54 protein-coding genes and 1 riboswitch (1 of these 55 only partly in view) are annotated in these 55,958 nt (G+C 64.8%); of the genes, 40 read left to right on the top strand and 14 right to left on the bottom strand.

The window, feature by feature from the left end:
- A protein-coding gene (locus tag AWB66_RS05155; protein ID WP_087629197.1) for an H-NS histone family protein crosses the window boundary here: on the bottom strand, window positions 1-239 show its 5' portion. Its footprint begins 58 nt before the window's first position; only the first 239 of its 297 coding nucleotides appear in the window; the start codon lies at window positions 237-239; the stop codon falls past the left edge of the window.
- A 320-nt stretch (window positions 240-559) separates the two neighbouring features.
- Between AWB66_RS05155 and aqpZ the strand changes: the two genes are divergently transcribed.
- Window positions 560-1,261 (top strand): aquaporin Z, encoded by a 702-nt coding sequence (aqpZ, locus tag AWB66_RS05150; RefSeq protein ID WP_087629196.1) that lies wholly within the window; start codon window positions 560-562, stop codon window positions 1,259-1,261.
- Window positions 1,262-1,597: 336 nt separating this feature from the next.
- Window positions 1,598-1,903 carry a PXPV repeat protein gene (locus AWB66_RS05145; RefSeq protein WP_087629195.1) on the top strand — a complete coding sequence of 102 codons (306 nt, stop codon included), beginning with the start codon at window positions 1,598-1,600 and terminating at the stop codon, window positions 1,901-1,903.
- A 68-nt stretch (window positions 1,904-1,971) separates the two neighbouring features.
- Here AWB66_RS05145 and AWB66_RS05140 read toward each other — a convergent pair whose 3' ends face one another.
- Both AWB66_RS05140 and AWB66_RS05135 read right to left on the bottom strand, forming a co-directional pair.
- Window positions 1,972-2,811, bottom strand: a complete 840-nt coding sequence (locus AWB66_RS05140; protein WP_087629194.1) for a Cof-type HAD-IIB family hydrolase — start codon at window positions 2,809-2,811, stop codon at window positions 1,972-1,974.
- A 40-nt stretch (window positions 2,812-2,851) separates the two neighbouring features.
- Complete coding sequence (locus tag AWB66_RS05135; RefSeq protein WP_087629408.1) at window positions 2,852-3,781, bottom strand: glucosamine kinase nucleotide-binding domain-containing protein; 930 nt, start codon at window positions 3,779-3,781, stop codon at window positions 2,852-2,854.
- Window positions 3,782-3,892: 111 nt separating this feature from the next.
- Between AWB66_RS05135 and AWB66_RS05130 the strand changes: the two genes are divergently transcribed.
- The 3 genes from AWB66_RS05130 (at window position 3,893) to AWB66_RS05120 (ending at window position 5,800) form a co-directional block, all read left to right on the top strand.
- Complete coding sequence (locus AWB66_RS05130; protein WP_200818930.1) at window positions 3,893-4,528, top strand: DNA-3-methyladenine glycosylase I; 636 nt, start codon at window positions 3,893-3,895, stop codon at window positions 4,526-4,528.
- A 469-nt stretch (window positions 4,529-4,997) separates the two neighbouring features.
- A complete protein-coding gene (locus AWB66_RS05125; RefSeq protein ID WP_087629193.1) occupies window positions 4,998-5,423 on the top strand; it encodes a hypothetical protein in 426 nt (141 codons plus the stop codon).
- A gap of 17 nt (window positions 5,424-5,440) precedes the next feature.
- A complete protein-coding gene (locus AWB66_RS05120; RefSeq protein WP_087629192.1) occupies window positions 5,441-5,800 on the top strand; it encodes a hypothetical protein in 360 nt (119 codons plus the stop codon).
- A gap of 110 nt (window positions 5,801-5,910) precedes the next feature.
- Here AWB66_RS05120 and rpsU read toward each other — a convergent pair whose 3' ends face one another.
- Window positions 5,911-6,123 carry a 30S ribosomal protein S21 gene (gene rpsU, locus AWB66_RS05115; protein ID WP_035942296.1) on the bottom strand — a complete coding sequence of 71 codons (213 nt, stop codon included), beginning with the start codon at window positions 6,121-6,123 and terminating at the stop codon, window positions 5,911-5,913.
- 322 nt (window positions 6,124-6,445) lie between these two features.
- Window positions 6,446-7,396 (bottom strand): aldo/keto reductase, encoded by a 951-nt coding sequence (locus AWB66_RS05110; protein WP_087629191.1) that lies wholly within the window; start codon window positions 7,394-7,396, stop codon window positions 6,446-6,448.
- 187 nt (window positions 7,397-7,583) lie between these two features.
- Here AWB66_RS05110 and AWB66_RS05105 point away from each other — a divergent pair, with 187 nt between their 5' ends.
- From AWB66_RS05105 to AWB66_RS05090, 4 genes are all read left to right on the top strand, one after another.
- The gene (locus tag AWB66_RS05105; protein WP_159462879.1) at window positions 7,584-9,833 is read left to right on the top strand and encodes an O-linked N-acetylglucosamine transferase, SPINDLY family protein; all 2,250 of its coding nucleotides are present in this window, start codon (window positions 7,584-7,586) and stop codon (window positions 9,831-9,833) included.
- Window positions 9,834-10,098: 265 nt separating this feature from the next.
- A complete protein-coding gene (locus tag AWB66_RS05100) occupies window positions 10,099-11,250 on the top strand; it encodes a flagellin (protein WP_087629189.1) in 1,152 nt (383 codons plus the stop codon).
- Window positions 11,251-11,413: 163 nt separating this feature from the next.
- A complete protein-coding gene (gene fliD, locus AWB66_RS05095) occupies window positions 11,414-12,925 on the top strand; it encodes a flagellar filament capping protein FliD (protein WP_087629188.1) in 1,512 nt (503 codons plus the stop codon).
- Window positions 12,926-12,941: 16 nt separating this feature from the next.
- Complete coding sequence (locus AWB66_RS05090) at window positions 12,942-13,241, top strand: flagellar protein FliT (protein WP_087629187.1); 300 nt, start codon at window positions 12,942-12,944, stop codon at window positions 13,239-13,241.
- 123 nt (window positions 13,242-13,364) lie between these two features.
- On the opposite strand, the gene AWB66_RS05085 is transcribed toward AWB66_RS05090, so the two are convergent.
- Window positions 13,365-14,375 (bottom strand): sodium:calcium antiporter, encoded by a 1,011-nt coding sequence (locus AWB66_RS05085; RefSeq protein ID WP_087629186.1) that lies wholly within the window; start codon window positions 14,373-14,375, stop codon window positions 13,365-13,367.
- A 101-nt stretch (window positions 14,376-14,476) separates the two neighbouring features.
- A riboswitch (yybP-ykoY riboswitch) is annotated at window positions 14,477-14,656 on the bottom strand.
- A gap of 223 nt (window positions 14,657-14,879) precedes the next feature.
- Here AWB66_RS05085 and AWB66_RS05080 point away from each other — a divergent pair.
- A complete protein-coding gene (locus tag AWB66_RS05080; protein WP_087629185.1) occupies window positions 14,880-16,466 on the top strand; it encodes an ABC transporter substrate-binding protein in 1,587 nt (528 codons plus the stop codon).
- Window positions 16,467-16,485: 19 nt separating this feature from the next.
- Here the strand turns inward: AWB66_RS05080 and AWB66_RS05075 are convergent, their stop codons facing one another.
- Window positions 16,486-17,559, bottom strand: a complete 1,074-nt coding sequence (locus AWB66_RS05075; protein ID WP_087629407.1) for an MBL fold metallo-hydrolase — start codon at window positions 17,557-17,559, stop codon at window positions 16,486-16,488.
- Window positions 17,560-17,670: 111 nt separating this feature from the next.
- Between AWB66_RS05075 and AWB66_RS05070 the strand changes: the two genes are divergently transcribed.
- The 13 genes from AWB66_RS05070 (at window position 17,671) to bioB (ending at window position 30,647) form a co-directional block, all read left to right on the top strand.
- Window positions 17,671-18,093, top strand: coding sequence for a MerR family transcriptional regulator (locus tag AWB66_RS05070; RefSeq protein ID WP_087629184.1), 423 nt, complete (start codon window positions 17,671-17,673; stop codon window positions 18,091-18,093).
- Window positions 18,094-18,112: 19 nt separating this feature from the next.
- Window positions 18,113-19,909 (top strand): bifunctional isocitrate dehydrogenase kinase/phosphatase, encoded by a 1,797-nt coding sequence (gene aceK / locus AWB66_RS05065; RefSeq protein WP_087629183.1) that lies wholly within the window; start codon window positions 18,113-18,115, stop codon window positions 19,907-19,909.
- Window positions 19,910-19,955: 46 nt separating this feature from the next.
- Window positions 19,956-20,738: a carbonate dehydratase gene (gene can / locus AWB66_RS05060; protein ID WP_087629406.1), complete on the top strand. Its 783-nt coding sequence runs from the start codon at window positions 19,956-19,958 to the stop codon at window positions 20,736-20,738.
- Complete coding sequence (locus AWB66_RS05055) at window positions 20,731-21,924, top strand: acetyl-CoA C-acetyltransferase (RefSeq protein ID WP_087629182.1); 1,194 nt, start codon at window positions 20,731-20,733, stop codon at window positions 21,922-21,924. Before can ends, AWB66_RS05055 begins: the two co-directional genes overlap by 8 nt.
- Before the next feature lie 22 nt (window positions 21,925-21,946).
- A complete protein-coding gene (locus tag AWB66_RS05050; RefSeq protein WP_087629181.1) occupies window positions 21,947-22,624 on the top strand; it encodes an SDR family oxidoreductase in 678 nt (225 codons plus the stop codon).
- 34 nt (window positions 22,625-22,658) lie between these two features.
- Window positions 22,659-23,267 (top strand): glutathione S-transferase family protein, encoded by a 609-nt coding sequence (locus AWB66_RS05045; protein ID WP_087629180.1) that lies wholly within the window; start codon window positions 22,659-22,661, stop codon window positions 23,265-23,267.
- Window positions 23,264-23,686, top strand: a complete 423-nt coding sequence (locus AWB66_RS05040) for a YchJ family protein (RefSeq protein WP_087629179.1) — start codon at window positions 23,264-23,266, stop codon at window positions 23,684-23,686. Before AWB66_RS05045 ends, AWB66_RS05040 begins: the two co-directional genes overlap by 4 nt.
- 328 nt (window positions 23,687-24,014) lie before the next feature.
- Window positions 24,015-25,253, top strand: a complete 1,239-nt coding sequence (locus AWB66_RS05035) for a dienelactone hydrolase family protein (RefSeq protein WP_087629178.1) — start codon at window positions 24,015-24,017, stop codon at window positions 25,251-25,253.
- A gap of 232 nt (window positions 25,254-25,485) precedes the next feature.
- Window positions 25,486-26,283, top strand: coding sequence for an enoyl-CoA hydratase/isomerase family protein (locus AWB66_RS05025; protein ID WP_087629176.1), 798 nt, complete (start codon window positions 25,486-25,488; stop codon window positions 26,281-26,283).
- Between the two features lie 39 nt (window positions 26,284-26,322).
- Window positions 26,323-27,651, top strand: coding sequence for an adenosylmethionine--8-amino-7-oxononanoate transaminase (gene bioA, locus AWB66_RS05020; RefSeq protein ID WP_087629175.1), 1,329 nt, complete (start codon window positions 26,323-26,325; stop codon window positions 27,649-27,651).
- Complete coding sequence (gene bioF, locus AWB66_RS05015; protein WP_087629174.1) at window positions 27,648-28,853, top strand: 8-amino-7-oxononanoate synthase; 1,206 nt, start codon at window positions 27,648-27,650, stop codon at window positions 28,851-28,853. Before bioA ends, bioF begins: the two co-directional genes overlap by 4 nt.
- A complete protein-coding gene (gene bioD / locus AWB66_RS05010) occupies window positions 28,850-29,575 on the top strand; it encodes a dethiobiotin synthase (protein ID WP_087629173.1) in 726 nt (241 codons plus the stop codon). Before bioF ends, bioD begins: the two co-directional genes overlap by 4 nt.
- A gap of 28 nt (window positions 29,576-29,603) precedes the next feature.
- Window positions 29,604-30,647 (top strand): biotin synthase BioB, encoded by a 1,044-nt coding sequence (gene bioB, locus AWB66_RS05005; protein WP_087629172.1) that lies wholly within the window; start codon window positions 29,604-29,606, stop codon window positions 30,645-30,647.
- A gap of 115 nt (window positions 30,648-30,762) precedes the next feature.
- Here the strand turns inward: bioB and AWB66_RS05000 are convergent, their stop codons facing one another.
- Together AWB66_RS05000 and AWB66_RS04995 are read right to left on the bottom strand one after the other, a co-directional pair.
- Entirely contained in the window at window positions 30,763-31,761 is a 999-nt protein-coding gene (locus tag AWB66_RS05000) for a sulfate ABC transporter substrate-binding protein (RefSeq protein WP_087629171.1), read from the bottom strand.
- An 88-nt stretch (window positions 31,762-31,849) separates the two neighbouring features.
- Entirely contained in the window at window positions 31,850-32,461 is a 612-nt protein-coding gene (locus tag AWB66_RS04995; RefSeq protein WP_087629170.1) for an RBBP9/YdeN family alpha/beta hydrolase, read from the bottom strand.
- A gap of 189 nt (window positions 32,462-32,650) precedes the next feature.
- Between AWB66_RS04995 and AWB66_RS04990 the strand changes: the two genes are divergently transcribed.
- From AWB66_RS04990 to AWB66_RS04965, 6 genes are read left to right on the top strand one after another with little or no spacing between them, the layout of a single operon-like run.
- A complete protein-coding gene (locus AWB66_RS04990) occupies window positions 32,651-33,133 on the top strand; it encodes a VOC family protein (protein WP_165829889.1) in 483 nt (160 codons plus the stop codon).
- A gap of 7 nt (window positions 33,134-33,140) precedes the next feature.
- Complete coding sequence (locus AWB66_RS04985) at window positions 33,141-34,085, top strand: 2-hydroxyacid dehydrogenase (protein WP_087629404.1); 945 nt, start codon at window positions 33,141-33,143, stop codon at window positions 34,083-34,085.
- Window positions 34,086-34,115: 30 nt separating this feature from the next.
- Window positions 34,116-35,039, top strand: coding sequence for a hydroxymethylglutaryl-CoA lyase (locus tag AWB66_RS04980; RefSeq protein WP_087629169.1), 924 nt, complete (start codon window positions 34,116-34,118; stop codon window positions 35,037-35,039).
- Window positions 35,040-35,070: 31 nt separating this feature from the next.
- Complete coding sequence (locus AWB66_RS04975; protein ID WP_087629168.1) at window positions 35,071-35,577, top strand: YbaK/EbsC family protein; 507 nt, start codon at window positions 35,071-35,073, stop codon at window positions 35,575-35,577.
- Window positions 35,574-36,182, top strand: a complete 609-nt coding sequence (locus AWB66_RS04970) for a DUF1289 domain-containing protein (protein WP_087629167.1) — start codon at window positions 35,574-35,576, stop codon at window positions 36,180-36,182. Before AWB66_RS04975 ends, AWB66_RS04970 begins: the two co-directional genes overlap by 4 nt.
- Entirely contained in the window at window positions 36,179-37,090 is a 912-nt protein-coding gene (locus AWB66_RS04965; protein ID WP_087629166.1) for an MBL fold metallo-hydrolase, read from the top strand. Before AWB66_RS04970 ends, AWB66_RS04965 begins: the two co-directional genes overlap by 4 nt.
- Before the next feature lie 185 nt (window positions 37,091-37,275).
- On the opposite strand, the gene AWB66_RS04960 is transcribed toward AWB66_RS04965, so the two are convergent.
- Entirely contained in the window at window positions 37,276-38,166 is an 891-nt protein-coding gene (locus tag AWB66_RS04960; protein WP_087629403.1) for an alpha/beta fold hydrolase, read from the bottom strand.
- 281 nt (window positions 38,167-38,447) lie between these two features.
- On the opposite strand from AWB66_RS04960, the gene AWB66_RS04955 reads away from it, so the two are divergent.
- Window positions 38,448-39,410 carry an NAD(P)H-dependent flavin oxidoreductase gene (locus AWB66_RS04955; protein ID WP_087629165.1) on the top strand — a complete coding sequence of 321 codons (963 nt, stop codon included), beginning with the start codon at window positions 38,448-38,450 and terminating at the stop codon, window positions 39,408-39,410.
- Window positions 39,411-39,494: 84 nt separating this feature from the next.
- On the opposite strand, the gene AWB66_RS04950 is transcribed toward AWB66_RS04955, so the two are convergent.
- Window positions 39,495-40,577 (bottom strand): porin, encoded by a 1,083-nt coding sequence (locus tag AWB66_RS04950; RefSeq protein ID WP_087629164.1) that lies wholly within the window; start codon window positions 40,575-40,577, stop codon window positions 39,495-39,497.
- Window positions 40,578-41,133: 556 nt separating this feature from the next.
- Window positions 41,134-41,622 (bottom strand): hypothetical protein, encoded by a 489-nt coding sequence (locus AWB66_RS04945; RefSeq protein WP_235020997.1) that lies wholly within the window; start codon window positions 41,620-41,622, stop codon window positions 41,134-41,136.
- A 407-nt stretch (window positions 41,623-42,029) separates the two neighbouring features.
- On the opposite strand from AWB66_RS04945, the gene AWB66_RS04940 reads away from it, so the two are divergent.
- From AWB66_RS04940 to AWB66_RS04900, 9 genes are all read left to right on the top strand, one after another.
- On the top strand, window positions 42,030-43,049 hold the full coding sequence (locus AWB66_RS04940) for a bile acid:sodium symporter family protein (RefSeq protein ID WP_087629162.1): 1,020 nt from the start codon (window positions 42,030-42,032) through the stop codon (window positions 43,047-43,049).
- Window positions 43,050-43,334: 285 nt separating this feature from the next.
- Window positions 43,335-44,375: an acyl-CoA dehydrogenase family protein gene (locus AWB66_RS04935; RefSeq protein WP_125469664.1), complete on the top strand. Its 1,041-nt coding sequence runs from the start codon at window positions 43,335-43,337 to the stop codon at window positions 44,373-44,375.
- On the top strand, window positions 44,363-45,139 hold the full coding sequence (locus AWB66_RS04930; RefSeq protein ID WP_087629161.1) for a PIG-L deacetylase family protein: 777 nt from the start codon (window positions 44,363-44,365) through the stop codon (window positions 45,137-45,139). Before AWB66_RS04935 ends, AWB66_RS04930 begins: the two co-directional genes overlap by 13 nt.
- On the top strand, window positions 45,136-45,741 hold the full coding sequence (locus AWB66_RS04925; protein ID WP_087629160.1) for a class I SAM-dependent DNA methyltransferase: 606 nt from the start codon (window positions 45,136-45,138) through the stop codon (window positions 45,739-45,741). Before AWB66_RS04930 ends, AWB66_RS04925 begins: the two co-directional genes overlap by 4 nt.
- Before the next feature lie 199 nt (window positions 45,742-45,940).
- A complete protein-coding gene (locus AWB66_RS04920; protein WP_087629159.1) occupies window positions 45,941-46,948 on the top strand; it encodes a LacI family DNA-binding transcriptional regulator in 1,008 nt (335 codons plus the stop codon).
- Window positions 46,945-48,213 (top strand): AGE family epimerase/isomerase, encoded by a 1,269-nt coding sequence (locus AWB66_RS04915; protein ID WP_235020996.1) that lies wholly within the window; start codon window positions 46,945-46,947, stop codon window positions 48,211-48,213. The genes AWB66_RS04920 and AWB66_RS04915 overlap by 4 nt, the downstream gene beginning before the upstream one ends.
- A 5-nt stretch (window positions 48,214-48,218) precedes the next feature.
- Entirely contained in the window at window positions 48,219-49,130 is a 912-nt protein-coding gene (locus AWB66_RS04910) for a carbohydrate kinase family protein (protein WP_087629158.1), read from the top strand.
- Window positions 49,131-49,211: 81 nt separating this feature from the next.
- Window positions 49,212-49,433: a hypothetical protein gene (locus tag AWB66_RS04905; RefSeq protein ID WP_087629157.1), complete on the top strand. Its 222-nt coding sequence runs from the start codon at window positions 49,212-49,214 to the stop codon at window positions 49,431-49,433.
- A gap of 63 nt (window positions 49,434-49,496) precedes the next feature.
- A complete protein-coding gene (locus tag AWB66_RS04900; RefSeq protein ID WP_087629156.1) occupies window positions 49,497-49,742 on the top strand; it encodes a hypothetical protein in 246 nt (81 codons plus the stop codon).
- Between the two features lie 14 nt (window positions 49,743-49,756).
- On the opposite strand, the gene AWB66_RS04895 is transcribed toward AWB66_RS04900, so the two are convergent.
- The gene (locus tag AWB66_RS04895; RefSeq protein WP_087629155.1) at window positions 49,757-50,401 is read right to left on the bottom strand and encodes a glutathione S-transferase family protein; all 645 of its coding nucleotides are present in this window, start codon (window positions 50,399-50,401) and stop codon (window positions 49,757-49,759) included.
- Between the two features lie 242 nt (window positions 50,402-50,643).
- Here AWB66_RS04895 and AWB66_RS04890 point away from each other — a divergent pair, with 242 nt between their 5' ends.
- Window positions 50,644-54,249, top strand: coding sequence for an indolepyruvate ferredoxin oxidoreductase family protein (locus tag AWB66_RS04890; protein ID WP_087629154.1), 3,606 nt, complete (start codon window positions 50,644-50,646; stop codon window positions 54,247-54,249).
- 11 nt (window positions 54,250-54,260) lie between these two features.
- On the opposite strand, the gene AWB66_RS04885 is transcribed toward AWB66_RS04890, so the two are convergent.
- Window positions 54,261-55,580, bottom strand: coding sequence for an EAL domain-containing protein (locus AWB66_RS04885; RefSeq protein ID WP_087629153.1), 1,320 nt, complete (start codon window positions 55,578-55,580; stop codon window positions 54,261-54,263).
- Window positions 55,581-55,958 lie beyond the last annotated feature (378 nt).

The raw sequence follows: 55,958 nt of genomic DNA, 5'->3' as shown, positions 1-55,958 counted from the left end.
CCGCGGCCATTCCAGGTGGCGCCCGACTTCGGGTCCTGATACATCGGCGGCGCGGGTTCTTTTTTCGGCGGCCGGCCGCGCCTGGCGACGGCCAGCCCGAGATCCTGCGGCGTCAGCCCGTATTCGACGATCTGCCGTCGAATCTGCGCGACCACCGCCTCGACTTCCTCCTGCCGCACGCTCTCGGCCTGCGCCTGAAGTTTCGATATTTGCGCTTTGAGTTCCAGATATTTCGACATGCGATCTCCCTCTTTATTGAATCGGATTGGGACGAGAGCCTATCTGGGCCGACAAAAAGATGCAATTCGTCGCTTTCGATAGTTCTCGATATCCGAATTTAAACAGGTCGACGCCCGACGCGGGTTTATCCCGAAAATAATTGGACGAGTTAAAAGCCAGTTAACCATTGTTGACAAACGGGCCGTTCCACCGACATTAAACTTCGGACCGGAATGGACGTAAATCAAGTCCGTTATTCGTTAGGCCGTCGCCTCGTTATCTAGCAATCTCGCAATCTCGATTACGCGGCTGGATCAATCTTTTTAGGATAAGCAGCATCATGCAATTGACAAAGCGCCTCGGCGCCGAAATGTTCGGTACGTTCTGGCTTGTGCTCGGCGGCTGCGGAAGCGCCGTGCTCGCGGCCGCTTTCCCGCACGTGGGCATCGGGCTCGCGGGCGTCTCGCTCGCCTTCGGTCTCACCGTGCTCACGATGGCGTACGCCATCGGTCACATCTCCGGCTGTCACCTGAATCCGGCGGTGAGCGTCGGCCTGACGGTTGCCGGCCGCTTCCCGGCGCGCGACCTCGTGCCGTACATCGTCGCGCAGGTGATCGGCGCGATTCTCGGCGCGTTCGTCCTGTCGGTGATCGCGAACGGCGCGCCCGGCTTCGATCTGGTCGCGAGCGGCTTCGCGACGAACGGCTTCGGCGAGCACTCGCCGGGCCAGTACTCGATGATCGCGGCGCTCGTCTGCGAAGTCGTGATGACGTTCTTCTTCCTCTTCGTGATTCTCGGCGCGACGGACAGCCGCGCACCGGCCGGCTTCGCCCCGATCGCGATCGGCCTGTGCCTGACGCTCATTCACCTGATCTCGATTCCGGTCACCAACACGTCGGTGAACCCGGCCCGCTCGACGGGCCCGGCGCTCTTCGTCGGCGGCGCGGCACTCGGCCAGTTGTGGCTGTTCTGGGTTGCGCCGATCGTCGGTGCGGTCATCGCGGGCGTGGTCTATCCGATGCTGGCGCGCGACAAGCGCTGAACGCACGCGGAATTCTCCGCGACAACGCAGTGGAAAACGGGCGCTTCGGCGCCCGTTTTCGTTGCGCAGCGCCTTCGGAATATGAATTGACGGCGACAAATGTAATGCGCGTTTACAAGAGCGCCCGCCGGATTCGCGGCGTCGCGCGCCGTCGCCTCGGCATCCGGTGCGCCGAGCCAATACCGGCAAGGCTCTGCGACCGCGCGCGGCGGATTTCCGTGTGCGCGCAGAGCCTTACGCCCCACTTGCAGACGGTAACAACTAGTCGAAGCATGTAAGACGGCGGACGCTTAAATTGGACTTATGCGACAGACGTCGCCATCCAGGAGAAACAACATGAAGCGCATCGTCACTCATCTTCTCGTAGCGACCGGTCTTGCAATTGGCGCCGTCGGCGTCGCCCAGGCGCATACCGGCGTGAGCATCGGTGTTTCGCTCGGCGCGCCCGTCTATGCCCCCGCCTACGTGCAGCCGCGCCCGGTGTATGTCCGTCCGGCGCCGGTGTACAGCGCGCCGCGCTGGCACCATGACGAGCCGCGCTGGCACGACGACCGTCACGACAATGGTCGCTGGAACCGCACCGGCTGGAACAACGACCGTGGTTGGAACAACGACCGCGGCGGCTCGAATCATCGCGGATAACGCATGATGCAAAAAGGGAGCGCCGCGGCGCTCCCTTTTTTTATCCGCAGGCAGCGCTCATCGCCCGCTCAGTCCGGTATTTGCCCCGGCGAAGCCAGTTCGTCGACGATGCCGAAGAGCTTGCGAAGATGGTGCGCCACGCCCGCCTCGAAGTTGTTGCCGATCCGCTGCACGTTCGGCAGACGCTTGATCAAATCAGGATTCGCGTTGTTCATCATGAACGGATGCCCGGCCGTTTCGAGCAGGTCGATGTCGTTCATGTTGTCGCCGAACGCGACGCAGTTCGCCGGATCGAGATCGAGCTTGTCAAGCACGAAGCGCAACGCGCGGCCCTTCGAGACGTCCGCCGTCATCACTTCCAGGCAGTCCGGCAGCGAGTAGGTGACGTAAAGCGCGTCGCCGAATTCGCGCTCCAGATTCGCGGCCGTTTCCTTCAGGTCCTTCGGTTCGCCGATGTAGAGGACCTTCGCGACGCCCTCGCCGTCGTGCTCGCGCAGATCCATGACTTCGTACTTGAAACCCGAATCCTGGTGGAAGACCAGCAGTTCGGGCGCATGGCGGTCGATCAGCCAGGCGTCGTCGGCGAACAGGTTGACGATCACGCGCCCGCCGCCGCCCGCGAGATCCGGCTGCACCAGACGCCTAACCGCCGCCGGATCGAGGTCGCGCGAATAGATGCGCGTGTCGTCGGGTGCGTGCACGCGCGCGCCGTTCGACGTGATCAGGTACGCCTCGATACCCAGCAGGTCGCGAATGCTGGCGACATCGCGATAGTGGCGCCCCGTCGCGATCACGAAGCGAATGCCGCTTGCTTCGAGCCGGCGAACGGTTTCGATCGTGAAGGGATCGACCTGATGGTCGCTGTTGAGCAGCGTGCCGTCGAGATCGGTGGCGATGACTGGGTACATGGATGCCTTCGGTGTACGCGCGAACGGGAAGCCTGACATTCTAGCCTGCACCGCGTGCAGCGGCCGGCGTGCCCCGCGACGCGCCCGCCCGGGCCGCCGCGCGTCGGGCGAGTTGCAGCGCGCCGGTAGCCGAATCGGCGAGCGGCGCGCGCAGGCGCTCGCGCAGTCCGTCCGGCACGAACGGCTCGAACGGCGCGGCGAGGCCGCCGCAGAGCGCCACGTCGAGCGCGGCGTGCGGGTCCAGCGCGGCGACCAGCTTTTCGATTTCGCGCCCGGCGTCGGCAAGGAGCGCCGCGGCCGACGGATGCGCGCGATGCCCGAAGACGCTCGGCGCGAGCGTCGCGTAGGCCGTCTGATTGGCCCCGCTGCACCAGACGACCAGGCCGTCGCGATCCGGCGCGCCGGTCAGCGCGAAGAGTGCGTCGGACCAGGCGTCCGGCGGCGCGCGTCCGTCGAGCACCTGCTGCAAATGCACCACGGCGCGCAGGCCGAGCCACGCTCCGCTCGCCTCGTCGCCGCTCGGAAAGCCGTAGCCGCCCGCGATCCGGCACGCGCCGTCTGCGTCCAGCGCCGCCGCAATGCTGCCCGTGCCGAGCGCGACGATCACGCCCGGCTTGCCGCCGTGGGCGCCGAGCAGCGTCGTGTACGCGTCGCTTTCAACGGCGAGCGCGCGAACCGAGGGCGCCATCGCGTGGAATTGCGCGAGCCAGCCGGCGTGGTTCACGCCCGCGAGTCCGCAGCCGAGGGCGCACGCGCGCCAGTCGAAGGGAATCGATGCCGCTGCGAACGCGCGCGCGCAGGCCGCTTCGATTTCGCGCCAGGCGCGTTCGACGCCGAGTCCGAGGCCCGATGGACCGCCCGTCGCGCGGGCGAGTTCGTTTCCGTGTGCATCCGCGAGGACGACACGGGTGCCGCTGCCGCCGCCGTCGACGCCGAGGAGATAGGGGTTTGCAAGGTCTGAATGAGTCATGCCCAGAAGCTTACCGGGGCGGCCGCGCGCCGCCAATTGGCCGAATGGACGAGGTGGCCGGCGGCGCTCGTTCCGCTATGCTGGCGCAGACACAAATCCGGGGAAAGGACGATGGCAAAGGAACAGCACCGCTGCGGCTGGGCGTCGACGGACGCGATGGCCCGCTACCACGACACCGAATGGGGCGTCCCTTCGCGCGACGACCGCCATCTCTTCGAAATGCTCGTGCTTGAAGGCGCGCAGGCGGGACTTTCGTGGTCGACCATCCTGAACAAGCGCGAAGGTTATCGCGATCTCTTCAAATGCTTCGATCTCGATCAGGTCGCTGCTTTCACGGAAAAGGACGTGGCGCGACTCGTCGGCGATACGCGCATCGTGCGCAATCGCGCGAAGGTTGAATCGGCGATCCTCAACGCACAGGCGATCAAGCGGATTCAGGCCGAGCACGGTTCATTCGCCGCATTCGTGTGGTCGTTCGTCGGCGACGCGCCCATCGACACGCCGCGCGATTCCTACGGCCACGCGCCCGCATCGACGCCCGAATCCGACGCGCTCAGCCGCGCGCTCAAGCAGTACGGCTGCAAATTCGTCGGCACGACCATCTGCTACGCGTTCATGCAGGCGACCGGCATGGTCAACGACCACGAGAAAAGCTGCCTTTGCCGAAGCGCGACCCAAGCAGGCGCCGCGAAGACGCGCCGTCAATCGGCGAACAAGCCGGCAGCGCCCGCTTCCGACAGCAATTAATCATTTCATAACCGGAAACTTTTGCTTTTTCGCAACATTTAGGGGCATTTTTTTCTGAGACTAGGGAAAGTCCTGATAGAGGCCGCTTTTTTTGCGGTGAAGCACGCGGAATTGCTTGCCCGGCAATGGGTCGCTGCAAATTTGACGCGCTGCACGATCGTTCGCACCGTGTCAGAATTGCGCGTTCGCGTGCGTTGACGCACCTTTTTACCGGCCCGATTCGCTATAACTGGAATCAAGACAGGGTCATTCATCAAGGACGATCGCTTCGCGAGCACGACAGGGCGCCCGAATCGGAGCACCCGGGCCGGGAAAATCGCAGCGCCGGAAGTAGATTCAGGACTCGATACATCGCGTCGTTTATGTACGCGGGCGCTCGGTCAGACCGCCATCGAGGTCCGATACTGAAAGTGCGGGTTGCTCGAAATTCAACGATTGGCCGCTGCGCAGGGGCGCAGGGGGAACGAACATGAAAAGCCTTAACTTCCTGACACATCAGGAGATTTTCAACCGCGCCGTACTGCATCTGTTCGGTCAGGGGCAAGCCGCCCTGCTGCCGCACGGCGGCGGCGCGTATCGCGGTTATTGCGGTGGCTGCCCGGTCGGCAACTTCATCAAGCCGCGCGACTACATGACCGCGATGGAAGGCGTGCCCATCCGCTACATCGCGAAGACCCCGGAAGGCGTGCCGCCTTATATGGACGTCGGCGTGGCGGCACTCAAGCGGGCGCTGCTGCGCTCGCGCATCAACGTGTTCGATCCGACCACGGTCGAGTTGCTCAGTTGTCTGCAGAACGTGCACGACGTGTTCGGAAAATGGGAATGGCGCGAGCGGCTGGCATCGATCGCGCGTCAATTCGGCCTCTCGGCCGACCTTTTGAAAACCGCTGCGTGAGGGATGCAGGTGTTGTGATGTTGACCACAAGAGACATTTACGAGCGCGTGTGCGCTCATCTGCTGCACCAGCGGGCCGTGTCGGAAGACGACAACGGCTCGTGCCGGCTGCGCAGCCCGAATGGCCGCAAGTGCGCGATCGGATCGCTCGTGAGCGACGAGGTCTATCATCCGGACATCGAGGGTACTGGCATTTCGTACTATCGGCACGCGCAGGACGGCAAACTGCTGCGCGCGCTGTATGCGTCGGACGTGAATGCTTACGACCCGAGCATCGTCGAGTTGCTGTGCGAGCTGGAACAGGTTCACGACGACGCCAGCGTAGAACAGTGGCCTCGTCTGCTTACGGCGCTGGGCAAGCGGCACGCGTTCATCTAACTTTCATCGCGAACAAGCTCAGATAAAGCAAAAAGGCGGTACGACCCGAGGGTCGTACCGCCTTTTTGCTTTGCCGCAGCTTGTCATGGCCGCGGCGGGAAGACAGACGCTTAGTGCATCTTCTTGGGCAGCATCTGGCTGCGCAGGCGCTTGCGCAGACGGCTCACGGCCGCTGCTTTCTTGCGCTTGCGAGCCGTCGTCGGCTTCTCATACGACTGGCGTTCACGCAGTTCTGCGATCAGGCCGTTCTTTTCGATCGTGCGACGGAAGCGGCGAATCGCCACGTCGAACGGCTCGTTTTCTTTCAAAACAATAGTGGTCATGGAATTCCTAAATCGCTAAACGTATTTCTGACTGCGAGGACGGATCTTGCGGCCCGTACCACGCGCCGGCACTCCGATCGTCCGCCCAACACGGCGGACACGAGCAAAGCGGCCACGGAGGCCGGAAAAGAGAGAGTTGGGATTGTCCGCCGAAGCGGCATGCGCACTCGAGAAGAACTTCTGAAATGACGCACTTCGGGCCGCCGGGCGCAGCGCAGAAACACCGCGCCGTCGGGCAAAAATCTCGATTCGGGCGCGATGTTACCAGATAGCTTGCGAATCGCCAAGCATCCCAACTCTCTGATGTGATTGGATTTTTCGGCTACCGGGCCGGTGCGCTCGCCTGATCGAGCATGTCGATGTCGTCGGCGGAAAGCGTGAGGCGCGTCGCGGCGGCCAGACTGTCGAGCTGCTCGACCGACGTCGCGCTCGCAATCGGCGCCGTCACGCTCGGCCGCGCGATCACCCAAGCGAGCGCCACGGTCGCGGGCGTCGCGCCGTGCCGCTTCGCGACGTCGACGAGCGCATCGACGATTTTCAGGCCGCGGTCGTTCAGATATTTCTCGACCCGCGAGCCACGCGCGGCGTTCTTCAAATCGTCCTTCGAACGGTATTTGCCGCTCAAAAAGCCGCTCGCCAGACTGAAATACGTGACGACGGCGATCTTGTGCTTCGCGGCGACCGGTTCGAGATCGGTTTCGTAGCCTTCGCGGTCGACCAGGTTGTATTCGGGCTGAAGCACCTGATACGCCGGCAAACCCGTGTCCTTCGCGACTTTCAGCGCTTCTTCCAGCCGCGCGCCCGAGTAGTTCGACGCGCCGATCACCCGCACCTTGCCCGCGTCGATGAGCTCCTGATATGCGCCGAGCGTCTCGTCGAACGGCGTCTTGTCGTCGTCGAGGTGCGAAAAATAGACGTCGATGTAATCCGTTTGCAAGCGCCGCAGCGATTCGTCGACGGCCGCCGCGATGTTCGCCGCCGACAGCCCCGGCCGCGTGCTCAACATGCCGACCTTGGTCGCGAGCACGATCTTGTCGCGCTTGCCGCTTTGCCTGAACCACTTGCCGATGATCGTCTCCGACTCTCCGCCCGTGTGGCCGTCGACCCAGGCGGAGTAGACGTCGGCGGTATCGACGAAATTCAGGCCGTGGTCGACAAATGCATCGAGGATCGAGAACGACGTGCGCTCGTCGGCGGTCCAGCCGAACACGTTGCCGCCGAAGACGAGCGGCGCGACCTGCAGGTCCGAGGTTCCGAGGGTGCGTTTTTGCATGAGGGCTCCGGTAGCGATGGGGACGGACGAAAAAGCATACGCGCGAATGCCCGCGGCTGCTGGCGCGCGCCGACGGCCAGCGGCCCGGGGAATCGCACGAACAGGGGCGCTTTTCCAGTCCAGTTCAGCGCTTCGCTTACCGGGACGCACGCCGATAATTCCGCAACATCCCTGTATTGCCGAGACCATGAACGCACCGAACGAATTTAACGGATCGAACGAGCCGTCTGCCCGCAGAACGCTCACCGAAGAACAGGAGTTCGATCGGGACCTCGCGCAGGTGCTCGAGGCTGCCATCGAGCGGCATCAGACCTTGCACCTCGACGAGGCCGAATCGCTGTACCGCCTGATACTCGACGCGCGGCCGGCGCACGCCGACGCCAACTTCAACCTGGGCATACTGACCGCGCAGCGCGGCCAGTACGCGGCATCGGTGCCGTTCTTCGAAACCGCCATCGGCACCGACCCGACGCAGCACATCTACTGGGCCAACTATGTCGACGTGCTGACGCGCAGCGGCCAGGTCGCCGCGGCGAATCTCGTGCTCGACCTCGCGCGCACGCAAGGCGTGAACGGCCCGGCGATCGACCGGCTCGCCGCTGAACTGCGCGAGGCGACGCAGGAGCGCGAAGCCGTCGCGACAGCCGATGGCCGCACGTCGCCCACGCCCCAGGAACTCAGCCAACTGCGCGCGCATTATTCCGCGGGACGCATCGAGGAAGCCGTCGCGCTCGCGCGCACGCTCGTCGCACGCGATCCGGCGTTCGCGTTCGGCTGGGAGATCGTGGGCGTCGGTTCCGTCAAGCTGATGGATCTGAAACGCGGTATCGCCGCGCTGCGCCGTCTGCTGGAACTGCGGCCCGATTTCATCGATGCGCGCCGCATCCTCGCGGACGCCCTGCGTCTTGGCGACAAGTTCTTCGAAGCCGAAGCCGAGTGCCGCACGATGATCGCGCAGGACCCGAACTACGGCGAGGCGCACCGCATCCTCGCCATGATCCTGCGCTCCACGCTGCGTCTCGACGACGCGCAGGCGGCGTGCCGCCGCGCGATCGACATCGATCCGCTCGCGGCGCAGGCTCACGACACGCTCGGCGTCATCCTGCTGGACCAGGGGCTCATCGACGAAGCCGAGGCGCATCACCGGCGCGCGATCGAACTGAAGCCGAACGTCGAGAGCGCGCACGAGAACATGCTGTTCTGCCTGACGCACAAGGACGACATCGATCCGAAAGCGCTTTTCCGACAGCATCTGTACTTCGCCGAGCAATGCGAAAAGCCGCTGCTGCGCAGCTGGAAGAAGCATCGCAACGACACCGATCCGAACCGCCGCATCCGCGTCGGTTTCGTGTCCGGCGACTTCAACAAGCACCCTGTCGCCGTCTTCATGGAGCCGGTGTTCCGCCATCTGGCGAACGATCCGAGCGTGTCCGTGCACGCCTACTACAACCGCTCGGTGAACGACGAAGTCACGTACCGGCTGCGTCTGCTCGTCGAACGCTGGCACGACATTTCCGGCCTCACGGATGCCGCGCTCGCCGACAAGATCCGCGCGGACGGCATCGACGTGCTGATCGACCTGTCCGGCCATACCGGCTACAACCGGCTCCTGACGTTCGCGCGCAAGCCGGCGCCCGTCCAGGCGACGTGGATGGGCTATCTCGGCACGACCGGCATGACGTCGATGGATTACTACATCGCCGATCGCTTCTATGTGCCGCGCGAGCAGATCGACGGCCAGTTCACGGAGAAGATCGCCTATCTGCCTGCGTTCGCGGCCTTCCAGCCGTCGGAAGCCGCGCCGCCCGTCAACGCGCTTCCCGCGCTCTCTAACGGCTACCTCACGTTCGGCAGCTTCAACCGTTTCAACAAGCTGCGTCCGCGCACCATCGCGCTCTGGTCCGAACTGCTGCGGGCGCTGCCGGACGCCCGGCTGATGATCGCCGGCATGCCGCGCGACAACAGCCACATGGTTCTCACCGACTGGTTCGCGAAGGAAGGCGTCGATGCAAACCGCCTCGCGTTCCGCCATCGCGCGCAACTGGAAAGGTATCTCGCGCATCACCTCGACGTCGACATCGCGCTCGACACGTTCCCCTATGCCGGCGGCGTGACCACGTTGCAAGCGATGTGGATGGGCGTGCCGACGCTCACCGTCCCGGGCGACCTGATCGCGAGCCGCGGCAGCATCTCGGCGCTCTCCCATGCGGGGCTCGACGACTTCGTCGCGAAGGACAGCGCCGACTTCGTGGCTAAGGGTCTGGCGCGCGCTGCCGATATACAGGGGCTCGCGGAGATTCGCGACGGCATGCGGGAGCGTTGCATGCAGTCGCCGTCGTTCGCGGCGGACACGGTGGCCGCGGGTTTTTCGCGCGCGGTGCGCAAGATGTGGCAGCGCTGGTGCGCAGGCGAAGCACCTGCCACGTTCGACGCCTGAGGCGTCGGCAAAGCCGTCCGCCGCGGTCCGGTTCGGGCTGTCCGGCGTGCGATCCGGGTGGGCGGCGACAAACGTTTGCCCCCCCAGAACGCACGCGGCACAAGGCTTCTTTGACATTCCGCAGGCAAATGCAACGAGACGCCTAAAGTTTGCCGAAGGCGGGCCGAAAACCTAAACAAGCGGCCAGACAAAACGACGGACGCTTCCGCCATAAACGGCTTTGTCAACAGACGAAACACCTGCCCGGCCTCATTGGAGAACCAACATGATCGGTATTAACAGCAACATCAACTCGCTGGTCGCCCAGCAAAACCTGAATGGCACGCAGAGCGCCCTGTCGTCGGCGATCACGCGCCTTTCGTCGGGCAAGCGCATCAACAGCGCAGCCGACGACGCAGCAGGCCTCGCCATCGCTTCGCGCATGACCTCGCAGATCAACGGCCTGAACCAGGGCGTGTCGAACGCCAACGACGGCGTGTCGATGGTTCAGACGGCATCGAGCGGTCTCAGCCAGATCACGGACAACCTGCAGCGTATCCGCCAGCTCGCCGTGCAAGCATCGAGCGGCTCGCTCTCGACGGCCGACAAGACCTCGCTGCAAAAGGAAGTGACGCAGCGTATCAGCGAAATCAACCGCATCTCGTCGCAAACGACGTACAACGGCACGAACCTGCTCGACGGCACCGCCGGCAGCAAGACGTTCCAGGTCGGCGCGAACGTCGGCCAGTCGATCACGATCGACCTCGGCACGGGCGCAAACGTCTCGGCCCTGTCGCTCGGCGGCAGCAACCCGCAGAAGGGCACGGTCGTCGGCACGGTCGACGGTCTGTCCCTGGACGCTTCGGGCGCAAACACCACCTCGGGCGCCTCGATCACCTCGATCAACGTCATCGCCGACGGCAATGGCGGCTACACGTTCACCGACCAGGACAACAAGTCTCTCGGCGACGGCACGACCTCGGCGACCCAGTCGTTCGACTCGTCCAACGTGTTCGGCGGCCTCTCGACCGCTGGCAGCATCACGCTCTCCTCGTCCGCCGTGCCGACGGCCACCGCCGCACAAACGACGGAACTCGCCACGCTGAACGCGAACAGCAAGCCGCCCCAAGTGTCGGAGATCGACATCAGCGGCACCGACGGTGCATCGTCCGCGATCGAAGCCGTCGACAACGCGCTCAACTCCGTCAACGCATTGCAGGCACAGCTCGGCGCCGTGCAGAACCGCTTCAGCTCGGTAGCCGCCACGCAGACCGCGCAGGCCACTAACCTGTCGTCCGCTCAATCGCAGATCACCGACGCGAACTTCGCGCAGGAAACCGCGAACCTGAGCAAGGCGCAAGTGCTGCAACAGGCAGGCATCTCGGTTCTGGCGCAAGCGAACTCGATGCCCCAGCAGGTCCTGAAGCTCCTCGGCTAAGCATCGTCAAGGCCATGACCGGCGCGCGAGCCGTACCGCGCGCCGGCCGAAGTACACCGGGAGGCTTGCCTCCCGATCGGCATTTCTGTTTTACGCATCACACCGTCGTTTCTGAGCAGGCATTCCTCAACCGATCAGGCAGACGCCAGGAGCGGAGTCATACATGTCCACGGTAGCAACCACGTCGGCGTCCACAGTCGACCCGAACAGTGCAGTCCAGCAGGCCGCGCAGTCGATCATCAGCGGCTCGACCAATTCGTCGATGGACGTGAACTCCCTCGTTACCGCGATCGTCAATGCCAAGGTGGCGGGTCAGACCGACGCGCTCACCTCGAAGCAAACCAAGGACAACACGCAACTCACCGCGGTCGGCACGCTGAAATCCGTGCTGTCGCTCTTGCAAAGCGCCGCCAGCTCGCTCGCCGACGGCACGACGCTCAACGCCTTCACGGCGACCGGTAGCGGCAAGGGCCTGACGGGCACGGCAAGCACCGGCGCGGTGGCGGGCAGCTACGCCGTTTCGGTGAGCAACATCGCGACGTCGCAGTCGATCACCTCGGGCGCGTTCAGCGGCACGGCGCAGCTCGGCACGGGCACGATGAACCTGTCGATCGGCGGCAAGAGCATGTCGATCAACGTCGATTCGACCAACAACACGCTCGCGGGCATCGCTTCCGCGATCAACTCGGGCACGGGCAACCCCGGGGTCACGGCTACCATCGTCAACGGTACGGACGGCGCGCACCTCGTGCTGCGCTCCTCGTCGACGGGCCAGACGAACGGCATCAACGTGTCGGTCACGCCGACCACCGACAACGGCCTGAGCAATCTCAACGTCGCGACCACCTACACCGCCGCCACGACCTCGAACGGCGTCACGACGCCCGCGCAAACCGCCGTCAATTCGTCGAACTGGACGCAAACGACGGCCGGCATGGACGCCAATTTCACCATCGCCGGCACGGCCGCGACGAGTTCGACCAACACGGTCACGGGCGTGCTGACGGGCGTTTCGCTGACGCTGACCGCCGATGCGGTCGGCACCACGCAGACGCTCACCGTCGCGCAGGACACGACCGGGCAACAGACCGCCATCGACGGATTCGTCACGGCCTATAACAACTTCATCAGCACGGCATCGTCGCTGACCGCATTCGATTCGACGCAGACCGCGGGCTCCCAAGGCGGCGCGCTGCTCGGCGACTCGATGATGAACATGATCCGCAACACGCTGTCGAGCACGATCAGCAAGGGCGTGGGCGTGGGGGCGAGCCAGGTCAACCTCGCCTCGATCGGCATCACGCTGCAGCCCGACGGCTCGCTGAAAACCGACGAAAACGCGCTCAAGGCGGCGCTGACGAGCAATCCCGGCACGGTCGCCTCGCTCTTCAATTCGACGACCGGCGTCGCCGCGACGTTGAACACCAGCCTGACGTCGTTCCTGCAAACGGGCGGCATCATCGACACGCGCACGAGCGCGCTCAACGCCGACCTGAAGAGCATCGCCGATCAGCAGACGCAACTGACCGCCTACACCGCGCAGCTCACGACGTCGTACAACGCGCAGTTCACCGCGCTCAACACGCTGATGTCGCAGATGTCGAACCAGTCGAGCTATCTCACGCAGCTCTTCGGCGGCACCAACAGCGCCGGCGCGATGGCGAGCAACAAGTAACCGGGGACGACGAGCAATGAGCCAGCACGAACTGATTCAGCGAGCCTGGGACTTGACCGGGGAAATCGAAACGGCCGTGGCCGAATGCGAATGGACGCGCGCGGCGGAACTCGCCGAAGCGCGTGCGCCGCTCCTGATGTCGCTGGAAGCCGATCAGCCCGCCGACGCGCTCGCGACGATCCGCAAGATCCAGTCGAGCATCGAAGCGGTGACGCAGGCGGCCGCGATCGCGCAGGAAGCGCTCGTCGCGAATCATCGGCGCTCGATGGAGCGCGCGAGCGCCGCGAGCCGCTATCAGCAGGCAGCACGCTTCTAAAGTTTTTCCGGCGAGCGCCGATAACCTGAATAACAACAACAAGAACGACGCGTCGAAGCACGGCGCAATGCTTCGCTCTTGATGCCCGCCTCGGCGGGCATTCTTATTTGTGCGGCCGCTTTTTCAGCGCCCGAGCGTTAGCGTGAGATATGCACCGTACAGCACGCCGTTGCCGAGCAGCGCCCACAACACCACGCCATTGCGCCGCGCGTTGAAGCGCAGCCAGAGCGCGGCGGCGAGCGTGATGAGCACGCCCGTGAGCACTTCGATGCGCGGCTCCCAGGGCGTCAGCATGATGCCGATGGCCGGCAGCAGCGTGCCCTGGAACACCATCGCGCCGGTGATGTTGCCGAACGCAAGCGTGTCCTTGCCGCGGCGCGCCCAGAGGATGCTGTTCACTTTCTCCGGCAGTTCGGTCGCGATCGGAATGATGATCAGCGACAGCAGCAACGCCGATACCCCCAGCACTTGGGACACGCCTTCCACGCCGTGAATGAAGCCCTTCGCGCCGCCGACCAGAAGCGCGATGCCGATGGCGAACTGCAACACGATCGTCGCAAGCGAAGTCGGCAGGCCGAGTCGCGAGACGAAAAGCCGCTCGGGCGCCTCGGTGCCGTGCCCGCTTTCGACGAGTCCCGCCGACGCCCTGAACGTCGATATCACATACACCACGTACACGCCGACGAGGCTCGCCGCGAAGAGCGCCCGCACCTGCCACGCGTGGTGCGGCACGAACATCGCGCCCGCCGCGATGGCGAACGCGCACAGGAAGAAGTTGAGATCGCGCGTGAAGCCGGTGCGCTCCGGTGCAATCACGCCGCGCATGCCGCGCGACTTCAGGATCGCGAGCGTCATCAGGCAGGTGGAGAGCGTCGCGAGCATGAGCGGCGCGCCGAGAATCGCGCCGACGCCGATCTCCTCGTTGACCGCCCGGCTCGCGGTGCCGCCGAGCAGCGCGATGATCGGCACGGTCGTTTCGGGCAGCGCCGTGCCGACGGCGGCGAACAGCGAACCGGTCACGCCTTCGGAAATGCCGAGCCGCTCGCCGAGGTGTTCGAGCGCGTTGGTGAAGAGTTCGGACGCCACGAGAATGACGGCCAGCATCAGCGCGAGTTCGATGAAAAGCGTCGTCATGCGGCACCTCGCGACGAGGCGTACACGAAGAGATTCGCGCGGGTGACGGCGCGTGCGGGGGATTGTTTTATGAGTTCTGGGGACACGATGATTCCACGGTCGGACGTCAGCGAACCATGATGCATCGCACGCCGTCCGACCAGGAACGACACGATGCATCAATGGTCTCGCCAAACCGAGCGAATGAACTCGCGGTCGAACGCGCCACGGCAGAAAAGCCGAGGATGTTGACGCGTTCTCCTTCCAAGGCGGAAGGAAGGCTACTCCCCAAAGACGGCTTGAAGTGTAGCCCGCGCGCCACGATTCGGCAAGGCGCGTCTCGCGGCGGGCATATGAATATGGCGATCCGATCGTTGTCGCCACAGGTCGCGTTCGATAATCTACCGGCGCGGGCGCGCGGCTTGCATCCGGTTTCGCGCGTCGTCGTCGAACGATAACGAACGTAACGATCAATCGACCTTCAAGGTCACGGGAGAACTCATGCGCCCACTCATGCGCCCACTTATGCGCCTCAATCTGCTTGCGGCCGCCGCGCTCGTCGCCATGCCGGCGCTCGCCCTGGCGAAGCCGCTTACCGTCTGCACCGAATCGAGCCCCGACGGCTTCGACGTCGCGCAGTTCAATTCGCTCGTCACGACCAACGCGTCGGCGGACGTGATCTTCAACACGCTCGTCTCCTACGACGAAGCCGCGAAGAAGGTCACGCCCGCGCTCGCGCAAAAGTGGGACGTGAGCGACGACGGCCTCACCTACACGTTCCATCTGCGACCGAACGTGCAGTTCCAGAGCACCGAGTATTTCAAGCCGACCCGAACGCTCGACGCCGACGACGTCGTGTTCACGTTCGAGCGCATGCTCTCCGACAGCAATCCGTGGCACAAGGTCGCGGGCGCGAGCGGCTTTCCGCACGCGCAGTCGATGGGGCTCGTGAAGCTGATCAAGTCGGTCGCCAAGGTCGACGAACACACCGTCAAGTTCGAACTGAACGAGCCCAACGCGACTTTCGTGCCGATCCTCACGATGGGTTTCGCGTCGATCTATTCGGCCGAATACGCCGATCAGTTGCAGAAGGCGAACCGTCAAGCCGACCTGAACGCGAAGCCGATCGGCACCGGCCCGTTCGTCTTGAAGAGCTATACGAAAGACTCGGTGATCCGCTACGACGTCAATCCGTCGTACTGGGGCGCGAAGCCGAAAGTCGACCGCCTGATCTATGCGATCACGCCGGATGCATCGGTGCGCGCGCAAAAGATCAAGGCGGGCGAATGCCAGATCGCGCTCTCGCCGAAACCGCAGGACGTGATCGACGCGAAGAAGGACAAGGCGCTGAAAGTGAGCGAAACACCGGCGTTCATGACGGCGTTCGTCGCGCTCAATACGCAGAAGAAACCGCTCGACAATCCGAAGGTACGCCAGGCGCTCAACGAAGCATTCGATCGCACGACGTACCTGAAGACCGTCTTCGAAAACACCGCGACCGCCGCTGTGAATCCGTATCCGCCGAACACGTGGAGCTACGACAAGGCGGTCAGTCCGTATGCCTATTCGGCGGACAAGGCGAAGAAGCTGCTCGCCGATGCGGGCTTCCCGAACGGCTTCGAAACCACGATCTGGGTGCGTCCGAACGGCAGCGTGCTGAATCCGAATCCGAAGGCCGGCGCCGAACTGCTGCAGGCCGATCTCGCGAAGATCGGCGTAAAGGCACAGGTGAAGGTGATCGAGTGGGGCGAGCTGATCAAGGAAGCCAAGCAAGGCCAGCATGACATGCTCTTCATGGGCTGGGCCGGCGACAACGGCGACCCGGACAACTATCTCTCGCCGCTATTTAGCTGCAACGCGGTGAAGTCCGGCATCAACTTCGCGCGCTACTGCGATCCGCAACTCGACAAGCTGATCGCAGAGGGCAAGGCGACGGCCGATGTCGCCAAGCGAACCCGTGCCTACGTCGACGCGCAAAAGATCATCCACGATCAGGCGCTGTGGATTCCGCTCGCGTATCCGACGGCCGCCGCGCTCACGCGTGCCAACGTGAGCGGCTATAGCGTGAGCCCGTTCGGGCGGCAGAACTTCACGAGCGTTTCGGTTCAGTAACTAACGGTGAATGGCGTGGTCACGCGCGGGAAAAGCGGATCACGCCATCGTCGCCGACTTCCCGCTTCAACTCCCCTTGCAGCCACAGCAGATGCAGGTGCGCGAGCGCCTCGCCGAGCGCGAACGTCATCTGATGAATGTCGAGCTTGCGCTTGAACATCAGCGGCACGATATCGGCGGCGCTGTGCGGCTGCGTCGCGCAAGCCTCCTGGACCTCGGCCAGGCGCGCCTTGTGATGATCGCGTAGCTGCGCGATGCGGGTATGCATCCCGCGAAACGGCTTGCCGTGCGAAGGCAGCACGAGCGCATCGGCGGGCATCGTCTCGTAGCGGCCGAGCGACTCCAGATACAGCGCGAGCGGATTGCCTTCCGGTTCGATGTCGAACACCGAGACATTCGTCGAGATGCGCGGCAGCACCATGTCGCCGGAAATCAGCACGTTCGACTCCGCGCAAAAGAGCGCGCTGTGCTCGGGCGAATGGCCGTAGCCCGTAACGACTTCCCAAGCGCGGCCGCCGATCGTGAGCGTGTCGCCGTTGCGCATGCGCCGGAATTGCGGCGGGATCGAAGGCACGAGCGTGGGGTAATAGCTATCGCGCTTTTTCAGTGCGTCGAGCGATGCTTCGTCGGTGAGGCCGTGTCGCGCGAAGTGCCGCGCCGCGCGCTCGCCGCCCGCGTTGGAACCGTCGCCGGCCGCCATCACGCGGCCCATCGCGTATTCGCCGAGAGAAATCCAGAGGCGCGCATTCCAGCGCGTCTTGTCGCCGCCACGGCAGATCCAGTCCGCAAGACCGAGATGATCCGGATGGCAATGCGTGACGATCACGCGAAGCACCGGCAGGCCGTCGAGATGCGACTCGAACACGCGCTCCCAGTTCGCGCGGATCGTTTCGTCCGAGATGCCGCAATCGACGACCGTCCAGCAACGCACGCCGTCGATCTCATCGCGGATCAGCCAGAGGTTGATGTGATCGAGCGCGAACGGCAGCGGCATGCGCACCCAGAACACGCCGGGCGCGGCTTCCATGACATCGCCGGCGTCGGGCAGCGTGTCGGCAAAAACGTAGTCGAGTTGATGTTCGAGGGCGTTCATTCGCGCAGGGATCTCCGGGTTGCGGCGCCGTTGCAATTTGCCGAGGTTGACGATAACGTAAACGTACATATTAACGTCCGCGCTCGTATCGCGCTCATACTCGCGCTCGCGATGAAACAACAGACGCACTACACGATCACCGAACTGGCGCGCGAATTCGACGTCACGCCGCGCGCCATTCGTTTCTACGAAGATCAGGGCCTGCTCGCGCCCACGCGCGAAGGTCCGAGCGGCCTGCGGCGCGTCTATGCGCCGCGCGACCGCACGCGGCTGCGGCTCACGCTGCGTGGCAAACGCCTCGGTTTCACGCTCTCGGAAATTCGCACGCTGCTCGATCTCTACGATTCGCCGACCGGCACCGTCGCGCAGTTGCAGGCGTTTCTGGATACCATCGCCGCCCATCGCAAAGTGCTGGAGCAGCAACGGGAGGACCTCAACGCGACGCTCGACGAGCTCGCGCAGTACGAGCAGCAAGGCCGTGCCTTGCTTTCAGCGAGCGCTGAAAAGCGCGCGCGCAAATCCAGGGCGGCGTGACACGACGTGCAAGGTCGACATGAACCACTTTCCCAAACTGCTTTCGTCGCAAATCGGCTTCGATGTCGCGCAGACGATGCTCGAAGGGTTCGACCGCCACTACCGCGTGTTTCGCGATGCGGCCATCAAGGCGAAGACGCTCTTCGAAGCGTGTGACTGGCACGCCATGCAGCAGCTCGCGCGCGAGCGCATCATGTCGTATGACGATCGCGTGGACGAATGCGTGATGCTGCTGGAAGACGAATACGACGCCGAGAATATTGACGACGAAGTCTGGCAGCAGATCAAACTGCACTACATCGGCTTGCTCACGTCGCATCGGCAGCCGGAATGCGCGGAGACGTTCTTCAACTCGGTGTGCTGCAAGATCCTGCATCGCTCGTACTTCAACAACGATTTCATCTTCGTGCGCCCGGCCATCTCGACCGAATACATCGAGAACGACGAACCCGCGGCAAAGCCGACGTATCGCGCGTACTACCCGGCGCGGGACGGTCTCGCCGCGACGCTTGAACGCATCGTCACCAATTTCCAGCTCGAACCGCCATTCGAAGATTTGCCGCGCGACGTGCAATGCGCGATGCAGTCGATGACCGAAGTGCTCGGCGACTTCAAGGCCGCGCCGAACTTCCAGATTCATGCACTCTCCTCGCTCTTCTTTCGCAACAAAGCCGCGTATATCGTGGGCCGCATCATCAACGGCGACAGCGTCGTGCCGTTCGCCTTGCCGGTACGCTACACGCGGCCGGGCCTCCTCGCGCTCGACACCGTGCTATTGACCCGCGAGCAGTTGCTGATCATCTTCAGCTTCTCGCACTCGTACTTTCTCGTCGACATGGAAGTGCCGTCGGCCTATGTGCACTTCCTGCGCTCGATCATGCCGGGCAAGCCGAAGGCGGAGATCTACACGTCGGTCGGCTTGCAGAAGCAGGGCAAGAACCTGTTCTATCGCGACCTGCTGCATCATCTCTCGCATTCCAGCGACCACTTCGTCGTCGCGCCGGGCATCAAGGGAATGGTGATGATCGTGTTCACGCTGCCGTCGTTTCCGTATGTGTTCAAGATGATCAAGGACCACTTCCCGCCGCCGAAGGAAACGACGCGCAAGAAGATCAAGGACAAGTACCAGCTCGTCAAGCGCCACGACCGGCTCGGGCGCATGGCCGACACGCTCGAATATTCGAGCGTCGCGCTGCCGCTCGCGCGGCTCGACGACACGCTGATTCGCGAACTGAAGAACGAGGCACCGTCGATGATCGAATACGAGGGCGACAATCTCGTCCTCAAGCACCTGTATATCGAGCGGCGCATGGTGCCGCTCAATCTCTATCTGCAAAATGGCAGCGACGCGGACATCGAGCACGGCATCAGGGAATACGGCAACGCGATCAAGGAACTGATGCAGGCCAACATCTTTCCCGGCGACATGCTCTATAAAAACTTCGGCGTGACGCGCCACGGCCGCGTGGTGTTCTACGACTACGACGAGATCGAGTACCTCACCGACTGCAACGTGCGCACAGTGCCGCCGCCGCGCTACGAGGAAGACGAGATGTCGGGCGAGCCGTGGTATACGGTCGGGCCGCACGACATCTTCCCGGAAACCTACAATACGTTCCTGCTCGGCGATCCGCGCGTGCGCGAGGCGTTCATGCGCCATCACGCCGATTTCTTCGATCCCGCGCTGTGGCAAAAGAACAAGGACCAGTTGCTGCGCGGCGAACTCGCCGACTTCTTTCCCTATGAACGGTCCGCCCGATTCTGCATCCGCTATCCGGAGCGTTTCGTGCAGGACCAGAAAGCGCGCGCCGCCTGAGCGAGCGATGGCAAACCCGCATACGAACATGAACACGAACACGAACATGAACCCGACTGACGACAGCATCAATCCTCAACACCCGCTCGCGCATCTGTTCGAGAACAACGCGTCGTGGGTCAAGCGCGTGCTCGCCGAAGACCCCGAGTACTTCTCGCGTCTCGCGCACCAGCAGGCGCCCGAGTATCTGTGGATCGGCTGCTCCGATTCGCGCGTGCCGGCCAACCAGATCATCGGCCTGCCGCCGGGCGAAGTGTTCGTGCACAGAAACATCGCGAACGTGGTCGTGCACTCGGACCTAAACTGCCTGTCGGTGATCCAGTTCGCCGTCGACCTGCTGAAGGTAAAGCACATCATGGTGGTCGGTCACTATGGATGCTCGGGCGTGGGCGCGGCGCTCATGGGACACCGCGTCGGTCTCGCGGACAACTGGCTGCGCCACGTCGAGGACGTGCGCGAGAAGCATGCGACACTGCTCGACGAATGGCCGATGGGCACGGCGCGCCATCGCCGGTTGGTCGAGCTGAACACGATCGAGCAGACGTTGAACGTGTGCCGCACGACCATCGTCGACGATGCGTGGTCGCGCGGCCAGGAACTGACCGTGCACGGCTGGACCTACGGCGTGCACGACGGCCGCATGCGCAACATGGGCATGATGATCAGCGCGCCGGACCAGATCGAACCGGCGTATCAATCGTGTATCGCAGCACTGGCTCGCGGCGGCGCGCATTCGACGGAGAACGACGTGCTCGCCTCCGATGCCGCGCGCCTCGGCGATATTCCTGCCGTCGTGGCAGGCGTCATCAAGGAGTTGAAACATGAGTGAGACACATCGTGATCCGGTCGTCATCGTTTCGGCGGCACGCACGCCGATGGCGGCCTTTCAGGGCGACTTCGCCTCGCTGACGGCGCCCGAACTTGGCGCCGCGGCAATCTCGGCCGCACGCGAGCGCGCGGGGCTCGCGCCCGAACAGATCGAAGAAGTCGTGTTCGGCTGCGTGCTGCCTGCGGGCCAGGGCCAGGCGCCCGCACGGCAGGCCGCGCTCGGAGCGGGCCTGACGCTCGCGACCGGCTGCACCACCGTCAACAAGATGTGCGGCTCGGGCATGCGCGCCGCGATGTTCGCGCACGACATGCTGCTCGCGGGTTCCGTCGAAACGGCCGTCGCGGGCGGCATGGAAAGCATGACGAATGCGCCGTATCTGCTGCCGAAGGCGCGCGCCGGCATGCGCATGGGGCACGGCCAGGTACTCGATCACATGTTCCTCGACGGCCTCGAAGACGCTTATGAAAAAGGTCGCCTGATGGGGACGTTCGCGGAGCAATGCGCGTCGTCGTATGCGTTTTCGCGCGAAGCGCAGGACGCGTTCGCGATCGAATCGCTGCGACGCGCGCAGCGGGCAAACGACGACGGCTCCTTCAAGTGGGAGATCGCGCCCGTCACGGTGAAGGGCCGCAAGGGCGAAACCGTGATCGACCGCGACGAGCAGCCGTTCAAGGCCGACATCGACAAGATCCCGACGCTCAAACCCGCGTTCGCGAAGGACGGCACGGTGACGGCGGCGAACGCGTCGTCGATTTCGGATGGCGCCGCGGCGCTCGTGATGATGCGTGCATCGACGGCCAAACGCCTCGGCGTGACGCCGCTTGCGCGCGTCGCAGGACACAGCACGTTCGCGCAGCAACCCGCGCTCTTCACGACGGCGCCCGTCGGCGCGATCCGCAAGCTCTTCGAGAAGAACGGCTGGCGCGCAAACGACGTCGACCTGTACGAGATCAACGAAGCGTTCGCCGTCGTGACGATGGCCGCGATGCGCGAACACGACCTGCCGCACGACAAGGTGAACGTGCACGGCGGCGCCTGCGCGCTCGGGCATCCGATCGGCGCGTCGGGCGCGCGCATTCTCGTCACGCTGATCGGCGCGCTGCGGCAGCGCGGACTGAAGCGCGGCGTCGCGAGCCTGTGCATCGGCGGCGGCGAGGCGACGGCGATGGGCGTGGAGTTGTTCTGAGTCTTTCAGACAAGGACCCGAAATGAAAACCGTATTGATCGTCGGTGCGTCGCGTGGAATCGGTCACGAGTTCGCGAGTGTCTATTGCCGCGACGGCTGGCGCGTGCTCGCCACCGCGCGCGACAAGGCGTCGCTGCATGCGCTCGACGCGCTCGGGGCGCAGACTTTCACACTCGACGTCGCGCAGCCCGAGCAGGTCGCCGCGCTCGCGTGGCAGCTGGAAGGCGAGACGCTCGATGTCGCGGTCATCGTTTCGGGCGTGTACGGCCCGCGCACGGAAGGCGTGCAGTCAATCAGCGCGGAAGACTTCGACGACGTCATGCGCATCAACGTGCGCGGCCCGATGCAACTGATTCCCGTGCTGCTGCCGCTCGTCGATGCGGCGGGCGGCGTGCTCGCCGTGCTGTCGAGCAGGATGGGCAGCATCGGCACGGCGAGCGGCACGACCGGCTGGCTCTATCGCGCGAGCAAGGCGGCGCTGAACGCGGTGCTCAAGGTGGCGTCGCTGGAAACGCGGCACTCCACTTGCATCGCGCTGCATCCGGGCTGGGTGCGCACGGAGATGGGCGGTTCGTCGGCGGCGATCGACGTCGCGCACAGCGTGGCCGGCATGCGCGCGGTGATCGCCGAGGCGGGTGCAATGCGCAACGAGTTCAACGGCAGCTTCGTGCAATACGACGGCACGAAGATCGACTGGTGAGCGTCAATACAATCAACGTTTCGAGGGACCGCTCGTGACTTATCAGGTGCATGGTGTATCGGCTTCGGGCAACTGCTACAAGGTGAGGCTCGCGCTCGAACAACTGAATTTGCCGTATGTGTGGCATGAAGTCGACATGATGAACGGCGCGACGCGCACCGATGCGTTTCGCACGCTCAATCCGAACGGCAAGGTGCCGGTGCTGCAGATCGACGACAGCACGTGTCTTTCCGAATCGGATGCGATTCTCTGCTACCTCGCCGACGGCACGCCGCTGATGCCGACCGACCGCCTCGCGCGCGCGCAGGTGCTTCAGTGGATGTTCTTCGAGCAATACAGCCACGAGCCGAACGTCGCGGTGGCGCGCTTCATTCTGCAGTTCCTCAAGACGCCTGACGATCCGCGCCTGCCCGAGAAGATCGCGGGCTCGTACCGCGCACTCGACGTGATGGAGTCGCACCTCGCGACGCACACGTATTTCGTCGGCGAGTGCTACAGCGTCGCGGACATCGCGCTCTATGCCTACACGCATGTGGCGGGCGAAGCGAATCTCGATCTCGTGCGCTATCCGGCCATCCGCGCGTGGCTCGAACGCGTGCGCACGCAGCCGCGTCACCTCGACATGCCGCACGCCGATCAATGAAGCCGCTCGAATGCCCATGCGGCGGCGCGTCGCCCGAGCGCCGGCCGAACGAGCGCGCGCCGCTTTACGCCGACTGCTGCGCACGGTTCGTCGAAGGCCGCGCCTCACCCGCCACGGCGATGGAGCTGATGCGATCGCGCTACACCGCCTACGTTCTCGGCGACACGCCCTATCTGCGCGCGACATGGTCGGGCGTTACATGTCCGCCCGACCTCGACGCCTCCGCCGATCCGGCCACACGCTGGCTCGGCCTGCAGATCAGGCGCCATGAACAGACCGACGCGAATCATGCGCAAGTCGAATTCGTCGCGCGCTACAAGGTCGGCGGACGCGCGCACCGTCTGCATGAAACGAGCCGTTTCGAGCGCAATGCTGAAGGACGCTGGCTTTATATCGACGGCGAAATGAATAAAGCTTAATAAAGCTTATTAAGCGTTCCCTACAATTACACGGTAGAAATTCCCTTAACGACTGCTTTCGATTTAAGCGAGTAATTACAGGGTCTTCGCTAATTGTTCACATTCTTTTTGACCAGTTAATCTACGGCTACATCAGGCGAATTTCTTATGCAGTGCCTGAATGCCCGTTTTGATGCCAAATGTCGTGTCTGTTCAGGACATGACTCCCGGAATCCCGCCGTCATACTGCTTCCAAAGTTAAGCAGGGAGGTCGGTTTGTGACTTGGGTTTGCGTTTTCAATCTGGGCCGCACCGTTTAATGCCTTTCAGGCCGCTGGAGTTCAAAGGGATGGGAAGCAGAGTCTGGTCGATCGGGTTGAGCCTCATTTGCGCGCTCGGAACGCTGCACTCCGTCGCGCACGCCGATCCGGTCGGCGGCACGCGCCAGTCGGAAGGACTGCAGGCACCCGCGTTCGGCCAGTTGCCCGGCGCCGCCGATCCGACCCTTCCCGTCGTCGACACCAGTCTGAACGAAACCGTGATCCGCGTTCCCGAGGACGACATCACGCTTCAGACCACCGTCTTCAAGCCGGACGGCAACGGCCCGTTCCCGATGGTCGTGTTCAACCACGGCAAGCTCCCCGGCGACTCGCACAACCAGCCCCGTAACCGCCCGCTCGCGCTCGCACGCGAATTCGTGCGGCATGGCTACGTCGTCGTGGTGCCGAATCGCCGCGGTTTCGCCGAATCCGACGGCAACTACGCGGGCAGCGGCTGCAATGTCGAAGCGAACGGCTACGCGCAGGCGCGCGACGTCGCGGCAACCGTCGCGTACATGAGCCAGCAGCCTTACGTGGACAAAGCGCATATCGTCGTCGGCGGCACCTCGCATGGCGGGCTGACCGCGATCGCCTATGGCGCGCACGACGCCGTGTCGGCACCCGGCGTGCGCGGCCTGATCAACTTCTCCGGCGGACTGCGCCAGGACGAGTGCGAAGGCTGGCAGAAAAACCTGACGTCGGCATTCGGCGCCTACGGCGAAAAGGTGCGTCTCCCGTCGCTCTGGCTCTACGGCAACAACGACTCCGTGTGGCAGGGCGCACTCGCCGGCCAGATGTATACAGCGTTCACCGAACACGGCGCGAAAGCCCAGATGTTCGATTTCGGCAACTACAAGAACGATGCGCACCGGCTCGTCGGCGACCGCGACGGCGTTCAGGTCTGGTGGCCGCGCGTGAAGGCGTTCCTCGCGCAGATCGGCATGCCGACTTCGGTGCAATATCAGGTCTTCGAGCCGCATGCGCCCAAAGCCACCGGTTACGCGAACCTCGACGCCGTGACCGCCGTTCCTTTCCTCGACGAAAGCGGCCGCGCCGGCTACCGCAACTTCCTGAACCAGTATTCGAGCCGGGCGTTCGCGGTCTCGAATTCGGGCGCGTGGTCGTGGGCCGAGGGCGGCGACGACCCGATGTCGGTCGCGCTCGCGAGCTGCCAGAAACAAAGCAGCGACCCGTGCCGGCTCTACGCAGTCGACGACGCCGTCGTCTGGCGCGATTCCAGCGGCGACACGCAGACCGCATCGCGCTGAATTTCACCGAACTCCGCATTTTTTTCACGCCGGCGCACGCGCCGGCGTTTTTGCATCTTCGCGCTCAAAAAGCGCCGACAAGCCAACGCGATGCGCGAAGTTACGCGCGGTATCGTGTCCGCCGCGCGCGCGCCCGGCCGCGTCGCGGGCCCGCATTGCGGGCCGGAATCGAAATGCATCTCGAATTTAGCGATAATCGGTTTCTCGTCGTCCACCTTGCGAAGACATTTCCATGACCGATGCACTGAACCTGCAACGTCTCCGGTTCGCCGTCGAGGGACACGTTGCCCGCGTGACGCTCGACCGCTCCGACGTGCGCAACGCCTTCGACGAAGCCACGATCGTCGAACTGACCGCCGCGTTTCGCGCGCTCGATGACGACACCAGCGTGCGCGCCATCGTGCTCGCCGCGAACGGCCCGGCGTTCTGCGCGGGCGCGGACCTGAACTGGATGCAACGCATGGCGGGTTACTCGGACGCCGAGAACCGCGCCGACGCGCTCGGTCTCGCGACGATGCTCAACACGATCTACACGTGCAGGAAGCCGGTGATCGCGCGCGTGCAGGGCGACGCCTACGCGGGCGGCATGGGGCTCGTCGCCGCGTGCGACATCGCGATCAGCGCCGACAACGCGAACTTCTGCCTGTCGGAAGCGAAGCTCGGCCTGATGCCCGCGACGATCGCGCCCTATGTGATCCGCGCGATGGGCGCACGCGCGGCGCATCGTTATTTCGTCACTGCCGAGCGGTTCGATGCGGCCGAAGCGCTGCGCATCGGCTTCGTGCACCAGGTCGTGGCCGCCGAGCAGCTCGACGCGGCCGTCAACGCGGTCGCGGCGTCGATCGTCGCGAACAGCCCGAACGCGGTGCGCGAATGCAAGCAACTGGTGGTCGACCTGGCGGAGCGGGCAATCGACGATACGCTGATCACCGATACCGCCGATCGCATCGCGCGCATTCGCGCCTCCGACGAAGGACGCGAAGGCGTGCGCAGTTTTCTGGAGAAGCGCAAGCCGTCGTGGCTCGCGTGAAGTAATAGGCGTGCGCGCCGCGCATGTCGTGGAGTTGCCTTGAACACTGAAGCCAATCAAGACTGGGTCGCGCGTTCGCTCGCCGCCGTGTGGCATCCCTGCACCCAGATGAAACATCATGAGCGCCTGCCGCTGATTGCCGTCGCGCGCGGCAAGGGCGCGTGGCTCTACGATCACGAAGGACGCCGCTATCTCGACGGCATCAGTTCGTGGTGGGTCAATCTCTTCGGCCACGCGAATCCGGCGATCAACGCGGCGCTCAAAGATCAGCTCGACACGCTCGAACACGCGATGCTCGCGGGCTGCACCCACGAGCCGGCCGTGCTGCTCGCGGAACGTCTTTCGGCGCTGACGCAACACACGCTCGGCCACGCGTTCTTCGCCTCCGATGGCGCATCGGCGGTCGAGATCGCGCTAAAGATGAGCTTTCACTATTGGCGCAATCGCGGAGAGACGCAGAAGCGCGAGTTCGTGTGCCTCGCGAACAGCTATCACGGCGAGACCATCGGCGCGCTCGGCGTCACCGATGTTGCGCTTTTCAAGGACGCTTACGATCCGCTGATCCGTCACGCGCATGTGGTCACCTCGCCCGATTCGCGCAAAGGCGACGACGCTGCGCGCGTCGCGCTCGCGGACATGCGCGCGCTATTCGAAGCGCGCGCGCAGCATCTCGCGGCGGTGATCGTCGAGCCGCTCGTGCAGTGCGCGGCCGGCATGGCGATGCATGATGCGTCGTATCTCGCGGGACTGCGCGCGCTATGCGACGAGTTCGGCGTGCATCTGATCGCCGATGAAATCGCGGTCGGCTGCGGACGCACGGGCACGTTCTTCGCGTGCGAACAGGCGTCGGTCTGGCCGGATTTTCTGTGTCTCTCGAAGGGCATCAGCGGCGGTTATCTGCCGCTCTCGATCGTGCTCACGCGCGATGAAATCTACGCCGCCTTCTACGACGACGACCTCACGCGCGGCTTCCTGCATTCGCATTCGTACACGGGCAACCCGCTCGCATGCCGCGCGGCGCTCGCAACGCTGGACCTGTTCGAAAGCGCGGACGTGCTCAACGAAAACCGTCGTAAATCGTCGTCGATGAGCGCTGCGCTGAAGCCTTTGGCCGGTCATCCGAACGTGCGCGACCTGCGCTCGCGTGGCACGATCTTCGCGTTCGACGCGCTCATCGAAGACGCAGCGCAAGCGCGCACCTTCTCCCGGCGTTTCTTCGAAAATGCCTTGAAACAGGAGCTTTTGTTGCGTCCGATCGGCAAGACCGTGTACCTGATGCCGCCGTATATCCTCAATGACGAAGAGCTGATGCTGCTCGCCGAACGCACGCGCACGACCTTCGAAGCCACGCTCGCGGAGGCCGCATGAGCAGCACATCCGACGCGCTCTTCGATACGCTGAAGCAAGGCCTCGCCGACATCGACCAGCGCGGTTTGCGCCGCCGACGCCGCACCGCCGACAGCGCCTGCGCCGCGCACATGACGGTGGACGCACGCGCGATCATCGGCTTCGCGAGCAACGACTATCTCGGCCTCGCCGCGCACGAGAAGTTGCGCGCGGCGCTCGCAGAAGGTGCAGAGCGTTACGGCGCGGGCAGCGGCGGCTCGCATCTTCTGGGCGGCCACTCGCGCGCGCACGCGCAGCTCGAAGACGACCTCGCGGCATTCTCCGGGGGTTTCGTCGACAACCCGCGCGCGCTCTATTTCAGCACCGGCTACATGGCGAACCTCGCCGTGCTCACGACACTTAGCGGTCGCGGCACGCTCGTCTTCTCCGATTCGCTCAACCACGCCTCGCTGATCGATGGCGTGCGGCTCTCGCGCGCCGAAGTGCAGATCTATCCGCACGCGGACATGGCCGCGCTCGACGCCATGCTCGACGCCTCGTCGGGCGAAGCGGCCACGAAGGTGATCGTGACCGATACCGTGTTCAGCATGGACGGCGATATCGCGCCGCTCGCGCGTCTCGTCGAACTCGCGGAGCGTCATGGCGCGTGGCTCGTCGTCGACGACGCGCACGGCTTCGGCGTGCTCGGACCGCAAGGACGCGGCGCACTCGCGCATGCGGCACTGCGCTCGCCGCATCTCGTCTACGTCGGCACGCTCGGGAAGGCGGCGGGCGTCGCGGGCGCGTTCGTCATCGCGCACGAGACCGCGATCGAATGGCTCGTGCAGCGTGCGCGTCCGTATATCTTCACGACGGCATCGCCGCCGGCCGTCGCTCATGCGGTGTCGGCGAGCATCAGGATCATCGGGAGCGAAGAAGGCGACGCGCGTCGCGAGCATCTCGCCGCGCTGATCGAGACGACGCGCGCGATGCTTCGGCGCACGCGCTGGCTTCCGGTCGATTCGCACACGGCCGTGCAGCCGCTCGTGATCGGCGGCAACGACGACACGCTCGCGCTCGCCGCCGCGCTCGATGCAAAAGGACTCTGGGTGCCCGCGATCCGTCCGCCGACGGTGCCCGCGGGCACGTCGCGTCTGCGCATCTCGCTGTCCGCGTCGCACAGCGACGGGGACCTCGCCCTGCTCGGCGATGCGCTTCACGCGTTGAGCGAGCGGCAGTCATGAACGCGCCCGTTTCCTTCTTCGTCGCCGGCACCGATACGGAGATCGGCAAGACGCTCGTGTCGTCGGCGCTGCTGCACGGCTTCGCGCAACAGGGCCTGCGCGCCGCCGCGATGAAGCCGATCGCGGCGGGCGCCTTCGAGCGCGACGGCGTCTGGCATAACGAAGACGCCGATCAGCTCGATGCCGCCGCGAACGTCGCGCTGCCGCCCGACATCCGCACGCCGTATTTGCTGAAGGAACCCATCGCGCCGCATATCGCGGCCGCGCGCGAGGGCGTCTCGCTCGACATCTCGCGTATCGTCGATGCCCATAAGCTCGCGATGACGCAGGCCGATGTCGTCGTGGTGGAAGGCGTCGGCGGCTTTCGCGTGCCGCTCACCGATGTACACGACACCGCGGACCTCGCGTTCGCGCTGAACCTGCCGGTCGTGCTCGTGGTCGGCATGCGGCTCGGCTGCATCAGCCACGCGCTGCTCACCGCCGAGGCGATTGCCGCGCGTGGTCTCACGCTCGCGGGCTGGGTCGCGAATCGCGTCGATCCGGACATGCTCTATCCCGGCGAGAACATCGAGGCGATCCGCCTGCGGCTCGACAGCCAGTACAACGCGCCGCTCATCGGCACCGTGCCCTATCTCGCGCCGCCCGATGCCGCGCAGGCGGCCACGCACATCGATTCGACCCTGCTGTTGCAGACGCTTCAGGCAACCGACGCGGGCCAATGACTCACGCTTTATCCAGAGGATTGATCACATGACGCAAGCACGAACCGACGAAACTCAGACTCAAGCCGCGCCGCAAGCGCAGACGCTGCAGCGCTGGCGCGTCGCGGATGTCGTGGCGCTTTACGAACTGCCGTTCAACGACCTGCTCTATCGCGCGCAGACCGTGCATCGCGAGCACTTCGACCCGAACACCGTGCAGCTCTCGACGCTGCTCTCCATCAAGACGGGCGGCTGTGAGGAAGACTGCGCGTACTGTCCGCAGTCGGTGCATCACGATACCGGGCTGAAGGCCGACAAGCTGATGGAAGTCGATGCCGTGTTGAAGGCCGCCGAGATCGCTAAGTCCAACGGCGCGACGCGCTTTTGCATGGGCGCGGCGTGGCGCAATCCGAAGGACCGTCATCTCGAACCGATCAAGGACATGATCCGCGGCGTGAAGGCGATGGGCCTGGAAACCTGCGTGACGCTTGGCATGCTGGAGGCGCATCAGGCAGAAGGCCTGCGCGAAGCGGGACTCGACTACTACAACCACAACCTCGACACGTCGCCCGAGTTCTACGGCCAGATCATCTCGACGCGCACTTACCAGGACCGCCTCGACACGCTCGAACGTGTGCGCGATGTCGGGATCAACGTGTGTTGCGGCGGGATCGTCGGCATGGGCGAATCGCGTCGCGAGCGCGCGGGGCTCGTCACCCAGCTTGCGAACATGGACCCGTATCCGGAATCGGTGCCGATCAACAATCTCGTGCAGGTCGAAGGCACGCCGCTCACCGGCACCGCGCCGCTCGATCCGTTCGAATTCGTGCGCACGATCGCGGTGGCGCGCATCACGATGCCGCGCGCGATGGTCCGGCTCTCGGCCGGACGCGAACAAATGGACGAAGCGCTGCAGGCGCTTTGCTTCGCCGCTGGCGCGAACTCGATCTTCTACGGCGATCAGTTGCTCACGACGAGCAATCCCCAAGCCGAAGCGGACCGCAAGTTGCTGGAGCGCCTCGGCATTCGCGCGGAGGCTTCGCAGCAGGTTCAAGAAGCGCAAGCCTGCGATACGAAGTGCGGTCACGCGTAAGTGTTGAACGCTGTTCGATGCGCGTGTAGTGCTGCGGTGGAACTTGTTTTCTTAGTGGTCGTTTAGCACTGCCCCTGTCCAGGGCAGTGTTAAACCAAGTCGCCCAACCAAGCGCTCAGCGCTTATCAACGACCACCTGATCGAACGTCCCGCCATCGGCGAAATGCGTCTGCTGCGCCTTCTGCCAACTGCCGAATATCTGCTCGACCGTGAACGTCTTCAGCGGCTTGAACTCGCTGGCGTGTTTCGCCAGCACCTCGGCGTTGCGCGGCCGCAAGTGATGCTGCGCGATGATCTCCTGCCCAGCCGGCGAATACAGATAGTCGAGATACGCCTGCGCCTCCTTGCGCGTGCCGCGCTTGTCCACGACCTTGTCGACGATCGTCACCGGCGGCTCCGCGAGCAGGCTCATCGACGGATACACGGCATCGAAATCCTTCGCGCCGACGCCCGTATCGATCAGCGCCACTTCGTTCTCGAACGTCACGAGCACATCGCCGATGCCGCGCTGTGTGAAGGTCGTCGTCGCGCCTCGGCCGCCCGTGTCGAGCACCGGCACGTTCTTGAAGATCGCTTTCTCGAAGTCCTGCGCCTGCGCATCGGTCGCGCCCTGCTGTTTCTTGTAGCCCCACGCGGCGAGATACGTGTAGCGCCCGTTGCCCGATGTCTTTGGATTGGCGATCACCACCTGCACGCCCGGACGCGCGAGATCGCTCCAGTCTTTGATGTTCTTCGGATTGCCCTGACGCACCAGGAACACCATCGTCGTCGTGTACGGCGCGCTGTTGTTCGGCAAGCGCGTGCGCCAGTTCGCGGGAACGAGTTGTCCGCGTTCCGCCAGCAAGTCGATGTCGTTCGGCTGGTTCATCGTCACGACGTCGGCCTGCAGACCCTGCGTCACCGAAAGCGCCTGCGCGCTCGACGCGCCATGCGACTGGCGGATCGATATCGTCTCGCCCGATTTCTTCTTGTAGTCCGCGACGAAAGCCGCGTCGATGTCCTTGTACAGCTCGCGCGTGACGTCGTACGAAACGTTCAGGAGCGTCGTGTCCGCGTGCGCGAGCCCCGCCATCAGCCCGAGCGCCGCCACGAGCGCCTTCTTCGATGCCGCCATGTTTTCTCCTGGTTGTCGAAGATGTCTTCGAATACAAAAAAGGCCGCGTCGAAGCGGCCGTGATGGGATTCTATCCAAACGCGCACGGTCAGCCGTAAGCAAGCAGTTCGAGCGGGCTCGCGCGAGCATCCTGCGCGCCGCCTGCATGATGCGGCGCTCCGAGGTGGATCAGTGTATCGACGAAATACTTCGCCCGCGGCCACGGCCCGAAACCCGCCGCCGTGTTGATATGGCCTGCATCGCCGAGATTCACGAATGCGCTGCCGACATCGTGCGCGAACTGCTTCGCCCGATCGAAAGGCATCCACGGATCAGTTTCGCTCGCCACGAGAATGGACGGCACGTCCAGGCGCCGCGCCTCGAAAGCGCCGGCAAAGCGGAACTTGTCCGGGCTCGCGGGCGCGACGAACAGCACGCCCGCCACGTCCGCTTCAATCTCGCGCATCGACAACGCATGCGCCGTCGCAAGACAGCCAAAACTGTGCGCGGCAATCACGACCGGCCCGCGCTCGTTCGCGAGCAACGCGCGCACCGCGTTCGCCCAAATGTCGAGATGCGGCGCGTCCCAGTCGTCCTGCTCGACGCGCGCCGAACGCGCGTACTGCCGCTCCAGCCACGTCTGCCAATGCGCGCCTTCGCTGCCGTGCAAGCCGGGCACGGTGACGAGCCGCGTCGGCGAGCCTGACCTGCATGTTTTCATATCGACCTCGCTGCCGGCATCGGGCCGGCGCTTTCCATGAGGCATTGTCAGATGCCGCCCGCTGCGAACGAACCAATATTTCGTCATTTGTTTATGGTGCCTCGTCCGCCGCAGCAGTTAAGCGAATCCGGGATCGCGCGCGGTCCCGGCCAAGACCGTAAAATGAACGCAAACCCCCACGGAGGCCGTATGTCTGACTTGCCAGGTGTGTCCACCGATCAACCCACCGCGTCTGATCGTTCGCGAACCCTCGCCACGCTGCAACCGTTTCACCTCGCGTTTCCCGTCACGAGCCTGACGAACGCGCGCGCGTTCTACGGCGAGCTGCTCGGCTGCGCGGAAGGCCGCAGCTCGCCGGAGTGGGTCGACTTCGATTTCTTCGGCCATCAACTCGTCGCGCATCTTGCGCCCGACGAAGTGCGGCCGCCCGCGAAGAACGCCGTCGATGGCGACGACGTGCCGGTGCGCCACTTCGGCGTCGTGCTCTCGATGGACGACTGGCACGCGCTGGCCGAGCGTCTCAAAGGCGTAGGCACGAAGTTCATCATCGAGCCGCATATCCGCTTCAAGGGCGAAGTCGGCGAGCAGGCGACGATGTTCTTCCTCGACCCGTGTGGCAACGCGCTGGAGTTCAAGGCATTCAGGGACATCGGCAATCTGTTTGCAAAGTGAGCGCGACGTGACAAGGATCATCTTCTACGAACGGAGCACGGACGCCTCCCTCTGGCTACACGACCTGGCGCGCGCCCTGCCCGAAGCCGACTTGCGCGAGTGGCAGCCCGGCGACACCGCGCCCGCCGACTACGCGATCGTCTGGCGCGCACCGCGCGAGCTGTTCGCGAACCGGCCGGACCTGAAGGCGGTGTTCAACCTCGGCGCGGGCGTCGATGCGATTCTCGACGTCGAGCGCAAGGAACCCGGCACGCTGCCGCCGAACGCGAAACTCGTGCGTCTCGAAGACTCCGGCATGGCACAGCAGATGGTCGAGTACGCGATGCACGCGGTGCTGCGCTATATGCGCCGCCTCGACGAATACGAAGCGCTGCAGCGCGAGGGCCGCTGGGAAAAGCTGCGCGCGCATCCGCGCGAGCGCTTTACCGTCGGCGTGCTCGGGCTCGGCGTGCTGGGCACGGAAGTCGCGCGCGCGTTGACGACGCTCGGCGTGCCGGTGCGCGGTTTCAGCCGCAGCGCGAAGCAGATAGCAGGCGTGTCGACCTACGCGGGCGAAGCGCAATTCGATGCCTTCCTCGACGGCGTGCAGGTCCTCATCAACCTGCTCCCGCACACGCCGGACACCGAAGGCATGCTGAACCGCCGCCTGTTCGCGAAGCTCGCGCACGGCGCGTATCTGGTGAACCTGGCGCGCGGCGCGCATCTCGTCGATGACGACCTGCTCGGCGCGCTCGACAGCGGCCAGATCGCCGCCGCGACGCTCGACGTCTTTCACACCGAGCCTTTGCCGAAGGATCATCCGTTCTGGCAGGCGCCGCGTGTGACCATCACGCCGCACGTCTCCGCTGAAACGCTTCGCGAAGAAAGCGTCGAGCAGATCGCGCGGAAGATTTCCGCGCTGGAGCGCGGCGAATCCATCAGCGGCATCGTCGATATGACACGCGGCTATTGACTACAGACAAGCTGGACAGAGGAGACACACATGATTCCCGCCAAGGTGAAGATCGTCGAAGTCGGACCGCGCGACGGTCTGCAGAACGAGAAGGAGTTCGTTTCGACCGAGACCAAGATCGAACTCGTCGACCGGCTAGCCGATGCCGGTTTGCAGAAGGTGGAGGCAACCTCGTTCGTCTCGCCGAAATGGGTGCCGCAGATGGCCGACGGCGCCGCCGTCATGGCCGGCATCGCGCGCCGCGAAGGCACGATCTACTCGGTGCTCACCCCGAACATGCGCGGCTTCGAAGGCGCGCTGGAAGCGCGGGCCGATGAGGTCGTGATCTTCGGCGCAGCGAGCGAGGCGTTCTCGCAGAAGAACATCAATTGCAGCATCGCGGAGAGCATCGCGCGCTTCGAGCCCGTCGCCAAGGCCGCGAAGGACGCGGGCGTGCGGTTGCGCGCGAGTATTTCCTGCGCGCTCGGCTGTCCGTATCAGGGCGAAGTGCCAGTGGCGTCGGTGGTCGATGTCGTCGAGCGCATGGCGGCGCTCGGTTGCGACGAAATCGATATCGCCGACACGATCGGCGTCGGCACGGCCAAGCGCACGCGCGAGGTGCTCGCGGCGGCATCGAAAGTGTTTCCGCGCGAGCGGCTCTCGGGCCACTTCCATGATACTTACGGGCAGGCCGTCGCCAACATCTACGCGGCGCTGCTGGAAGGCATCGAAATCTTTCACGCGTCGGTGGCGGGGCTTGGCGGCTGTCCGTATGCGAAGGGCGCGACGGGCAATGTCGCGACCGAGGACGTCGTGTATCTGATGAACGGACTCGGCATCGAGACGGGCGTCGATCTCGGCAAGCTGATCGAGATCGGCGACTTCATTTCGCGCGCGATCGGCAAGCCGAGCGCTTCGCGCGCGGGCAAGGCGCTCCTCGCGAAGCAACGCGACGGCGTCGGCGCGTGCGTTTGAACTTGCGTTTGAATCATTTGGAAAGAACAAGATGAACGACATGCAGAACCTCGACGCGCTGCCCGATTCCGCACGGCGCGTCGCACACCTGTTGCGCGAGCGCGGCCATTCGATGCCCGTCGTGATGCTGCCGGAAACCGGCAAGACCTCGGCGGAAGCGGCGGCCGGGCTCGGCTGCTCGGTCGCGCAGATCGCGAAGTCGATTCTGTTTCGCCGCCGCGAAGACGACGCGCCCGTGCTCGTGATCGCGAGCGGCGTAAATCGTGTCGACGAAAAGAAGGTCGCGGCGCGCGTCGGCGAACTCGCGCGCGCGGACGCAAAGTTCGTGCGCGAGAAGACGGGCTATGCGATCGGCGGCGTGTGTCCGATCGGGCACGCGACAGAACCCGTGACGCTGATCGACGAAGACCTCCTCACGCTCGACAGCCTCTGGGCCGCGGCCGGCCATCCGCACGCGGTGTTCAATCTCACGCCGCAGGATCTGGTCGCGCTCACCGGCGCTCCCGTCGCCGACGTCGCATTGCGCGAGCCTGCATGACGACGCCAGCCGACGACGCGCCCTCGCCCTGCATCGACGTGTGCCGGATGAATCCGGCCACCGGTTTCTGCGAAGGCTGCTGGCGCACGATCGACGAAATCGCGAACTGGACCGCGTTCGACGCCGCCCAGAAGCGCGCTGTGCTCTCGCGTGGCGCGAGCCGTCGCAAAGGCGCGCGGGTCGTCAGCATCGGCGAGCGCTTCACGGCAACGCTCGCGCTGCCGGCCGATTCGATCAAGTCGTTCGCGACGCTCGTCAACGATCTGAACCCGCTGCATCACGACGAGGCTTACGCGGAGGCGAGCCGCTTCGGTTCGCTGATCGCGTCCGGCACGCAGCCGACCGCGCACATGATGGCGATGCTCGCCACGCACTTCTCGCAGGACGCGCAGCCGCTCGGCCTGGAGTTCGGCATCAAGTTAACGCGCGCGGTCAAGGCAAACGACGTGCTCGCGATGAGCTGGCACGTCACCGATGCGAAGTGGAAAGCGAGCCTCAAGGGCGACCTCGTGACGCTCGAAGGCGAGGCGCGCAACCAGCACGGCGAACTCGTGATGAAGGCAAGCGCGACGATCGTCGTGATGCCGAAGGAGCCGTCGGCATGATCTCCTTTCCGGCGTCGATGCGCGTGTTCGAACGCGGCTGGCTGTCGTCGAACAACGTGCTTTTCGTCGACGACGAACGCGCCGCGATCGTCGATACCGGCTATGCCACGCACGCGCCGCAAACGCGCGCGCTCGTCGAGCAGGTGCTCGGTGCGCGCCGGCTCGACCTGATCGTGAACACGCATCTGCATTCAGATCACTGCGGCGGCAATGCGCTGCTGCAGGCCGCGTATCCGTGCGGCACGCTGATTCCCGCGAGCGAAGCCGAAGCCGTGCGCCACTGGGACGAAGAAGCGCTGACGTTTCGCGCAACCGGTCAGTCGTGCGAGCGCTTTAACTTCACCGGCACGATCGCGCCGGGCGACACGCTGCGGCTCGGCGGCTTCGACTGGTCGGTGTTCGGTGCGCCCGGTCACGATCCGCATTCGTTGATGTTGTATTGCGCGCAGGAACGCATCCTCATCAGCGCCGACGCGCTATGGGAGAACGGCTTCGGCGTGATCTTCCCGGAACTCGAAGGCGAGAGCGGTTTCGCCGAGCAGCGTGCGGCGCTCGACCTGATCGCGAGGCTCGATGTGCGCGCGGTCATCCCGGGTCACGGTGCGCCGTTCAGCGATGTATCGCGTGCGCTTGAAACGGCGTCGTCGCGGCTCGACTATCTCGTGGCCGACCCGGCGCGCAATGCGAAGAACGCGCTGAAGGTGCTGATCGTCTTCAAGCTGATGGAGACGCGCTCGATGTCGTTCGATGCGCTGTCGAACCTGTGCGAATCGGCGCGTGCGATGCGCTCGGCCGCCGACATGCTCGTGGCAAAGGACAAGCGGCGTGCATTGCTCGAACGGTGCGTCGATGAACTTGCGCGCAATGGCGCGGTGCGGGTGGAAGAAGGGATGGTGCACGCGCGTTAGCGCTTGAGGAATAGCAAAAAGAAAGCCGCTTGTCAGCTACGACAAGCGGCGTAATTTTATAGACGTGATCAGCGTCGATTGCATCGTAGCGCGCGCCAAAATAGCCTGCATCGGTGCTTTCCCTACAAACTTTTAACGGCTACATGTACGGCACATAACCGAACTTCTCCTGCGTCCTATGCGCCTCACCGCTCGCTTGTTTTGAAGAACGACAACATCTCTTCAAGTAACGCCTGAGGTTCTTCTTCGGGAATGTAATGGCCGCAAGGCAGCGCGCGTCCGCTCACATCGCGCGCGACGCGACGCCATTCTTCCAGCGCATCGAAGCAGCGTTCGATCACGCCTTCCGCGCCCCACAGCACGCGCAACGGACACGCGATCTTGTGACCGCGTTCGAGATCGGCGCGATCGTGTTCGAGGTCGATGGACGCCGACGCGCGGTAGTCCTCGCACATCGCATAGACCGCGCCGGGCGACGCGAGCGCATCGCGATACGCCTGCAACGCGTGCGGCGCGAACGGCTTGAGCCCGGCGTGGCGGCTGCCCATCACGCGCTCGATGTACGCGTCCGTGTTGCCGCCAATCAGAAGCTCGGGCAGCGGCGACGGCTGGATCAGAAAGAACCAGTGGAAATACGCAGTGGCGAATTCGCGGTCGGTGGCTTCGTACATCGCGAGGGTCGGCGCGATGTCGAGCAGCATCAGCCGATCGACGGCTTGGGGAAAGTCCAGCGCCATCCGATGTGCGACGCGCGCGCCGCGATCGTGCGCGCAGACGAGAAAGCGCTCGAAGCCGAAGTGACGCATCACCGCGACCTGATCGGCGGCCATTGCGCGCTTCGAATACGGCGTGTGCCCGTCATCGCTCTTCGGTTTCGCCGACGCGCCGTAACCGCGCAGATCGGTCGCGATCACGGTGAAATGCTGCGCGAGTTCCGAAGCGCACTTGTGCCAGATCTCGTGCGTCTGCGGATGTCCGTGCAGCAACAACAGCGGCGGTCCGCTGCCGCCCTTCATCCCGAAAATATCGACGCCGGCTGCGTCGACGCGAAACGGCTGGTAGTCCGTAAAGGGCATGATGGCGATCTCGTCGTGACGGGTGCGAACCATTGTATGCGGGACGCGCGCGGCCTGACGCTTGCTGGGCGGGACTTTCAGCGAAATCGAGGCGTTCCTCGGGGTCGACCCTGACATCGCGCTGCCAGCGAATCCCCTATAATAGAACGATCGTGCTAAATATCCGCAGATGCCGTCCGCAGCGGGCGCTCGTTTCTCGAAATTATTTCGTGCGAAGCCTGCCGCCCGCCCCCTAGAATTCATCGACCAGGCATCGCACGCCCGATCAGGAGACTCACATCATGGCATTGCCCGCCGTCCTGCAACATCTCGCGCTGCCCGTCGTGGCCTCGCCGATGTTCATCGTCAGCTATCCCGAACTCGTTCTCGCGCAGTGCAAGGCGGGCATCGTCGGCTCGTTTCCCGCGTTGAACGCGCGGCCAGCCGAGTTGCTCGGCGAATGGCTCACGCAGATACAGGCGTCGCTCGCCGAGCACAAGGCCGCGAACCCCGATGCCGTGATAGGCCCGATCGCGGTGAACCAGATCGTTCATCAGTCGAATGCGCGGCTCGAACAGGACGTGCGCGTGTGTGTCGAGCACAAGGTGCCGGTCTTCATCACGAGCCTGCGCGCGCCCATCAAGGAGATGATCGACGCCGTGCATAGCTATGGCGGCATCGTGCTGCACGACGTCATCAATATCCGCCACGCGCAGAAGGCGCTGGAGGCGGGCGTCGACGGACTGATCCTGGTCGCGGCCGGCGCGGGCGGACATGCGGGCACGACGTCGCCGTTCGCGCTCGTCGGCGAAGTGCGGCGCATCTTCGACGGCCCGCTCGTGCTGTCCGGCTCGATCGCGAACGGCGGCTCGATCCTCGCCGCGCAGGCAATGGGCGCGGACCTCGCGTACATGGGCACGCGCTTCATCGCGACGCAGGAAGCCCACGCGCACGAAGGCTACAAGAGCGCGATCGTCGATTCGAGCGCCGCCGACATCATCTACACCAACCTCTTCACCGGCATACACGGCAATTACATTCGCCAGAGCATCGTGAACGCGGGCCTCGACCCCGAAGCGCTGCCGCAATCGGACAAGAACGCAATGAACTTCGGCGACGGTTCGAGCAAGGCGAAGGCGTGGAAGGACATCTGGGGTGCGGGCCAGGGCGTCGGGCTGATGAACGACGTGCCGAGCGTCGCGGAACTGGTCGCGCGGCTCAAGCACGAATACGACGAAGCGCGGGCGCGGCTCGGGTTGATCTGACCGCCACCGGCAATCACGGCGCACACAAAAAAAACGCCGCGTTCCCGAGGGAACGCGGCGTTTTCGTTTGATGCATCGCGACGCTCAGAACTTCGCGCGCAGGCCGACGCCATATGTGTTGCCCGACGAGAGGCTCGTGTACTTGTCGTTCAGGTACGCGGCGTAGACATCGGTGCGCTTCGAGAGCGGGTAGTCGTAGCCGAGCGCCCAGCTCTTGTGCGTCTGGTCGAGACCGCCATTGCTGCGCGAGTACGCATACGACGCCATCACGAGGCCCGGTCCGAGCGGCACCGTCACGCCGCCCTGCCCCGTATTGACGTGGAAGCTGCCGGTTTCGATGTCGTTCTTCGTGTACATGTACTGCGCGAAGAACTTCACGTACTTGAGGTCGTACGAGACGCCGGCCTGCGCCACGCTCTGGCTCTTGTAGCCCGCGACGAGCGTCGACAGGTCGCCCGGCGTGTTGTTGTAGTTCACGTACTGATAGACGCCGGTCGCCGCGAACGGGCCGTGGAAGTACAGGAACTGCGCGCTCCACTTTTTCGAGCGTCCGTCGCCCGCCTGGTTGCCGAAGCTGTACATCGCGCTGCCCGACAGGCCGCTGAAGTCGGGCGTCGTGTACTGAACCGAGTTGTTCCAGCCCGAGTCGCCGACGACGCCCTGGTCCGTCGTGTAGGTCGGGAACGTGCCCTGGCCGAGGAACACGTGATAGACCATCGGCGAGAAGACGTACGAATCGACGAACGGGTTGAAGAGAATCGTCGAGACGAAGAGTTGCGTCGTCAGGCGGCCGGCGGTGAACGTACCGTAGGGCGCCTGAATGCCAACATACGCGTTACGGGCGAAGAAGGTGTCGCCGGTGAAGCGGCCGTACTGGCCGTTCTGCGCGCGGAAGAAACTTTCGAGAGTGAAGATCGCCTTGTAGCCGTTGCCGAGGTCTTCAGCGCCCTTGAAGCCCCAGTAGGACGTCGACATGCCGCCGCCGCTCACGTTCCAGGCGCGGTCGCTGCCGGGGAACTTGGTTGCGCCCACCCATTCGTCGACCTGACCGTATAGCGAAACGCTGGACTGCGCCTGCGCGGACCCCGCGGCGAGGAAGCCGAATAGGGCGGCGACTGCGGTGGCCTTGACCGTTGCCTTCAGCGCACGGTTGACGGTTGGCTTCATGAACTCTCCTGTTGTTTGTCAAAAGTTAAAGCGTTGGCGGGCAAGACTCATGGCTTGCCTCATCAGACCGGCGTAATGATTCAGTTCGGATTGGGTTCGCGCTGGGCTCGCGCCTCGTTCGGAGCGGGACCATCTTTACGGATCATTTTTCCGGTCAAAAATGTTTTTGGTTATTGCGGGTATAGCGGTTCGGATAGTCCGCGCCGATATCACGCTCGTCCGCGTGCCATCGGCGAGTGCCGCCGATCACCGGCCGGGCACACCGTCGTGTCCGCGACGCAAGGCTTCACGGGCGATCGCGACGTTTTCGATGCCACACGCGGTCCGTGAAAACGACATGACGCGCGCCGGCGGCAATTGTCGGTGCGCGCAAAAAAGAGGGGAAACGTTATGAACGTTTTAACGCGCAACTGTGGCGCGCTTACGTCACCGAAGCGGGAGAGATGGACGGGCCCATATTTTTTCGTTCTCGACGCGGCGCGCGCCGGCAGCGTGACGCGATCGACGGGCGTCGATCACCGCGTATCGCGGGGTTGCTTCAGTTGCTTCAGTTGCTTCAGTTGCGGTAGTTCGAGGTCGCGGCGGAACGCGGGTCGTCGCCGGGACGGCCGGGCGGCCGCGGCATGCCGCGTTCTTCGTTGTAGCGGGTAATGTCCGCGCGGATCGATCCTGCGGCGCGCATCGGCGTATTTTGCTCGGGGCGCGGCACGCCGCGGACTTCGGCGCTGATCGGCGTCATGCCGTCCCTCGCGCCGACCTGCATGTAGCGCTGCGGCGGGCCGTTGCGCGCAAGATCGCGGTCCAGCACGGCGCGCTCGTCGGCGTTGCCCGACTTGAGCCACACGCCGTCGGGCGTTCCGGCAAGCGCAAACGATCCCGCCACCGCAATCGAGCCGATCGCGATGGCGATTAAATATCGAGTAGTCTTCCGTAAGCCTGTGAGCGCCATGTCGAAACTGAACTGCGGGGTGTCCGACGTCGTTCGGCTTGCGCGGCGGCCGAAGAAGCAGGTCGACGTGCAAGCGACCGGTCGTTGTCGGAGCATCGCGGTGCACCGCATCCATACGCGCGCGCACCCTTGAACCGGTCTACGGACAATTTATGGCGCCGCGCCTCGCGAGTCGAGCCAAAAAGTGTTAGACCTGCTCAATGGTTGTAACACCATGTTACTACTGGATTTTTTGCCGTTTTTGGGGTGAGTGGAAACGCTGAGTTGTGTGACGAGAAGCGCGGTTCGGGCTGGCTCGAAGCTTGCGCACAGTTCGCCCGATCGGCAGCCGCCTCATGCCCGCCCGGCACTCATCGACACTTAGATGGATTTGCCTATTGACTCGCAGTCGGGCGAAAATACTGGTTTTCCTGACTTGACGTTCACCAGTCGTCAACGTTCGTCACAGAGCACCTGAACTCAGGCTCGCTTTGCAACCCAGCACGTTCGAGTGCGAGATTCCGATGGCGCGTCCCAAATTTCTCCCCGACAACTTCACGCTCGCCCTGGTGGGCACTGTCATCCTGGCGAGCCTCCTGCCTTGCCGGGGCACGATCGCGGTCGGCTTCAACTGGCTGACCAACGTCGCCATCGGGCTGCTGTTCTTCCTGCATGGCGCCAAGCTTTCGCGCGAAGCCATCGTGTCGGGCGCGACGCACTGGCGCCTGCATCTCGTCGTCCTGCTCAGTACGTTCGTGATGTTCCCGCTGCTCGGCCTCGCGCTCAAGCCCGTTCTCACGCCGCTCGTCACGCCCGAGCTCTACCTGGGCATTCTCTTTCTGTGCACGCTGCCCTCCACGGTGCAATCGTCCATCGCGTTCACGTCGATGGCAAAAGGCAACGTGCCCGCCGCCGTCTGCAGTGCGTCGGCGTCGAGCCTGCTCGGCATCTTCATCACGCCGGCGCTCGTCGGGCTGGTCGTCAATAACCACGGCGCGGCTACGGGCTCGCCTTGGCATACCGTCGGCAATATCGTGCTGCAACTGCTCGTGCCGTTCATCGCCGGTCAATTGCTGCGCCCCGCGATCGGCAAATGGATCGACCGCAATCGCGCCATGCTGAAGTTCGTCGACCAGGGCTCGATCCTGCTCGTCGTCTACGTGGCGTTCAGCGAAGCCGTCAACGAAGGCATCTGGCACTCGATGTCCCTCGCGACGCTCGCCGGGCTGCTCGCCGCCAACATCGTGCTGCTCGCGCTCGCGATCTTCGCCACGGCCTTCGCCAGCAAGCGGCTTGGCTTCAGCCGCGCCGACCAGATCACCATCATTTTCTGCGGCTCCAAGAAGAGCCTCGCGTCCGGCATTCCGATGGCAAAGGTGATCTTCGCGTCCCATACGGTCGGCGCGGTGGTCCTCCCTCTGATGCTGTTCCACCAGATCCAGCTCATGGTCTGCGCGGTGCTCGCGCAACGCTGGGGCGCGCGGCGCACGGCCAAGGAGCAGAGTCGCGAGCGCGAGGGCGCTGCGGCTGCGGCGCGTCGCTGAACCCAAGGCTGCGGCAAGTCCTGTCGAAGACGCATTTCGCCCTCCCCGATTAGAAAGCCGCCTCGTGCGGCTTTTTTGCTATTTGAGCCTGTCTGCGCGCAAGCGTCGATTCAGCCAGTCGATATAAGCCAGAAGCGCAGCCGAAACCGCGCGTTTTGCCTATGCCGTCCGGCCGACTGGTGCCCGGGCATGTGCCTTGCCACACTTACGTCCAGAGAACGTCGCAAGGGAGAAAAACGTGTCGAGCAAATATTCCGGGACCCACCTCCGAGGGGCGCCATGCCGATGGTCATGAGCCGTTCGACGCCTGTCGGCTGTGCCGAATTGAAGTCCTTCCTGCATGAACTGAAGTTTCAACGCGGCTCGGAAGCGGGTACAGCCGACGCGTTGCGCGCGCTCGTCGGCGCGGGCTTCGATCGCCTTCCGCTACCGGGAAGCGGTGCGACGCTCGATCGATGGCGAATGCTCGCGGCGGTCGCAGGGTTCGATCTCGCGCTCGTCAAACTCTTCGAAGGCCACACTGACGCGCTCGCGATTCTGGCGGAACTGGGCGGCGCCGAACCAGACCAAGGCAGCACGTGGGGCGTCTGGGCTGCCGAGCCGCCCACGGCCCGCCTCGGCGCGCAAACCGCCTCGGGCGAAGGTCGCATCACACTGAACGGGACGAAGGCCTGGTGTTCGGGCGCGGCTCACATCACGCATGCGTTGGTCACGGCGTGGAACGAACGCGACGAATCGATACTCGCGGCCGTGGAGCTTCGTCAGCCGGGCGTGCATGTGACGAACGAGGGCTGGGTGGCGGTCGGCATGCACGCGAGCGCGAGCGTCGATGTGCGTTTCGAGAACGCGGACGCCGTGCAGATCGGCGCACCGCTTGCCTACCTGCAGCGCCCGGGATTCTGGCAAGGCGGCGGCGGCATCGCGGCATGCTGGTTCGGCGCAGCGTCGGCTATCGGCGAATTCGTGCGGCGCGACGCCGCGCGCCGCGCCGACCCGCACAAGCGGGCCCATCTCGGCGCGATCGACATCGCGCTCACGAGCGCATCGAGCGTGTTGAGGGAAACGGCCGCTCGCTTCGATCGCGAGCCGCAGGCCGACGCGATGCCCGCCGCGCTGCGCGCGCGGCTCGCGGTCGAGCGCGCGGCGGCAAGCGTGATCGACCATGCGGGGCGGGCGCTCGGCGCCGCGCCTTTCTGCCGCAACGAGCATTTCGCCCGCCTGATGGCAGACCTTCCTGTGTTCGTCCGGCAAAGTCATGCCGAACGGGATGAAGCCGCGCTCGCGGAACGTGTCGTCAACGAGGAGCGCGGGCCATGGGAACTCTGACCGAGAACGAGAGCGCCCGGCGCACGATCGCCGGGTCGGGCACGCCCGAGAACGTCTGGCAAAGCTGGGCGCGGCTGGCAACGCTGCCGGCCGTCGACGCGGCTACGCTGGTGCCGGCGGGCGCACGCGCCGTGATCGTGGCGCCCCATCCCGACGACGAGGTGCTCGGCACCGGCGGCCTGCTCGCGAAGCTGTCCGCGCTGGGCCGCAAGGTGCTGATCATCGCCGTGACGGACGGCACCGCGAGCCATCCGCAATCGTCCGCGTGGCCGCCCGCGCGCCTCGCCGACGTCCGTCCGCAAGAGACGCGCGAAGCGTTGCAACGACTGCACATGCGATACGTCCAGACCTTGCGCTTAGGTTTGCCCGACGGCGGCGGCAAGCGCTTCGAAATGCAGCTTTCGGCCGCGCTCGCCGAGCACCTGCGTCCCGGCGACGTCGTCTTCGGCACGTGGCGCCATGACGGTCATCCGGACCACGAGGCGGTCGGGCGGGCGGTGTCGTCGGAAGCCGCGCGGCTGGATTTGCCGTTCGTCGAGATTCCGATCTGGACGTGGCACTGGGCATCGCCCGACGATTCGCGCGTGCCGTGGAGCCGCGCGCGCCGCATCGTGCTCGATACGGACACGCACTCGCGCAAGCTTCACGCGGTCGAAGCGTTTCGCAGCCAACTGGAACCCGACGCCACGACCGGACGCGCGGCGATCCTGCCCGGGCACGTTCTGGCGCGACTCACGCGCCCCTACGAGGTCGTCCTGATATGAGCGCCGAACCCGACGCGCAACGCTATTTCGACGGTCTCTACGAGCGCAGCGACGACCCTTGGCTGCTGCGCGAGCGCTGGTACGAAAGCCGCAAGCGGGCACTGACGCTCGCGATGTTGCCCGACGCGCACTATGCGCGCGCCTACGAACCCGGCTGCGCCACCGGCGAGCTGACCGCGGAACTCGCCCCGCGCTGCGACGCGCTCCTCGCCGCCGACCTGAGCGCGGATGCGGTGACGCTCGCGCGCCGCCGCGTCGCGCATCTGAGCAACGTGAAAATCGAGCAGCGCGCGATCCCCGACGACTGGCCGGACGGCCGTTTCGACCTGATCGTCATCAGCGAGCTGGCGTATTACCTCGATGAATCGCAACTCGCGCGTCTCGCCGCGCGTATCGAAAGCTCGCTTGCGCCGGGCGGGACGATCATTGCGTGCCATTGGCGCCAGCCGATCGAAGGCTGGCCGCACTCGGGCGATTTCGTTCACGCCGAACTCCGCGCGACGCTGCCGCTCGCTCGCCTCTCGCACTATCAGGATGAGGATGTGCTGCTCGATGTCTGGTCGTCGAATGCGGCGTCCGTGCATCGCCGCGAAGCCAGGTAAGCCCCGTGTTCCAGCATTTTTACTAAACACGCAAAAAGCTACAAAGTCCATACACAACAAGCGTCTACTGGTTTTCTCTAGGTCTGACCCAGATTGTTTTGCCGATTTTTTACTATACAATCGCCGCAATCGCAGAACGCGATGCGCGTTGATAAACACCGCGCAAAACGACCATACAGCAGGGACGGACACCACCACGATGGCGACCACCATTCGCGATGTCGCGCGGGCAGCAAGCGTCTCGATCGGCACCGTTTCGAGAGCGTTGAAAAATCAGCCGGGACTGTCCGAGGCGACGCGCATGCGTGTCATCGAAGTGGCGCAGCAACTCGGCTACGACTCCGCGCAACTGCGCACCCGCATTCGCCGCGTCACCTTTCTTTTGCATCGGCAACACAACAACTTTGCCGTCAGCCCGTTTTTCTCGCATGTGCTCAACGGTTTCGAGGAAGCGTGCCGCGAAAGGCGGCTCGTGCCCTCCGTTCTGACGGCCGGCCCGACTCAAGACCTCGCGCAGCAGATGCGCCTGCACGCGCCCGACGCCATCGCGGTCGCCGGCTTCGTCGAGCCGGAACTGCTCGTGCACCTGCATTCGCTCAATCGGCCGACGGTGCTCATCGACCTCTGCGCGCCCGGCTTTCGCTCGGTGAACATCGACAACATCAAGGGCGCGTCGCTCGCGATGCAGCATCTCTTCGCGCTCGGGCGGCGGCGCGTCGCGTTCATTGGCGGGTCGCTTGCGCATCACAGCATCGCGCAGCGCGCGCTCGGCTACCGGCTCGCATATTTCGAGGCCGGCCTCCTGTTCGATCCGATGCTCGAAATCAACACCCAGCCCGGCATCGCCGCCGATCTGGCCGCCGCCGACGCGATGGAGCGCCTGATCGTGCAGGCGCGCGCGCAATCGAATCCGCTCCCCGACGCCGTTTTCGCCTATAACGATGCAGCGGCCCTCGCCGCGATGCGCGTCTGCCTCGCACATGGCGTGCGGGTGCCGCAGGACATCGCGTTCGTCGGTTTCGACGACATTCCGGCCGCCGCGCAAAGCACGCCGCCGCTCTCGACCGTGACCGTCGACAAGGAAGCGCTCGGACGGCGCGGCGTGGAACTGCTGCTGGAAGACAGCCCGAACACACTCGACCCGGCCGACACGCTGGTGCCGGTACATTTCATCCCTCGCGCGAGCTCCGGCTCGACCTCGACATGAACTCGACCGCCTCAACCGTCGCCGCTCCGTCCGAATCCGCCGCGCGCGCGCAGCCGCGCCAGATCGACTTCCGCAGCCGCGACTTCCTGCTCTCGCACGTGCGCGACACGCTCGCGTTCTACGCGCCCACCGCGCGCGATCCGTCCGGCGGCTTCTTCCACTTCTTCAAGGACGACGGCCGCGTCTACGACCGCACGACGCGCCATCTCGTCAGCACCACGCGCTTCGTCTTCAATTACGCGATGGCCTACCGCCATTTCGGCGACGCCGCGTATCAGGACGACGCGCGCCACGCCTTCCAATTCCTGCGCGACGCCCACTGGGACGCGCAGCACGAAGGCTACGACTGGGAAATCGAATGGCGCGACGGCGCGAAGCGCACGCTCGACGGCACGCGTCATTGCTACGGCCTCGCGTTCGTGCTGCTCGCGTGCGCGCATGCGTCGATGGCGGGCATCGACGAAGCCACGCCGATGATCGCCGAGACGTTCCATCTGCTCGAACGCCGCTTCTGGGACGCCGAAGCCGGCCTCTACGCCGACGAAGCCACGCCCGACTGGCAACTGTCGTCCTATCGCGGACAGAACGCGAACATGCACGCGACCGAAGCGCTCCTCGTCGCCTACGAGGCAACGGGCCACGTCATCTATCTCGATCGCGCGGAGAAGATCGCGGGCAACATCACGCTGCGGCAGGCGAAGCTGTCGAACGGGCTGGTGTGGGAGCATTTCCATCCGGACTGGTCGGTCGACTGGCACTACAACGAATCCGACAGTTCGAACATCTTCCGTCCGTGGGGCTTCCAGCCCGGCCATCAGACGGAATGGGCGAAGCTGCTCCTGATTCTCGAACGCCATCGCGCGCTGCCGTGGCTTGCGCCGCGCGCCGTCGAACTGTTCGACGCCGCCTTCAACCGCGCCTGGGACGACGGCCACGGCGGCCTCTACTACGGCTTCGGCCCCGACGACACCATCTGCGACCACGACAAGTATTTCTGGGTGCAGGCGGAAAGCTTCGCCGCCGCCGCGCTGCTCGGCGTGCGCACGGGGCGCGAACGCTTCTGGGACTGCTACGACGAACTCTGGCGCTATAGCTGGGCGCATTTCGTCGACCACGAATACGGCGCGTGGTATCGCATCCTGACGTGCGACAACCGCAAGTACGGCGACGAAAAGAGCCCCGCCGGCAAGACCGACTACCACACGATGGGCGCGTGCTACGAGGTGCTGAACGCCCTCCCCGCGCCGGAGACAACCGCAAGGTGAACACCATGGCAGCAGTTCAGCAGACCTTCCCGACGTTCGTCTCCGCCGGCGACATCCTCACCGACATGATCCGCACCGACGTCGCGTCGTGGCTCTCGCGTCCCGGCGGCGCGGGCTGGAACGTCGCGCGCGCGGTCGCCCGGCTCGGCCTGCCGACGGCCTGCGCGGGCTCGCTCGGCACCGACAATTTCTCCGACGACCTCTGGGACGCGAGCGAGGCAGCCGGCCTCGACATGCGCTTCATGCAGCGCGTCGAGCGGCCGCCGTTGCTTGCGATCGTCCACAAGACGCAGCCGCCTACGTATTACTTCATGGGCGAGAACGGCGCCGATCTCGCCTTCGATCCGTCGAAGCTGCCGCAAGGCTGGATGGATCAGGTGCAATGGGCGCATTTCGGCTGCATCAGCCTCGTGCGTCAGCCGCTCGGCGCGACGCTTGCCGCGCTCGCCGCGCAACTGCGCAGCCACGGCGTGAAGATCAGCTTCGATCCCAACTATCGCAATCTGATGGAAACCGGCTACGAGCCGATCCTGCGCAACATGGCCTCGCTCGCCGACCTGATCAAAGTATCCGACGAAGACCTGCACATGCTGTTTCGGGGCCTCCCCGAAGCCGACGCGCTCGCGCAGATTCGCGCGATGAACCCGCAGGCGAGCGTGCTTGTCACGCGCGGATCGAGCGAGGCGGCGCTCTATGTCGGCGACGAGGTCTATCGCGCGAAGCCGCCGCAGGTGCAGGTCGCCGATACGGTCGGCGCGGGCGATGCGTCGATCGGCGGGCTGCTCTACAGCCTGATGTCGCGCGAAGGCGGCTGGCCCGAACACCTGCGCTTTGCGCTCGCGGCGGGCGCGGCCGCGTGCCGTTTTTCGGGCGCGCATTCGCCGTCGCTGGAAGAGGTCGAGGATCTGCTGCGATAGTTTTTCGTCTCGGGCGCCAAGTCACGCACGTTGCATATCCGCGTGCTAGCATGAATTTTCGTCAACGCCTGGGGCCGCATCATGGACGACACGACCTATACGAAGGGTCTCTACACCGCGACCATCGGCGTGCGCGCCATCGACGGCGGCCAGTTCCAGGGTCTCGTTTCACTCGCGCGTGACGACGGCGAGGCGACCGACGCGACGATCTACGAAGTCGAGGCGACGTCGCAAAACGAGGACGAGGCGCTCGAAGAAGCGCGGGCCCTTGCGCATCGCATCCTCGGCGAAATCGAACTCTAGGCAAGCCCGGCCGCGAACGCGTCGCGCGCGGTGCGCGAGCGCCCGGCCCGAACGGAGGACATCATGGCGGAACAGCTTTTCCTCTACGGCGTCTACGCGATCCATGTGCGCCCGCTCGAACTGCAGGGCGCGCGCTGGGACGCCGAATACGAAATCCGTCATCACGACAAGGCCGTGAAGACATGGACGACGGTCGGCGGCGATGGCGGCCTGGCGAACGCCGCCGAGGCGATCGATCTGGCGCACAAGCAGGCCGTCGCCGACATCGAAGCCGGCGCCGGCATTCCGAAGCCACGCGCGTTTCCCTGAAGCGGCCGCGCCGCTCAGACCTTCACGCTGGCCGTTCCCGTGTGCGCTTTAAGCGCGAGCCGCTCGGCCTCGCGGTGATCGATCGCCGCCGCGCGCGCGTGCCCTTCGCGCGCGACCGCCCGATCGACATAGTCGGACAGCGCGCCGCCCGGCTCGATCAGCTTCGCCATGTACGCGATCTGCAGCGTGCTCGCGACCAGAATGTCGGCGGCGGTGAAGCGCTCGCCGACGAGCCACGGACCGTCCTTCAGCGCGCCTTCGACCGCATGCTCGACGCGCCCCAGATCGCCCCAGCCGAAGCTCACGGTGTTGCCCGGCGCGCCCGTCATGCGCTCGGCCATCGCCGGCTCCAGACACGCGCCGGTAAAGAAGAGCCACTGCAGGAAGCGCCCGCGCAGCGGTTCGCCGTGCGGTACGCCGAGCTTCGCGTCGGGGAATTTGTCGGCGAGATAGAGCAGCACGGCGCCCGACTCGGCTACCGTCACGCCGTCGTCGTCGAGCGCGGGCAGCTTCGACATCGGATTGACGCGGCAGAACGCCGGTTCGTTCTGATCGCCCGCGCGGATGTTCACGAACGCGAGTTCGTAGGAAGCGCGCAGTTCTTCGAGCATCCACAGCGCGCGAAAGGCGCGGGTTTTCGGCCAGTAATAGAGCTTCATCGGCGGGTCGTCCCTGGGTGAATCGGCAGCGTTCAGATTACCGCAACGCGCCCGGCCAAAGGTTCGGGTATACGCGATGACGCCGCGCGCCGAGGGCGATCTCACTCCGCGATCCCGAAAACAAGCGGATTCTTGTTCGACTCAGCGAAGCGAACGGCGAGTCCGCAAAAATATTCCGGTTTTGTTGGCCAAAAATGGAGTCCTCGCGAAACCCCACGCCACATAACAACGCCGGAGACTCCATGAACGCGCGCGTTCCCCTCGATGCGATCCAGAACACGCAGGACAATGCTCAAAGCGGCCTGCCGCCCGCCCTGTCCGACTACAAGCTCACCGACAATCTCTCGGCCACGCGCGGCCGCATTTTCCTGACCGGCACGCAGGCGCTCGTGCGGCTCGTCTTGATGCAGCGCGAACTCGACCGCGCCGCGAGCCTGAACACGGCGGGCTTCATCAGCGGCTATCGCGGTTCGCCGCTCGGCATGGTCGATCAGCAACTGTGGAAGGCGAAGAAACTGCTCGCGTCGCATGACGTGCGCTTTCTGCCCGCGATCAACGAGGAACTCGGCGGCACCGCCGTGCTCGGCACGCAGCGGGTGGAATCGGACGAAGAACGCACCGTCGATGGCGTGTTCGCGATGTGGTACGGCAAGGGCCCGGGCGTCGATCGCGCGGGCGACGCGCTCAAGCACGGCAACGCCTACGGCTCGTCGCCGCACGGCGGCGTGCTGGTCGTGGCGGGCGACGACCACGGCTGCGTGTCGTCGTCGATGCCGCATCAGAGCGATCAGGCGATGATCGCGTGGAGCATGCCGGTCGTGAACCCGTCGAATATCGCGGACATGCTCGAATTCGGCTTGTACGGCTGGGCGCTGTCGCGCTTTTCGGGCGCGTGGGTCGGCTTCAAGGCGATCTCGGAGACAGTGGAATCCGGCTCGACCGTCGATCTCGATGCGATTGCGACGTCGTGGAAAGCGCCGGAGGATTTCGTCGCGCCCGCGGGCGGCCTGCACAACCGCTGGCCCGATCTGCCGAGCCTCACGATCGAAGCGCGCCTCGCCGCCAAGCTCGACGCCGCGCGCCACTTCGCGCGCGCAAACAGCATCGACAAGTGGATCGCGCCGAGCGCGCACGCGAACGTGGGCATCGTGACCTGCGGCAAGGCGCATCTGGACCTGATGGAAGCGCTGCGCCGGCTGGAACTGACGGTCGAGGATCTGGAAAGCGCCGGCGTGCGCATCTACAAGGTCGGGCTGTCGTTTCCGCTCGAAATGACGCGGCTCGATGCGTTCGTCGAAGGGCTGTCGGAAGTGCTCGTGATCGAGGAAAAGGGTCCAATCATCGAGCAGCAGATCAAGGATCATCTCTACAACCGCAGTTCGGGCGCGCGGCCCGTCGTGATCGGCAAGGCGGCGCAGGATGGCGCGATGCTGCTGTCGTCGCTTGGGGAACTGCGTCCGTCGCGCGTGCTGCCGGTCTTCGCCGACTGGCTCGCGCGCCACAAGCCGGCGCTCGATCGTCGCGAAAAGGTGGTTGATCTCGTCGCGCCGCAAATTCTCTCGAACGTCGCTGACTCGGTGAAACGCACGCCGTACTTCTGCTCGGGCTGTCCGCACAACACGTCGACGAAGGTGCCGGAAGGCTCGATCGCGCAGGCGGGCATCGGCTGCCACTTCATGGCGTCGTGGATGGAGCGCGACACCACCGGCCTCATCCAGATGGGCGGCGAAGGCGTCGATTGGGCGTCGCATTCGATGTTCACGAAGACGCCGCACGTCTTCCAGAATCTCGGCGACGGCACGTATTTCCACTCGGGCATTCTCGCGATCCGCCAGGCGGTCGCGGCGAAAGCGAACATCACCTACAAGATCCTCTACAACGACGCCGTCGCGATGACGGGCGGCCAGCCGGTCGACGGCAGCATTTCCGTGCCGCAGATCGCGCGGCAAGTGGAAGCCGAAGGCATCGCGTTGCTCGTCGTGGTCAGCGACGAACCCGAAAAGTACGAAGGCCACGAAGACCAGTTCCCGCGCGGCACGACGTTCCACCATCGCGGCGAACTCGACGCCGTGCAGCGGCGTCTGCGCGACACGCCGGGCGTCACCGTGCTGATCTACGACCAGACGTGCGCGGCGGAAAAGCGTCGTCGCCGGAAGAAAGGCGAGTTTCCCGACCCGGACAAGCGTCTTTTTATCAACGAAGCCGTCTGCGAAGGCTGCGGCGACTGCGGCGTGCAGTCGAATTGCTTGTCGGTCGAGCCGGTCGAAACAGAACTCGGACGCAAGCGCCGCATCGACCAGTCGTCGTGCAACAAGGACTATTCGTGCGTCAACGGCTTCTGCCCGAGCTTCGTCACGCTCGAAGGCGCCAAGCTCAAAAAAGCGGCCGGCAACGCGTTCGATCCCGAAGCACTCGCGCGGCACGTCGACGCACTGCCCATGCCGGCCCTGCATCTCGACAACGCGCCCTACGACATCCTGATTACCGGCGTCGGCGGCACGGGCGTCGTGACGGTCGGCGCGCTCATCAGCATGGCGGCGCACCTCGAAGGCAAGAGCGCGTCCGTGCTCGACTTCATGGGCTTCGCGCAAAAGGGCGGCTCGGTGCTGTCGTTCGTGCGCTTCGCCGCGACCGACGCGCTCTTGAACCAGGTGCGCATCGACACCCAGCAGGCCGACGTGCTGCTCGCCTGCGACATGGTCGTCGGCGCGAGCGCGGACGCGTTGCAGACGGTGCGACACGGGCGCACGCGGATCGTCGTGAACACGCACGCGATTCCGAACGCGACCTTCGTCACGAACCCGGACGCAAATCTTCACGCCGACGCGCTTCTCGACAAGATGGCGCACGCGGCGGGCGCCGAGCGCATGCAGACCTGCGACGCGCAGGCACTCGCGACGCGTTTTCTCGGCGATACGATCGGCGCGAACATCCTAATGCTTGGGCTAACCTGGCAGCTTGGGCTCGTGCCGGTGTCGCTCGCGGCGATGATGCGCGCGATCGAACTGAACAACGTCGCCGTGCCGATGAACAAGCTCGCGTTCGCGATCGGCCGCCTCGCCGCCGCCGATCTTCCGGCGCTCGATGCGCTGCGCAAGACGGCGCAGGCGCCGCGCGTCGACATGAACGCGATGCCGTTGCCCGCGCTGATCTCGGATCGCGAGCGGCGTCTCGCGGAATACGGCGGTGCGAAGTACGTCGAGCGGTATCGCAAGCTGGTGAACGCCGCAGCGGCGTCGCACAACGACGCGATCACGCGCGCGGTCGCGACGACGTTCTACAAGCTGCTCGCGGTGAAGGACGAATACGAAGTCGCGCGCCTGCACGCCGATCCGGCCTTCCGCGCGGCGCTCGAAGCGCAGTTCGAAGGCACGGCGGGCCAGGATTTCGCGGTGAAGTTCAATCTCGCGCCGCCGGTGTTGTCGAAGGCGAAGAACGGCGGCGCGCCGCGCAAGATGACGTTCGGCCAGTGGCTGTGGCCGGTGCTCGGCACGATGGCGAAATTCCGGGCACTGCGCGGCGGCCTGCTCGATCCGTTCGGCAAGACGCTCGAACGACGCATGGAACGTGAACTCGCCGACGACTACGAAACGACGATGTCACGCGCCTTGCGCGCGCTGAACGCGGACAACGCGAAAGACGTGGAAGCGCTCGCCGCGTTGTTCGAGCGCGTGCGCGGCTACGGTCATGTGAAGCTTGCGAACCTCGCGATGGTGAAGCGCCGCGAGCGCGATCTGGCCGCGACGCTCGGCATCGAAGCGGCGACGGGCGCGGCCGTGCGGGCATCGCTCGACGAGATGAAGGGCGCGGCGAGCCTCAAGGGCATTCCGGTCGTGGTCGCGAAGTAGGCATTCGTCGCCTACTCTTCGTCGTCCTCCGCGAGCCAGTCGAGATCGCCGCACAGCACGCAGCGCTTGCCGCCCGCGCGCGTCTCCACCGAGAGCGTCACGCACGGCAGCGCCTCGTTGATCGACAGATACGGCGTCGTCACATGCACGCGTTCGGGGTCGCCGAGCGCCGCGCGGAAATACGGCCGGCGCAGCCAGTTCGCGCCCTGTGCATCGACGAGCGGCATGAAGCGCGCCTCGTGCGCCGCTCGGTCCGCGCGCAGCACGACGTTGCGGCCCGCCTGACGGCCGTTCTGGTCGAGCAGGAAGCAGCGCGCGGCGTTATCGAGCGCGAGGAAATTCCAGCACACCTCTTCCAGCGGCTCGCCGGCGGCGAGCCGCTCGGCCGCGCGCTCGAACGCGCGCACATACGGCTGCAGCCGCGTCGCGACGCGCCGTTCGCGCGCTTCCGTCTGCAGTCGATACCGCTCCGTCAGGTCGCTGATGATCGTCTGCGCGTGCACGCTGTCGGCAAGACCGGGGCTCGGGCGCGCGAAGAAAAAACCCTGCACGAAATCCGCACCGCTCGCGAGCGCGAGTTGCGCCTCGTGCTCCGTCTCCACGCCTTCGATCAGCACCAGCTTGCCCGCCTCGTGCAGCAGCGAAACGATCCCCGAGAGCACTGCCTCCATGTTGCGCCGCTGCTTGGCCCAGCGCGCCGTCGCGGCCGCGTGGACGTTGTGCCCCGCATGCGAGAGCATCACGCGGTCGAGCTTCACGAGATCGGGATCGAGCTGCCAGATACGTTCGATGTTCGAATGGCCGGCGCCGAAGTCGTCGAGCGCGATCAGGAAACCGTGCTCACGGAATTGCTGCACGGCTTCGGCGAGACGCTCGATGTCTTCCGCGCGCTGCTCCAGCACTTCCAGCACGACGCGGCGCGGCTCGATCTTCAGGCGCTTCAGGTTCGCGAGCAGCGCGGCCGCGTGATACGGCTCGGTCAGCGCGCCCGGATGCACGTTCAGAAAGAGCCACTCGGTTTGCGCGCCGAGCATCTTGAAGTTTTCGAGATGCAGCGCCTGCGAGAGCCGGTCGATCTGCAACGCCTCGCCGACGCGCGCTGCCTGACCGAACACGTCGAGCGGCGACACCGGCCGATCGAGCGTGTCGTGCGCGCGCAAGAGCCCTTCGTAACCGACCGCGCGCATATGCGAGAGGCTGAAAACCGGCTGAAACATGCTGGAGAGCGTCAGTTCCCCGTGGTCGACCGAGTACCGGTCGAACCCGGAAGACACGCTCAGTTCGAAATTGCGCGCGGAGATCGTGGTTTTTTCGGGGTTCGCGATCACCATCTCTGCATCCTCGCCTGCATCCGCGTCTGAAAGACCGTCCAGAGTCCTCTCCGCGCTTTCGCGACGAGCATTCTGCCGGCGCTTTCGCCTGCTACCGGGCCTCTGCCCCGACGCGCGCCCGTTTCCACCGATTCGCTGTTCATGCAACGGCCCTCTTGATCTAATCGGGGATCATGGCGTCCCGTGGCTTTCGTTAAAGCAAGCTCCGTGCTCGCGGACCAGCGTGGTTTTGTCGGGTTTTTGCACCGGCGACGCGCGATGAACGCCATCGGTGCCCAGGCACGCGGGCGGTGCGCACCAGCCGGGTGCAATCGGTCGGACAAAATGGCGGGCGCATGAGCCGTTGCGAATCGCGCGGGATGGCGCTTGGTCGGGCTA

Source organism: Caballeronia telluris (assembly GCF_001544495.1).
In the GTDB taxonomy this organism is placed as follows: Bacteria; Pseudomonadota; Gammaproteobacteria; order Burkholderiales; family Burkholderiaceae; genus Caballeronia; species Caballeronia telluris.
The sequence above is the reverse complement of the archived record's forward strand: the minus strand, read 5'-3'. Positions and strand labels throughout refer to the sequence as shown.

Excerpts from the sequence above, each read along its gene's own strand:
- AWB66_RS04905 (WP_087629157.1), top strand. The coding sequence starts at position 49,212 with ATGGACGACACGACCTATACGAAGGGTCTCTACACCGCGACCATCGGC.
- AWB66_RS05120 (WP_087629192.1), top strand. The coding sequence starts at position 5,441 with ATGTTGACCACAAGAGACATTTACGAGCGCGTGTGCGCTCATCTGCTG.
- AWB66_RS05050 (WP_087629181.1), top strand. The coding sequence starts at position 21,947 with ATGAAAACCGTATTGATCGTCGGTGCGTCGCGTGGAATCGGTCACGAG.
- AWB66_RS05110 (WP_087629191.1), bottom strand. The coding sequence starts at position 7,396 with ATGCAAAAACGCACCCTCGGAACCTCGGACCTGCAGGTCGCGCCGCTC.
- AWB66_RS05025 (WP_087629176.1), top strand. The coding sequence starts at position 25,486 with ATGACCGATGCACTGAACCTGCAACGTCTCCGGTTCGCCGTCGAGGGA.
- AWB66_RS04910 (WP_087629158.1), top strand. The coding sequence starts at position 48,219 with ATGGCAGCAGTTCAGCAGACCTTCCCGACGTTCGTCTCCGCCGGCGAC.
- AWB66_RS05105 (WP_159462879.1), top strand. The coding sequence starts at position 7,584 with ATGAACGCACCGAACGAATTTAACGGATCGAACGAGCCGTCTGCCCGC.
- aceK (WP_087629183.1), top strand. The coding sequence starts at position 18,113 with ATGAACCACTTTCCCAAACTGCTTTCGTCGCAAATCGGCTTCGATGTC.
- AWB66_RS04990 (WP_165829889.1), top strand. The coding sequence starts at position 32,651 with ATGTCTGACTTGCCAGGTGTGTCCACCGATCAACCCACCGCGTCTGAT.
- aqpZ (WP_087629196.1), top strand. The coding sequence starts at position 560 with ATGCAATTGACAAAGCGCCTCGGCGCCGAAATGTTCGGTACGTTCTGG.
- AWB66_RS05140 (WP_087629194.1), bottom strand. The coding sequence starts at position 2,811 with ATGTACCCAGTCATCGCCACCGATCTCGACGGCACGCTGCTCAACAGC.
- AWB66_RS05040 (WP_087629179.1), top strand. The coding sequence starts at position 23,264 with ATGAAGCCGCTCGAATGCCCATGCGGCGGCGCGTCGCCCGAGCGCCGG.
- AWB66_RS05125 (WP_087629193.1), top strand. The coding sequence starts at position 4,998 with ATGAAAAGCCTTAACTTCCTGACACATCAGGAGATTTTCAACCGCGCC.
- AWB66_RS04895 (WP_087629155.1), bottom strand. The coding sequence starts at position 50,401 with ATGAAGCTCTATTACTGGCCGAAAACCCGCGCCTTTCGCGCGCTGTGG.
- AWB66_RS04950 (WP_087629164.1), bottom strand. The coding sequence starts at position 40,577 with ATGAAGCCAACCGTCAACCGTGCGCTGAAGGCAACGGTCAAGGCCACC.
- AWB66_RS05055 (WP_087629182.1), top strand. The coding sequence starts at position 20,731 with ATGAGTGAGACACATCGTGATCCGGTCGTCATCGTTTCGGCGGCACGC.
- AWB66_RS05075 (WP_087629407.1), bottom strand. The coding sequence starts at position 17,559 with ATGAACGCCCTCGAACATCAACTCGACTACGTTTTTGCCGACACGCTG.
- AWB66_RS04955 (WP_087629165.1), top strand. The coding sequence starts at position 38,448 with ATGGCATTGCCCGCCGTCCTGCAACATCTCGCGCTGCCCGTCGTGGCC.
- AWB66_RS05070 (WP_087629184.1), top strand. The coding sequence starts at position 17,671 with ATGAAACAACAGACGCACTACACGATCACCGAACTGGCGCGCGAATTC.
- AWB66_RS04995 (WP_087629170.1), bottom strand. The coding sequence starts at position 32,461 with ATGAAAACATGCAGGTCAGGCTCGCCGACGCGGCTCGTCACCGTGCCC.
- bioD (WP_087629173.1), top strand. The coding sequence starts at position 28,850 with ATGAACGCGCCCGTTTCCTTCTTCGTCGCCGGCACCGATACGGAGATC.
- AWB66_RS04890 (WP_087629154.1), top strand. The coding sequence starts at position 50,644 with ATGAACGCGCGCGTTCCCCTCGATGCGATCCAGAACACGCAGGACAAT.
- AWB66_RS05035 (WP_087629178.1), top strand. The coding sequence starts at position 24,015 with ATGGGAAGCAGAGTCTGGTCGATCGGGTTGAGCCTCATTTGCGCGCTC.
- AWB66_RS04980 (WP_087629169.1), top strand. The coding sequence starts at position 34,116 with ATGATTCCCGCCAAGGTGAAGATCGTCGAAGTCGGACCGCGCGACGGT.
- AWB66_RS04960 (WP_087629403.1), bottom strand. The coding sequence starts at position 38,166 with ATGCCCTTTACGGACTACCAGCCGTTTCGCGTCGACGCAGCCGGCGTC.
- AWB66_RS05145 (WP_087629195.1), top strand. The coding sequence starts at position 1,598 with ATGAAGCGCATCGTCACTCATCTTCTCGTAGCGACCGGTCTTGCAATT.
- AWB66_RS04915 (WP_235020996.1), top strand. The coding sequence starts at position 46,945 with ATGAACTCGACCGCCTCAACCGTCGCCGCTCCGTCCGAATCCGCCGCG.
- AWB66_RS05135 (WP_087629408.1), bottom strand. The coding sequence starts at position 3,781 with ATGACTCATTCAGACCTTGCAAACCCCTATCTCCTCGGCGTCGACGGC.
- AWB66_RS04970 (WP_087629167.1), top strand. The coding sequence starts at position 35,574 with ATGACGACGCCAGCCGACGACGCGCCCTCGCCCTGCATCGACGTGTGC.
- AWB66_RS05000 (WP_087629171.1), bottom strand. The coding sequence starts at position 31,761 with ATGGCGGCATCGAAGAAGGCGCTCGTGGCGGCGCTCGGGCTGATGGCG.
- bioB (WP_087629172.1), top strand. The coding sequence starts at position 29,604 with ATGACGCAAGCACGAACCGACGAAACTCAGACTCAAGCCGCGCCGCAA.
- AWB66_RS04920 (WP_087629159.1), top strand. The coding sequence starts at position 45,941 with ATGGCGACCACCATTCGCGATGTCGCGCGGGCAGCAAGCGTCTCGATC.
- AWB66_RS05080 (WP_087629185.1), top strand. The coding sequence starts at position 14,880 with ATGCGCCTCAATCTGCTTGCGGCCGCCGCGCTCGTCGCCATGCCGGCG.
- AWB66_RS05085 (WP_087629186.1), bottom strand. The coding sequence starts at position 14,375 with ATGACGACGCTTTTCATCGAACTCGCGCTGATGCTGGCCGTCATTCTC.
- rpsU (WP_035942296.1), bottom strand. The coding sequence starts at position 6,123 with ATGACCACTATTGTTTTGAAAGAAAACGAGCCGTTCGACGTGGCGATT.
- AWB66_RS05100 (WP_087629189.1), top strand. The coding sequence starts at position 10,099 with ATGATCGGTATTAACAGCAACATCAACTCGCTGGTCGCCCAGCAAAAC.
- AWB66_RS04900 (WP_087629156.1), top strand. The coding sequence starts at position 49,497 with ATGGCGGAACAGCTTTTCCTCTACGGCGTCTACGCGATCCATGTGCGC.
- AWB66_RS04885 (WP_087629153.1), bottom strand. The coding sequence starts at position 55,580 with ATGGTGATCGCGAACCCCGAAAAAACCACGATCTCCGCGCGCAATTTC.
- AWB66_RS04925 (WP_087629160.1), top strand. The coding sequence starts at position 45,136 with ATGAGCGCCGAACCCGACGCGCAACGCTATTTCGACGGTCTCTACGAG.
- AWB66_RS04975 (WP_087629168.1), top strand. The coding sequence starts at position 35,071 with ATGAACGACATGCAGAACCTCGACGCGCTGCCCGATTCCGCACGGCGC.
- can (WP_087629406.1), top strand. The coding sequence starts at position 19,956 with ATGAACCCGACTGACGACAGCATCAATCCTCAACACCCGCTCGCGCAT.
- AWB66_RS04935 (WP_125469664.1), top strand. The coding sequence starts at position 43,335 with ATGGTCATGAGCCGTTCGACGCCTGTCGGCTGTGCCGAATTGAAGTCC.
- AWB66_RS05130 (WP_200818930.1), top strand. The coding sequence starts at position 3,893 with ATGGCAAAGGAACAGCACCGCTGCGGCTGGGCGTCGACGGACGCGATG.
- fliD (WP_087629188.1), top strand. The coding sequence starts at position 11,414 with ATGTCCACGGTAGCAACCACGTCGGCGTCCACAGTCGACCCGAACAGT.
- AWB66_RS04965 (WP_087629166.1), top strand. The coding sequence starts at position 36,179 with ATGATCTCCTTTCCGGCGTCGATGCGCGTGTTCGAACGCGGCTGGCTG.
- AWB66_RS04930 (WP_087629161.1), top strand. The coding sequence starts at position 44,363 with ATGGGAACTCTGACCGAGAACGAGAGCGCCCGGCGCACGATCGCCGGG.
- AWB66_RS04940 (WP_087629162.1), top strand. The coding sequence starts at position 42,030 with ATGGCGCGTCCCAAATTTCTCCCCGACAACTTCACGCTCGCCCTGGTG.
- bioF (WP_087629174.1), top strand. The coding sequence starts at position 27,648 with ATGAGCAGCACATCCGACGCGCTCTTCGATACGCTGAAGCAAGGCCTC.
- AWB66_RS04945 (WP_235020997.1), bottom strand. The coding sequence starts at position 41,622 with ATGCTCCGACAACGACCGGTCGCTTGCACGTCGACCTGCTTCTTCGGC.
- AWB66_RS05090 (WP_087629187.1), top strand. The coding sequence starts at position 12,942 with ATGAGCCAGCACGAACTGATTCAGCGAGCCTGGGACTTGACCGGGGAA.